Raw genomic sequence first — 54,835 nt, 5'->3', positions numbered from 1 at the left:
GGCTCGTCGGTCCAGGTGTTGCGCAAGGTCCCGGTCGGCGGGGCGCCCGCGTTGCCCCCGGGCCCGGCCGACGGGACCAACCCGCTGGATCTGGTGCGCGGGTTCGTCTACGCCTCGGGCAGCAGCACCGACCGGCACGGCGCGGCCCGCCGGTTTCTCGGCTCGGGCGCCGCGAGCTGGGACGACGGGGCTGCGCTGACGGTGCTCGACGAGCAGTTCGACACGGTCTACGCCCCACAGCTCGCCGATCACGATCGTGACACCACGGTCGTGCGGATCCGCGGCACCCAGGTCGGCACGCTCACCCCGAACGGGGCGTTCCAGCCCGACGAGTCCCCGGTCGAGGTCGACGTGACCGTGACGCGCCATGACGGGCAGTGGCGGATCAGCAGGCCGCCCGACGGTGTGCTCGTGCGGCTGTCGGACTTCCGCTCCAACTACCGCACGGTCAAGACCTACTTCATCGACCCGGCGCGCGGCCTCGCGGTCCCCGATGTGCGTTACCTGCCCGTCGTTCCCGCCAGGGCCCAGGCCTCCCGTGCCGTCGAGTTGCTGCTCAACGGGCCTTCCGCCGCGCTGACGGGGGCGGCGACGAGTGAGCTGCCACCGGGGGCGCGGCTTCGGTCCAACGTCGCAGAGACCCCCGACGGTGCGGTCCTGGTCGACCTGACCCAGGTCGGCACGCTCGACGGCGCCGCCCGCAGGCGGCTCGCCGCGCAGGTCGTGCTCACCCTGTCGGAGGTGAACGTCGGAAGGATCCGGCTGCTCGTCGACGGGGCCCCGCTGCTGCCCGGCGACATCGATCTCACCCGCGACGACGTGACTGCCCTCTCCGCCGGCGTCGACCCGAGGGCCGTTCCCCAGGGCCTGGTGGTCGCGGGCGGGCGGGTCCGGCAGCTGACCAGCGGCGAGCCGGGCAGCCCCATACCCGGCCAGGCCGGTAACGGCGACCTCGAGGTGCTGTCCGCCGCGACCACCGTCGACGGCAGGACGCTGGCCGTGGTGTCGCGAGAGTCGGGCCGCCCCCTGCTGCGCATCGGCTCGCCGGACGGGCCGCTGCAGGCGGTGGCGCTCGACGCGACGTCGATGACACGCCCGTCGTGCACGGCGACCGGCGAGGAGGTGTGGACCGTCCTCGACGGGACCACTGTCGCGCGGGTGCTCCTCGGACCCACGGGCGAACCCCGGATCGGGCGGGTCGACGGGGCCGAACTGGCCGACCTCGGGGTGATCCAGGATCTGCGACTGTCCCGGGACGGTATGCGCGTCGCGGCCGTGGTCGGCGGCAAGCTGGTCACCGCGGTGGTCGCCCGCCGCGACGGCGAGGCCGTGATTCGCAACGCCCGGGTGCTGCGTCCCGGCGAGCTCGGCGAGGTCGTGGCGGTCGATTGGCGGGCCCCTGAGTCGGTGCTGGTCGCGAACAACCGGGCCGACCGGCCGGTCATGATGGTGACCGTCGACGGGCTGGCCGTGCAGACCATCCCCAGCATCAACCTCACCCCGCCGCTGCGTGCGGTGACGGCGTTCCCGGGCCGGGCGCTGCTGGTCGCGGACCAGGGCGGGGTGTGGAGTTTCTCCAGCGGGGAGCTCGACACGTGGCGGCAGGTCCTGGGCGGCGTGCCGGAGGCGATTCCCTTCTATCCCGGCTGACGTCGGTCGCTCCAGCCACTTCCGACACTTCTGGCACTTCCGGCGCTTTTGGCGCAACTGCCACGCAGGCTGTGGACAACTCGGCCGCGGCCGCCCGTTCGTGTCGGCCGGACCCGCCATTCTCGGGGCATGGAACTCACCGAACTCGGTGCCGGACTCCTCGACCTGTTGCTGCCGGGCGGTTGCGGAGGTTGCGGCCGCGCCGGGCCTGGCTGGTGCGCGGGCTGCGACGCACAGCTCGAGGCGTCGTCTGCGCTCGAGCTGCCCGGCGGCCCGAACGTGCTCGCGGTGGGGCGCTACCGGGGCCCGCTGCGCACCGCCCTGCTGGCGTTCAAGGAACGCGGACGTCGCGATCTCGGCGTCCCGCTCGCGGGGCTGCTCGCCGCCGCGGTGCGGCCGGTCCTGCCCCGCGTGGCGCACCGATCGGCCGCGGCCGCCCGCGATGGCCCCGCGGCGGCACCGGTCACCTGGCTCGTGCCCGCACCATCGCGTCCCGCCGCGGCCAGGGCGCGGGGTGGGGACCATGTGCTGCGCTTGTGCCGGACGCTCGCGGGCCTGCTCGCCGGGGCCGGTCACGAGGTGGCGCTGGCCCCGGCGCTGCGGCTGGGCCGGCAGGCGCGCGACTCGGTGGGACTCGACGCCGGGGAGCGCGCGGCCAATCTGGCGGGGCGGCTGCGGATCCGGCCGTCCGGGCTGCCACCGCCGGGGGTCGCGGTGCTGCTGGTCGACGACGTCGTCACCACCGGCGCGACCCTGCGGGCCTGCCGCGACGTCCTGACCGGTGCCGGGGTGGCGGCCGGGTGGGCTCTCGTGCTGTGCGACGCCACGGGCTTCCCGCCCGCGGCCGGCCTCGGACGCGGGTCTCAGCCGGCTCGGCGGACCCCGGCCCGGCGCGCGGGCCGCTTGCGGCCCCGGGGCGGGGCGAGCTTTTCCGGCCGCGCCCCGCCCGGGAGGTAGTCCACCGCCCGGAGCCAGATCCCGTTTCGGGTCTGCACCAGGCCCAGCGTGGCCGGGTCGAGGCAGACGCCACCCTTGCGGTGGGCGTCCCACAGGGCGGCGTCGTCGAAGACCCGCCCACACCCACCGGTCCGCCGGCAGCAATGTGCCCGATCGACACCGACCCAGACCAGCCCGCAACACGACATCCGCACCAGCTGCACGCGCGCAGGCTACGTCCACGGTCTGACGGTGCGATCCCCGCGTCGATCACGGGGCCAGGACGCTCCGCGCGCGGCGCCCCGCCCCATGATCACGAGGGCAGCGGCGCGCGCAGCGACGAGCGGCCTACCTCCCACCGTCCCAGCAGCAGGCGGCCGAACCGGTCGGCGAGCAGGGTGGCGGCGCGGATGCCGAACACGATGTCGGCGGCCAACTCCGGCTCCGCGGCCAGCAGCGGCCCGATCACGCCGCGGCGCACGAGCTGCTCGTGGACGGCGTCGGCCTCGACGTGCTCGGCGTAGAACTCGACGGCGTCGCAACCGCACCCGAGTCTGCGCATCGCCCTGACCAGCCGGTCGGCGCCGGGGGAGGAGGTCAGCTCGACGGTGGCGAACTGCCCGACCAGCGTGCCCCGCAGGCACCGGTGCAGCCCGCACAGCGACATCAGGTTGATCTCGGCCAGGGTCTGGGCCGGGACGACATCGAGGTAGTGGCCGTAGTCCGGGGACAATCCCAGCGCGCGCATCGTCGTCGCGAACAGGTGGGCGTGCATCCGCTGCGGATCACCTGCGCCGTACTCGTCGTGCTCGACGGTCACCAACGCGGCCTTCGCCGGTCCGGACAGTCGGGGGATCACCCAGGCCTGCGGATCGGCCTCCTTGAGGTGGTAGAGGGACCGATGCGCGAGGTACTCCCGCAGCTGCCACCGCGCGCCGTCGCGGAGCAGATGGTGCGAGACCCCCCATCCGTCGGCGGGTTCGACGAGCAGGGCCCGCAGCTCGGTGTCCACGTCGTCGCCGGGCCGGACGTCGCGGCGCAGCGCGGCCAGGAATGCTTGCTCGAGGTCGCGGCGCAGCGCGAGCAGTGTGACGTCCCACTCCAGGTCGTCGGCGACGCCGGCGAAGCCGCGGTAGTGCAGCTCGTAGAGGCAGTAGAGGGCGAGCTGGAGGTCCTCGCCGTAGGGGGCGGCGTCCCGGGCGTCGATCGAGGGCGGCGGCGCGCCGCGCAGGGCGTCGAGGACGGTGGCCGAGATCGGGCCGCGCGGGCGCGGCAGCGGCGCACCGGCCTCAGCTGTCGACGGCGTCGTCGCGACGGGAAGTGTGCTCGGCGGGATCACCGGTCTCGGCATGGGTCTCCTCGGGACGGGTTCGGCGGGTCCGGCAGCGGTGGCTGGTGTCGCAGATCGGATAGCGGCGGCTGCGCCGGCAGGTGCACAGGGCGGTGACGGCGCGGTCGGAGTGGAGCAGTCGCCCGTCGGGGGTCACGATGGTCACGGGGCCGTGCACCAGCACCGGGCCCTCGCCGGTGATCTCGATGCGGGTGCGGGCGCGGTCAGGCACGATGGCGGGCCTCCACGACTACGATCTCCTCGTCGCGCTGGTCGGGCTGGACGAGGCCGCGGGCGGCGAGCAGGCCGGCGCGAGCCCGCATCACCGGTCCGAACGGGATCGTCGTCCGCGCCACGACCTGCGATTTCATCCCGGTCGCCTGCAGCGCCGCGACCGTGGTGTCCTCGTCGCACACCGTGGAGTGCACGATCAGTGCCACCCCGTCGTCGGTGAGCATGTCGGCCGCCCCGGCGCAGATCCGGTCGAGCAGCAGCCTGCCGTCGGGGCCCGCGTCCCAGCAGCGCGTGATCCGATGCCGGGGTGGTGCGACGGCCTCGGCCGGTACGTAGGGCGGGTTGGCGAGCAGCAGATCGAACCGCTCCCCCCGGACCGGCCCGAACAGGTCACCCCATCGAACCGTGACCGGGGTACGGGAGACCTGGGCGTTGAACCAGGCCGCGGCGACCGACCGCAACGAGAGGTCGACCGCGGTCACGGACGCCGCGCCTGCCCGGGCTGCCGCGAGGGCGAGCGCGCCGGTGCCGGTACCGAGGTCGAGCACCCGGCGGCCCGCCGCGTAGCCGCCCGCGCGCAGCACGTCGATCAGCAGCGTGGTGTCTCCATCGGCCCGGTATACGCCGGGCGGTCGCAGTAACACGGCGCTGTATGCCCCGGTCCGCCGGGACCGAACCGCGGGAACTCATGATCGGCCCGCCCGGGACCACAAACGGGTGCCGCTTGAGCGGCGCGAGCGTCACCCAGCGGTGCTTTATGCCGTTCGAGTGCCGCAGCTGCGGGGTGCAGCGCCCGAACGTACCCCGCGGGGGCGCCGGGAGGAATGTTGATCGGTGATACCACACGGCCGGGGATCGCTCTGCGCTACCCCCTGTTGTCGAATCGTGATCCCGACTACGGTGCATCCAACGTTGGCATCGCCCCGCGGGAGGAACGTCGATCGTGCATCCGGGGCGAGTACCCGGACGCGGCTTCGTTGCTCGCAGGCCCCGACGCTGAGAGCGAGGGAAGTCCGAGTGGAGATTGTTGTCACTGGCCGGAACGTCGAGGTCCCGGCCCATTTCAGGATCCACGTGACGGAGAAGGTCGGCCGCCTGGAGCGGTATGACCACAAGATCGCCGGACTGGAGGTTGAGCTCTTCCACGAACGCAACCGCCGTCAGCTGAAGAACTGCCAGCGGGTGGAGATCACCGGTCGTGGCCGCGGCACCTCAGTCGCCCGCGCCGAGGCGTGTGCCCAGGACTTCTACGCGGCGCTCGACGCCGCCGTCGGCAAGCTGGAGTCCAGGCTGCGCCGGTCGCACGACCGCCGCAAGGTCAGCGGCCGCCGGACCAGGATGGTCGTGACCGGGCGCGGTGGGCCCGGCGACGTCGCCGTCCTCGACGACCTTGCCGAACTCGACGCCGGTGCGATTCCCGCTCCCCGGACGCACGACGAGGCCATGGCCGACGGGTACCGCAGCGACGGCGCGGCCCTCGAGGGAGATGAGGGGGACACCGAGCGCGGGCCGGGCCGGATCGTCCGGCGCAAGGTACACAAGGCCGATCCGATGAGCGTGGACGACGCGCTGTCCCGGATGGAGCTTGTCGGGCACGACTTCTATCTGTTCACCGATGCGGAGACCGGCGCGCCGAGCGTGGTCTACCGGCGCAAGGGCTATGACTACGGGGTCATCCAGCTCAGTCGATAGCTCCGTCCGGCGGAGGGTTTCGGCGGGGCGGCCGAGGGGAACTACCCATGATCTCTCGGCCGCTCCCGCCGATGCCGGGGACCCCACGGCGCTGGTGCCTCTACCATGGGCCGGGTGGCACGGTAGCCCGTGCCCGGTAACCCGGTGCCCTGACGCGACCAGTGAATGAGGTCAACCAGTGTCGTTCTTGAACCGTCTGCTCCGCGCCGGTGAGACGAAGCTGGTGAAGCGGCTCGGCAGGGTCGCCGATCACATCGACCTGCTCGAGCCGGAGATGCAGATACTCTCCGATGGCGAGCTGCGGGCCAAGACGCAGGAGTTCCGCGAGCGCCACGCGGCGGGCGAGGACCTCGGCGAGCTGCTGCCCGAGGCGTTTGCCGTGGTGCGTGAGGCCGCGGTGCGCACGCTCGGCCAGCGGGCCTTCCCCGTCCAGCTCATGGGTGGCGCGGCGCTGCATCTGGGCAACGTCGCCGAGATGAAGACCGGTGAGGGCAAGACGCTCACGTCGGTGTTGCCGGCCTATCTCAACGCCATCTCGGGCAAGGGCGTGCACGTCGTCACCGTGAACGACTACCTGGCCCGGCGCGACGCGGAGAACATGGGGCGCATCCACCGCTTCCTCGGCCTTTCGGTCGGGGTGATCCTCTCGGAGATGTCGCCCGCGCAGCGCCGGGAGCAGTACGCCGCCGATGTCACCTACGGCACGAACAACGAGTTCGGCTTCGACTATCTGCGCGACAACATGGCGTGGAACGCCGCCGACCTGGTCCAGCGCGGGCACAACTTCGCGATCGTCGACGAGGCCGACTCGATCCTCATCGACGAGGCCCGCACGCCGTTGATCATCTCCGGTCCGGCCGAGCAGAGTGCCCGCTGGTACCAGGAGTTCGCCCGGATGGCCCCGATGCTCAAGCGGGACGTCCACTACGAGGTCGACGAGCGCAAGCGCACCATCGGCGTCACCGAGGAGGGCGTCACCCTGGTCGAGGACCAGCTGGGCATCGACAACCTCTACGAGGCCGCGAACACCCCGCTGGTCGGTTACCTGAACAACGCGATCAAGGCCAAGGAGCTGTTCAAGAAGGACAAGGACTACATCGTCCGCGACGGCCAGGTCTTCATCGTCGACGAGTTCACCGGTCGGGTGCTCGCCGGGCGCCGCTACAACGAAGGCATGCACCAGGCCATCGAGGCCAAGGAGGGGGTGGAGGTCCAGGCGGAGAACCAGACGCTGGCCACCATCACCCTGCAGAACTACTTCCGGCTCTACGACAAGCTCGCCGGGATGACCGGTACCGCCCAGACCGAGGCGGCCGAGCTGCACGAGATCTACAAGATGAGCGTGGTGCCGATCCCGACGAACAAGCCGATGGTCCGCGCCGACCAGGCCGATCTGATCTACAAGACCGAGCCGGCCAAGTTCGCCGCGGTCGCCGCCGATATCGCGGAGAAGCACCGCAAGGGCCAGCCGGTGCTGGTCGGCACGACGAGCGTGGAGAAGTCGGAGTACCTGTCGAAGCTGCTCGTGCAGCTCCAGGTGCCGCACGAGGTGCTCAACGCGAAGCACCACGAGCGCGAGGCGACGATCGTCGCGCAGGCCGGGCATGCCGGCGCGGTCACCGTGGCGACGAACATGGCCGGCCGCGGCACCGACATCATGCTGGGCGGCAACCCCGAGTTCCTCGCCGATATCGAGTTGCGCCGCCGCGGGCTGGACCCGGTGGAGACCCGCGAGGAGTACGAGGCCGCCTGGGACAGCGTGCTGGCGAAGATGAAGGAGCAGGTGGCGGCCGAGGCCGAGGAGGTCAGGACCGCGGGCGGGCTGTACGTCCTGGGTACCGAGCGGCACGAGTCGCGGCGCATCGACAACCAGCTGCGCGGCCGGTCGGGCCGTCAGGGCGATCCGGGAGAGTCCCGTTTCTACCTCTCGCTCGGTGACGACCTGATGCGCCGGTTCAACGGCGCCATGGTCGAGTCGATCATGAACCGGTTCAACCTGCCCGATGACGTGCCGATCGAAGCCGGCATGGTGACCAAGGCGATCCGCTCCGCGCAGACACAGGTCGAGCAGCAGAACTTCGAGATCCGCAAGAACGTCCTCAAGTACGACGAGGTGCTCAACAAGCAGCGCACCGTCATCTACGACGAGCGCCGCCGGGTGCTCGCCGGCGAGGACGTCGAACAGCAGATCCGGCACATGCTCGTCGACGTCGTCGAGGCCTACGTTCAGGGCGCGACGGCCGACGGCTACGCCGAGGACTGGGATCTCGACAAGCTGTGGACGGCGCTCGGCACCCTCTACCCGATCTCGATTCGCTGGCAGGACCTCGCCGAGGGCGACCTCGACGACGCGGACCACGTCGACCTCAGCAAGGAGGCCATCGTCGAGGCCGTGCTGGCCGACGCGGAGAAGGCCTACGCCGCGCGGGAGGTCGAGATCGACCAGATGATCGGCGCCCAGGGCGGCATGCGCGAACTCGAACGTCAGGTCCTGCTGCAGGTCATGGACCGCAAATGGCGCGAGCATCTCTACGAGATGGACTATCTCAAGGAGGGCATCGGGCTGCGGGCGATGGCGCAGCGTGACCCGCTGATCGAGTATCAGCGCGAGGGGTACGACATGTTCTCCGCGATGCTCGAGGGCATCAAGGAGGAGACCGTCGGCCACCTGTTCAACGTGCGGGTACAGGTCGCCGAGACGCAGGCACCGGTGACCGCCACGATCGACGACGGTAGAGCCCAGGCCGCCGCCGGAGCCGCGGCCGTGAACGGCGAAGCGCCGAGTCCCGGCGCGCCCGCCGGTGCCAGGGGCGGGCCGCAGGCGGCACCCGCCGGGCGGCAGGCGCCGGTGCCTGCCGCTGCCGGTGCGCAGCCGCAGCCGAACCGCAGGCGCAGCCGGCACGCGCTGCCCGACGAGGATCCGGCCGAGACCACCTCGGTGCTGCCCGCCGCGTTCCGGGCCCGCCCGCCGGAGAACCTGCGCTACAGCGGGCCGACCGCGGAGGGTGGCGAGATCACCAGCGGCGGCGACCGTGCGGCCGGTCAACGCCGGGCCGGGCAGGGTAACCGCAGCGAACGCCGCGCCCAGCAACGCCAGGCGCAGAAGGCCCGCCGTCGCGCCCCCTGACGGCGTCTCGTCGGCCGGCGTGCGCTGACGGTGTCTCGACGGGGCTTTCCTCGCCTCAGTCGTGGTCGGGTAGCCCGGAAAGGTGGTGGTCGGCCGCCTCGACCGCTTCGCCCAGCAGCCGTCGCACATGGCCGCCCCGGGCGCGGTAGCACACCCGACGCCCGTCCCGGCGGATGCCGACCAGCCCCGTCATCCGCAACTTGGCCAGGTGCTGGGAGACCGCGGGCCGCGCCGCGTCGACCCTCTCCGCGAGCGTGCCGACGTCGTGCTCGGCGCCGCAGAGGAGCCAGAGGATCCGCAGCCGGGTCGGGTCGGCGAGCATCCGGAACGCCTCGGCCGCCGCCTCGATGTGCCTGCGATCGGGCAGCCGTTGCCACGTCTCCGCACCTGCACTGTCGTCGCGTGCGTACATGAGCACGTATTATGCCCGCGGTGGACGGACACGGAGGCGTGATGGGCGACACGAAGCACGGGCACGGCCACGCGCATGGGCACCGGCCGGTCGGCGGGCCGTGGCGCGCGGTGCGCCACCTCGTCGTCCCGCACAGCCACGACGCGTCCGAACGCATCGACTCCGCGCTGGAGAGCTCGCGGGCCGGTATGCGCGCGCTGTGGATCTCGCTGGCCGTGCTCGGCGCCACCGCCGCGTTCCAGGCCGTCGTCGCGGTGACCTCGGGTTCGGTGGCGCTGCTGTCGGACACGCTGCACAACGTCGCCGACGCGCTGACCGCCGTCCCGGTCGGGGTTGCCTTCCTGCTCGGTCGCCGTCCCGCCACCCGCCGCTTCACCTACGGCTACGGCCGGGCCGAGGACGTCGCCGGGATCATCGTCGTGTTGGTGATCATCGCATCGGCCGTGCTGGCCGGCGTGGAATCGCTGCGCAGGCTGGCCGAGCCCACGGACATGCGCAACATCGGGGCCGTGGCCGTCGCGGGCGTCGTCGGCTTCCTGGGCAACGAGATCGCTGCCCAGGTGCGGATCCGGACGGGCAGGCGGATCGGATCGGCCGCACTTGTGGCCGACGGGCTGCACGCCCGCACCGACGCCCTGACCTCGCTGGCCGTGTTGTTGTCCGCGGGCGGTGCCGCGGTGGGCTGGCGCTGGGCCGACCCCGTCGTCGGGTTACTGATCACCCTCGCCATCGCCACGGTGACGATCGGTGCGGCCCGGCAGGTGCTCGCCCGGCTGATGGACGCCGTCGACCCGGCGCTGGTCGAGCGCGCCGCGGGCGTGCTCGGTGCTGTCGACGGCGTCGAGGGGGTGGAGCGAGTGCGGCTGCGCTGGATCGGCCACGCGCTGCACGCGGAGGTGACCCTGGGCGTCGCCTCCGACCTTTCGCTGGTGCAGGCCCATCGGGTCGCGCACGACGCCGAGGATGCGCTCATCCGCGGGGTGCCCCGGCTCGCGACCGCCACCGTCCACGCCCACCCCCGTGAGTGCGTAACAGTGTTCTAACACTGTTACGCACTCACGGGGGTACGCTGCCAGCGGTGATGGACGGGGCTGGGATCTGCCGGATTTTTCTGCTGCGCCACGGGGAGACCGAATGGTCGGCGACCGGCCGGCACACCGGGCGTACCGACGTCCCGCTCACCGACCACGGCCGCGCACTGGCCCGGGCCGCCGGCCCGGTGCTGCGCGCGCTGCGCGGGCCCGCGGCGCCACCGCCCGCGCTCGTGTTGACCAGCCCGCGCAGCCGCGCGACGACGACCGCCGAACTCGCCGGACTGCGCATCGACCGGGCCGACGACCGGCTCGCGGAGTGGGACTACGGCGACTACGAGGGCCGCACCACCCCGGAGATCCGCGAGACCGACCCAGGCTGGACGATCTGGTCCCATTCCACCCCGGGCGGCGAGACGGCCGAGCAGGTCGCGTCCCGCGCCGACGCCGTGCTGGCCGAGGTGCGGGAGGTGCTGCCGCGCGGGGACGTCGTCCTGGTCGGCCACGGGCATTTCAGCCGGGTGTTACTGGCCCGCTGGATCGGTCTGCCCGCGAGCGCGGGCGTGCACGTGGCGATGGACGCTGCGGCGTGGAGCGTGCTCGGCAACGAGCGCGGTACGCCGCGGCTGGACCACGCCAACATCGTTCCGGTCGTCCCCGGATAGCGCGGGCGGCCGTCGGTCGGTGTGCGGAGATACTCGCCCGGTGACGAATCGGGTGCGCGAGATGCGAGACGACGACGTCGAGCCGGTCGTCGGACTGGTGCATGAGCTGGCGGCCTACGAGCGCGAACCCGAGTCCTGCCGGCTCACGGCCGCGCAGTTGCGAGCGGCGCTGTTCGGGCCTTCGCCCGCGCTGTTCGGACACGTCGCCGAGATCGACGGGGCCGTCGTGGGGTGTGCGCTGTGGTTCCTCAACTTCTCGACGTGGGAGGGCGTGCACGGGGTCTGGCTGGAGGACCTCTACGTCACCCCGGCGCGGCGCGGGCACGGTCTTGGCCGGGCGTTGCTCGCCGAGTTGGCCGCGATCTGCGTCGAGCGCGGCTACGCTCGGCTGGAGTGGTCGGTGCTCGACTGGAATGCGCCCGCGATCGGGTTCTACCGCTCGCTCGGGGCGGTCGGCCGGGACGAGTGGACGACGTTCCGGCTCAGCGGTGACGCGCTGTGCGCGCTCAGCCGCCCGATGAGCCAGGCGGCCGGTGCCGATCGTGCATCATCACCGACCACGCCCGCGAGCGCTCGCTGATCAGCAGCAGGAACGTCGAGATCACGAGTGCCCCGGTGATGATTCCCCAGACGAGCTGTTTCGACGGTCCCAGGAGCGAGTAGACGACGGGCAGCAGCAGCAGCTGCGCGACGATCGCCGGGGTGCGGGCCCAGCGCTTTCCGGCGATGAGGCTCCCGCCCACGGCGGTGAGCGCCGCCCCGAGCAGCAGGAAGTATGCGGCTTCGCCGAGCACGCTGCCCAGCCCCATGCTCGCGCTCGACGCCCGGAGCGCGAGCATCACCGCGAACCCGATGCCCACCAGCCCCTGCGCACAGACGCTCAGCCCGGCCCATTTGATCTGGGGCGGCGGGACCGGCGCGGCCTGCGTGCCCTCGGAGGTATCCCCGGACGTCACGAGACCGAGGATAGGCGAGCTACCCTGCGAGATGTGCGTGCGCTGCTCGTGGTCAACCCGCAGGCTACCTCGACCACTCCGGCCGGACGTGACGTGCTGGCGCACGCGCTGGCCAGCGAGCTGAAGCTGGACGTGCTGCTGACCCGCTATCGCGGCCACGCGGCCGAGGCGACCGCCCAGGCGGTCGCGGACGGCGTGGAGCTCGTGGTGGCGCTCGGTGGCGACGGCACCGTCAACGAGGTCGTCAACGGGCTGCTGGTGGCGGGCGACGGTCGCGTGCCGGACGACCCGTGGGAGGCTCCCGCGCTGGCGGTGGTGCCCGGTGGCTCGGCCAACGTCTTCGCCAGGGCGTTGGGTATGCCGCGCGATCCGCTCGAGGCCACGGCCGCGGTCCTGGCCGCGCTGGAGGCCGGCCGCAGCCGGCTGGTGGGGCTCGGTCGGGCCGACGACCGGTGGTTCACGTTCAACGCGGGCCTCGGCTGGGACGCCGACGTCGTCGCCGCCGTCGAGCGGGCCCGCACGCACGGCCGCGAGGCGACACCGCTGCGCTACGCCGGGACGGCGGTCGGCCAGTACCTGCGTCAGCGCCGGAACCCCCCGGCGATGACTGTCATGATCCCGGACGCCGCGCCGATCACCGACGTGCGGCTGGCGTTGGTCAGCAACACCGACCCGTGGACCTATCTCAGTGGGCGTGCCGTCCGGACCAACCCCGGCGCCTCCTTCACCGCCGGGCTGGCACTCTTCGCACTGCGTGATCTCGGCCTGCCGACGATCGCGCCGGTGCTGCGGCAGCTCCTGCGCTCCGATGGCAACCCGCGTGGCCGCCACGTTGCCCGGCAGGACGCGGTGGCCTGGGTCCGAATTCATACGGACGAGCCGCGAGCCCTCCAGGTCGACGGGGACCACCTGGGCGAACGGAGCGAGGTCGAGTTCGTCGCGGTGCCGGAGGCGCTGCGCGTCGTCGTATGAGAGAGTCAGCTCGTCGCAGCGGTGCGCTGCCGCCCACCCGTTAGGGTGATGGTTGCGGGCCATTCACCGCTGCCTTCGGACCGTCGAGCCGAACGGGGCTCGCACCAGGTCAAACCGTCCTCCAAGGTAGATCCCGCGCACGTCGCAAACTGCGAGGAAGGTTCTCGCGTGGTTTGCCGTTGTTCGGGTATCCGGCAACGGCGGACGGGGTACGGGGCTGCTCGCTCTTCGTGACGGGGACGACTGATCGATAATCGATCGGGTTGTTTCCTGTTGTGGGGGGCAGGTGAGGATCATCACCAACGCGGACCTCGTCCCTTGAAGACATGACGCGCTCGTGAAAGCATTCACAAGCGCGGAAACACCGTGACCGACGATCGGCGCGACCCCGATCGCGCAATACAAGGAGCAGAGCAATCATGGATTGGCGCCACCGCGCTGTATGCCGCGACGAGGACCCGGAGCTGTTCTTCCCAGTGGGGACCAGCGGGCCCGCGCTGCTGCAGATCGCCGAGGCCAAGTCCGTCTGCCGACGCTGCCCCGTGGTCACCGAGTGCCTCACCTGGGCGCTCGAGAGCGGCCAGGATGCAGGCGTCTGGGGCGGAATGAGCGAGGACGAGCGCCGGGCGCTGAAGCGTCGCAGCGCACGCACTCGCGCTCGGACGGCTTGAGAGACAGGCTCCGCGACCGAAGCGAGCCCAGAACTCCCCTCACCGCGGGCCCGAACGCCGGACGCCACCGGCTTCGGGCCCGCGGTGCTGTCGCCGGGCGCTATCGGCAGATCCGGGGACGGATCCGGCGCGCTCCTGGCGGAGACCGTCGGCCATGCCACCGGCGCGACCACGGTGCCGAGGACGACGGTCACGGTCTTGAGGCTATCGCCCCACGATCGGGATGGAGATGACGGCCTCCGTACCGCCCCCGGCCTGCGGCCGCAGCTGTAGCACCGACTCCAGCTCGGAGTCGAGCAGCGTGCGGACGATCTGCAGGCCCAGCCCGTCGGCGGCATCGGGATCGAACGCCTCGGGCAGGCCACGGCCGTCATCGGCCACGGTCACATCGAGTCGCCCGGCCGAACGCCGTGCCGACACCACCACCTCACCGGTCTCTCCCGGCTCGTAGGCGTGAGCCAGCGCGTTGTGCACCAGCTCGGTGAGGACCAGGACCAGCGGTGTCGCGAGCCTGGCCGACAGCGTGCCGAAGCTGCCCTCGCGGCAGACCTTGGCGCGCACCTCGGCGGTCGCGCCGTCCCCGATCGCGGGCAGCACCGTGTCGACGAGGTCGTCGAGGTCGACCTGCTCGGCGACGGAGAACGCCAGCGCCTCGTGCACCAGTGCGATCGAGGTGACCCGGCGCACGCTCTCGATGAGCGCTCGCCGCGCCTCCGGGATCGCGGTGCGCCGGGCCTGCAGCCGCAGCAGCGCCGCCACCGTCTGCAGGTTGTTCTTGACCCTGTGGTGGATCTCCCGGATGGTCGCGTCCTTGCTGATCAGGGCAAGGTCACGGCGGCGCAGGTCGGTGACGTCACGGACGAGCACCAGCGCGCCGGCCGCGTCCCCGCGGGGACGTAGCGGCAACGCACGGACCAGCATGACAGCGCCCCGGGCCCGGATCTCCAGCCGCAGCGAAGGGCGGCCGTCGAGCGCGGCCTGAATCCGCGCGGCGACGTCGGCGGCGTCGAACGGGTCCCGGACGAGCTCGCGCGTCGCGTCGGCGAGCGACAGCCCGATCAGATCGCTGGCGTGCCCCATCCGGTGGTAGGCCGACAGCGCGTTGGGGCTGGCGTAGGCGACCAGGCCCCGCGAGTCGAGCCGGATCAACCCGTCGCCCGCCCGTGGGCTGGTATCGGCGCCGGTCACGGCCGGCTTCTGCGGGAAGGTCCCGTCGGCGACCATCTGGCACATGTCCGACGCGCTGCCCAGATAGGCGATCTCCAGCGGGCTGGGGACCCGGGGCATGGCCAGGTTGGTGTCGCGCGACAGCACCGCGATCACCTCGCCTGCGTGCCGGACCGGGATGGTCTCGCGGCGCACCGGCACGTCTAGATGCCACCGCGGGTCCTCCTCGCGGCAGATTCGGCCCTCCACGGCCGCGCGGCGAAGCTGCGGGTTCTCCGTCGCGGTCACCCGCTCGCCGACCACGTCCTCGGGGTAGGCGGTTGGGGCCGTGTCCGGCCGCGCCTGGGCGACGCAGAGGAACGCGGTCGGCATGGTCGTCTCGCCGCCGTCCGGACCCTCGGTACGCGCGTCGGGCGAAGCCTTCCAGGGCAGCGGGATCCACAGCAGGAAATCGGCGAAGGACATATCCGCCAAGAGCTGCCATTCGGCGACCACCCGCTGCAGGTGCTCGACGGCGTCACCGGAGAGCTGGGTGTGCTCGGCAAGCAGCTCGCTGAGGGTCGACACGCGTTTCCTTCTACCCTTCCCGATCGCTCCGTAGGCCTGGAAAGCCTCATCCAACCACGTGGAACACTGGCGGCGATCCAGTGAGATGAGCGCAATGAGGAGGCACGATGTCCCGCCGGGCTCGCAAGAAGCGCGACCGCAAGAAGAGCAGCGCCAACCACGGCAAGCGGCCGAACAGCTGACGTCGCGAAGGGCCGGTGCCGCGTGCACCGGCCCGTTCGGTCAGGCCTGGCGTTCCACCCGCATGGTGCGCACCTCGACGGTCGTCCCGGACGGACCGGACTCGACCGTCACCTCGGCCTGCTCGAGCACCGCGCGCCGGATCTGCTCGCGTAGCCGCTGTTTCAACCCGCTCGGCGCGTGCTCGCCGCCGCACTTGCGGGCCAGCAGTGCCTTGAGCTTCTCCTCGATGCCGTACTCGGCAAGGCACGGCCCGCATTCCTCGAGATGCCGCGCCAACAGGTCCCGCCGCGTCTGGTCACATTCGTGATCGAGAAAAAGCCACACCTCGGCGAGGACCTCCGCACAGTCGGGATCGTGGTGGCTGCCGCAGCTCACGCCGCCACCTCGCCTCGCACGGAGGGCCCGAACACGTACCTGCTCACCGGGCCACCTCCTGCTGCCGACCGTCGCGGATGAAGCCGCGGTCCCGCGCCGTCTCGGTGAGCATCTCACGCAACTGCCGCCGCCCACGGTGCAGCCGCGACATCACGGTCCCGATCGGAGTGCCCATGATCTCGGCGATCTCCTTGTACGCGAAGCCCTCCACGTCGGCCAGGTAGACGGCCATCCGGAAGTCCTCGGGAAGCTGCTGGAGGGCCTCCTTGATCGCCGTGTCCGGCAGGTTGTCCAGCGCCTCCATCTCGGCCGAGCGCAGACCGGTCGAGGTGTGCGCGCTGGCCTGGGCCAGCTGCCAGTCGGTGATCTCGTCGGTCGGCGACTGCTGCGGCTGGCGCTGCCGCTTGCGATAGCCGTTGATGTAGGTGTTGGTGAGGATCCGGTACAGCCATGCCTTGAGGTTGGTGCCCTCGCGGAACGTGTGGAAAGCCGAGTACGCCCGCAGGAAGGTCTCCTGGACCAGGTCCTCGGCGTCGGCCGGGTTCCGGGTCATCCGCAGCGCGGCGCCGTAGAGCTGGTCGAGCAGCGGCATGGCGTCGCGTTCGAAGCGGGCGGCGCGCTCAGCCGGTGTCTCGTCCGGGGCGCGATCCACCCGCTCGGTCGTTCCGTTCTCGACGCTCTTGCCGACCGGTTCGTGTTCGCGTTCGGTGGATACGGCCGGCCCTGGCGTCGCCGGAGTGGCGGGCACCGCGCTCCTCTCGCGCGAGGCGATCCTCGCGACCAGCTCGGGATTGGCCGCCGCCGTGGCGACCGGCTGCAACGCCGAGGGTACGCGCCCGCCGCGTCCCAGGCGCGCCAATGGGACCTCCATTACACCGTGGCTCACTGCTGCGTCAACGCCGCGCATCGGTGAGTCATTCCCGGCTCCGCCCGTCGCCTGTCTCACCCATGTCCGGGCGGCGCGGCGCCGGGGGTCCGGTGTGCGTTCTAGGCTCGCCGCCGTGGCGGGGAAGGGGACGCCGGCGACCGTGCTGCTGGCGAGACAGAAGATCGCGCACACCGTGCACACCTACGTCCACCAGGACGGCCAGGCGTACGGACCCGAGGCGGCCGAGGCGCTGGGCGTGGATCCGGGACGGGTGTTCAAGACCCTCGTCGCCGAGGTGGACGGGGCGGTGACGGTCGGGATCCTGCCGGTCACGGGCACGCTCGACCTCAAGGCGCTCGCCGCGGTCGTCGGCGGGAAGCGGGCCCGGATGGCCGAGATCGGCCTCGCCGAACGGGCCACCGGCTACGTGGCGGGCGGGATCTCCCCGCTCGGGCTGCGCAAACGGCTGCCGATGGTGCTCGACGCCTCGGCGCAGGATCTGCCCACCGTGTTCTGCAGCGGGGGCCGACGGGGCCTGGAGATCGAGCTCGCGCCCGCCGACCTGGTCCGTCTGACCGGCGCCCGAATCGCTCCCATTGGCTGCGCCTCGTGACCGGCGAACACCGTTTTAACGGTGTTCGCCGGTCACGAGGCGCAGCCACCCGCCGACGGCCCGCGCGACACCGGCGGGATCGGCCTTGAGGCTGTGGTCACCCGGCAGCAGCACCACCGAACGGCCCGCCGCGGACTCGGGGCGCCCGAACAGGTCGCGCTCGCCCTGCACGACGAGCACGGGCACGGTGACGCCGTCGAGCTCGGCGCGGCGGTGCTTGTCCGGCTTGCCCGGCGGCTGCACCGGGAAGGCGAGGCACAGCACCGCGACGGCGCCCGCCGCGGCCGCGGTCCGGCAGGCCACCCGCGCACCGGAGCTGCGGCCCCCGGTCACGAGCGGCAACCCGGCGAGCTGACCGGAGCGCACCGCGGTCACCACGGCCAGCCAGGACGCGTCCAGCTGCGCGGCCGGGGCCGGGGCGCGCCTGCCTGCCACCCGGTAGGGCTGCTCGACGAGCGCGACGTGCAGACCCGCCTGCCGCGCCGCGCCGGTCGCCGCGACCAGGTCGGGGGCGTCGACGCCGCCGCCCGCGCCGTGCCCGAGCAGCAGCCCGCCCGCGGTGCCGTCCGCGGAGTGCAGCTGCACCCGGGCCGGGCCGTGCGGGGTGGCGACCTCCTGCACGGACTCGGGACCGCCGCTCACTCGGGGCTCGAGCCCCCGGAGTTCAGCAGGTCGAGCTGCAACGGTTCGGCGACCTGCTCCGGCGGCAGCGCCTCGAGCAGCTCGGGATCGTTGTTGCGCACGCTGTTGACCCGGCTGGACACCGGCCGCAGCTCCATCCGCGCGATGAGCTCCGGCGCCGGGGGCGCGAGCAGCCGGGCCACCGACTCGGCGCTCACGTCGGCGTCGGGGTCGAGCCAGTCGGCCCAGGCATCCGGGGGCAACACCAGCGGCATCCGGTCGTGCACCTGGGCGAGCGGACCGACCGCCTCGGTGGTGAGCACTGCCGCGGTGACCAGGCCGTCGGGGTACTTGCCGTCCAGGTCGTGCTTGGGCCGCCAGAACTCCCACACCCCGGCCAGCGCGACCGAGCTGCCGTCGCGGTAGTGGGTGAAGTAGGGCTGCTTGGTCTTGCCGGCCCGGGTGTCGCGGCGCTGCCATTCGAACCAGCCGTCGGCGGGAAGCAGGCAGCGCCGGGCGGCGAGCGCCCGGCGGAAGGCGGGTTTCTGGGCCGCCGTCTCGGACCGCGCGTTGATCATGCGGGCGCCGCTCGAGGGGTCCTTCGCCCAGGACGGCACCAGTCCCCAGCGCATCCGCCGCAGCGTACGTTCGGTGGTGCTCGGGTCGGGGTTGCCATCGGCGTCGCGCGGATGCCGCTCGACGACCGTGTAGATCTGTTTGGTGGGCGCGACGTTGAAGTCGGGCCTGCCTTCGCCCTCGGTGGCATCGACGGCCCGAAACTCGTCGGCCAGATCGGCGGGGGCCTTGGTGGAGGCATAGCGGCCGCACATGCCCACCATGGTTCCACGGCGGCAGTGAAAAGATGGGGACGTGCACACTCCATGGCCCGCTCCGCATGTCACCGGCCCGGTGCGGGGCCGCGTCCTCGTGCCGGGCTCGAAGTCGGTGACCAACCGGGCGCTGCTGCTGGCCGCGCTGTCCCGTGGCCCGGCGTCGGTCGCCGGTGCCCCCGCCACCCGGGACACGGCGCTCATGGTCGACGCGCTGCGCGCGCTGGGCGTTCCGATGCGGGTCGACGGCGAGCACGTGACGATCGAGACGCACGACGGGCTGCGCGGCGGCGGCACCGTCGACTGCGGCCTGGCGGGCACCGTGATGCGGTTCGTCCCGCCCGCCGCCGCGCTCGCCGACGGTCCGGTCCGGTTCGACGGCGACCCGCGCGCCCGGGAGCGCCCGATGGACACCGTGCTCGACGCGCTGCGCCGCCTCGGCGCGGTGATCGAGGGGCCGGGCGGCGATCCGGCGGTGCGGTCGCTGCCGTTCGTCCTGCACGGCGCCGGCGGGCTGCCCGGCGGTGATGTGGTGATCGACGCCTCGTCGTCGTCGCAGTTCGTGTCGGGGCTGCTGCTGTCGGGCGCGCGCTACGACAAGGGTGTGACGGTGTTCCACGACGGGAAGCCGGTTCCCTCGCTGCCGCATATCGACATGACGGTGGCGATGCTGCGCGAGGCGGGCGTCGCGGTCGACGACGCCGAGCCCAACACCTGGCGGGTGTCCCCCGGGGACGTCGCGGCACGGGACTGGACGGTCGAGCCGGACCTGTCCAACGCCTCGGTGTTCCTGGCCGCCGCGGCCGTCACCGGCGGCCGGGTGACCGTCGCGGGCTGGCCGGAACACTCCACCCAGCCCGGGGCGGGGATCCTGCCGGTGCTCGCCGAGTTCGGCTGTTCGATCGAGCCGGGCCCGGACGGGATGAGCGTGACCGGCCCGGACGCGCTCGACGGCGTCGACGTCGACCTGCACGACGTCGGCGAGCTCGCGCCGACCGTGGCGGCGGTGGCCGCGCTCGCCCGCGCCCCGTCCCGGCTGCGCGGCATCGCGCATCTGCGCGGGCACGAGACCGACCGGATCGCCGCGCTGGCCACCGAGATCACCGCGCTGGGCGGTGACGTCAGCGAGACCCCGGACGGGCTGGAGATCCGGCCGCGCCCGCTGCGCGGGCGGGCCGACCGGCCGTGGCGCGCCTACGCCGACCATCGGATGGCGACCGCGGGCGCGCTGGTCGGGCTCGTGGCGGCGGGGGTGTTCGTCGACGACATCTCCTCGACGGCCAAGACCTTCCCGGACTTCCCGGGCAGCTGGGCGGCGCTGGTCTCGTGAACCCGCCCGCGATCGCATCCCCGGACCCGCCGGCCCCGGCCCGGCCCGGTCACGGCGAGGATCGCGGGTGAGGGCGCGCGCCCGGGACTACGACGAGTCCGACGTCCGGATCCGGCCGGGGCGTGGCTCGCGGCCACGCAGCAAGCGACGCCCCGATCACGCCGATGCCGCCGAGGCGATGGTCATCGCCGTTGATCGCGGACGCTGGACCTGCGCGCTCGGCGGAAAGGCGGATCTGCCGATGATCACCGCGATGCGTGCGAGGGAGCTGGGCCGCACGCCGATCGTCGTCGGGGATCGGGTGGGGCTGGTCGGAGACCTGTCCGGGGACGCGGACACGTTGGCCCGGATCGTGCGGGTGGAGGATCGGCGAACCGTGCTGCGCCGGACCGCCGACGACACGGACGCCTACGAGCGCGTCATCGTCGCGAACGCGGAGCAGCTCGTGATCGTCACCGCGCTGGCCGATCCGCCGCCGCGTTCCGGGTTCGTCGACCGCTGTCTGGTGGCAGCCTACGCCGGCGGGCTGGCTCCGGTGCTGTGCCTGACCAAATCCGACCTCGCCGAGCCCGAGCCGTTCGCGCAGCAGTACGCGGAGCTGGAGGTCCCGGTGGTCGTCACCCGCCGCGACCGGCCGCCGACCCAGCTCGCCGAGCTGCTCGCCGGCCGGGTCTCCGCGCTCGTCGGGCATTCGGGGGTGGGTAAGTCGACGCTGGTCAACGCGCTGGTGCCGGACGCCACACGGGCTGTGGGCGCGGTGTCGGCGGTCGGCCGCGGCCGGCATACGACCAGCGCGGCGATCGCGCTGCCGCTGCCCTGCGGGACCGGGTGGGTCGTCGACACCCCGGGCGTGCGGTCCTTCGGGCTCGCCCACGTCACCCCGGACGACGTCCCCGCCGCATTCGACGACCTCGCCGTGGCCATCGAGGACTGCCCGCGCGGCTGCGGGCACCTCGGCCCACCGGCAGACCCCGAATGCGCCCTCGACACGCTGGTGGAACGGGGCGCGCTGCGTCCCGGCAGGCTGGCCGCGCTGCGCAGAGTGCTGGTCGCACTGCGCTGAGTATCACCGGATAGCGTGTGCTGACTTCTGGTGACGGGAGGCGCGAGGCGATGCGCGGAGCGGGACGGCGGCCGGGGTGGTGGTCGGTGTTGCTGGTGCTGGGCATGCTGCTCACAGGCTGCGCCTCACGCGACGCCGGCACCGCCGCCGAGACCGGATCCGGCCTGCCCCGCTACTACGACATCAAGCAGCTCATCGCCGCGGTCACCGACCGGGTGCGCAGCGACCGGACCGCCGGGCTGAGTGTGCGCGGGGAGGTCGCCGGACAGTCCGCGGGAACCCAGATCAGCGGTGACGGGGTGATCCGGCTCGCCGAGGAGGGCGTGTCCGCGCAGTTCACCCAGTCCATGAGCCGGCCGGGCGCCGCGCCCGCGAAGACCGAGTTCCTGGTCGTGGCGGGGCAGGTCTACCTGCGTCACGCGGGATCCGACCCGCCGTGGGTCCGGGTCGACGCCCGTTCCGCCGATCCGGCCGACCGCGGGCGCGCGATCCTCGCCGACGCCATCGCCGACAACGGCGACCCGACCACCAACCTGGTCCGCTACGCGGACGCCACCCTCGTCGCCGACGCCGCCGACGATGTCGTCGACGGGGTCGCGACGGTCCGGTACGCGCTCGTCGTCGACCTGGCGCGGGCCGCCGTGCTGGAGCCCGATCCGGCGCTGCGGGCCCAGCTGGAGCAGCAGGTGCGCGGCGGATTCACCCGGATCACGTCCACGCTGTGGGTGGATGCGGCCAACCGCCCGGTGGGCGCCCACACCCGCCAGGAGCTGCCCGGAGTCGGCACGCTGACGTTGACCAGCGAGTACCGGGACTGGGGGCGCCCCGTCCAGATCGCGGCACCGCCGTCGGGCCAGATCCGGTGACCGGCTCCGGTCCCCGCACGGTCGGGCCGTTCACGATCCTGCGGATGCTCGGCGAGGGCGGTATGGGGCGGGTCTACCTCGGCCGTTCCCGCGACGGCGCGCTCGCCGCGGTCAAGGTCATCCGCGCCGACCTGGCCGGCGACGCGGAGTTCCGGGCCAGGTTCCGCCAGGAGGTGGCGGCGGCGTCGCGGGTGCGCAGCGCCCGTACGGCGGCCGTGCTCGGCGCCGACCCGGAGGCGGCGTCGCCGTGGCTGGCCACCGAGTACGTACCGGCACCGTCGCTGCGGGAGGCGGTCGCGGCGCAGGGCCCGATGGCGGCGGACGCGATCCGGCAGCTCGGGATCGGGCTGGCCGAGGCGCTGGTGGCGATCCACCGCGCCGGTGTCGTGCACCGCGATCTGAAGCCCGGGAACGTGTTGCTCGGCACCGACGGGCCCCGCGTGATCGACTTCGGGATCGCGCGGGCCGCCGACGCGACCGTGCTGACCCGCACCGGCGCGATCATCGGGAGTCCCGGCTACATCGCCCCCGAGCAGCTCGCGCACGGTCACTCGGGGCCGGCCTCGGATGTCTTCGCGCTCGGCGGCCTGCTGCTGCATGCGGCGACCGGACGGGGTCCCTTCGGGGAGGGCGACGCGGCCACACTGCTCTACCGGGCCCTCCACGTCGAACCCGATCTGAGCGGGGTGCCCGCCCCGCTCACCCCGATCATCGCCGCCTGCCTCGACCGCGACCCGAGCCGCCGGCCCTCGCCGGAGCAGCTGCGCGACGCGCTGGCCGGGAACGGGCTGCCGGACCGGCCGCCACCGACCCTCGCCGCCGCGCCGGAAGCGCCGGCGCGCGGGCCCGCGCCGCGGTGGCACCGGGCCGCGCTGGTGACCGGCGTGGTCGCCACGCTGGCGGTGCTGGTCGGGGTCGGCCTGTGGGCGTTGCGCGGTCCCGGCTCGTCGCCGGGACCGCAGCTGCCGACGTGGACCGAGCCGCCGTCGGCGGTCCCGACCTCGGCGGTGCCGGTGGCGACCCTGGTGCCGACCAGCGCCCCCGTCACGACCGCGCCCGCCGACGTCCAGGTGGCTTCCGCCGCAACCGGATTCAGCACGCCGAGCAACAACATCGCGTGCTACCTCAGTCCGAACTCGGCGCGTTGCGATATCGCCGAACACAGCTGGGATCCCGACCGGGTGCCCAACCGGCCCGATAACTGCCCCCTGGTCTGGGGCGACTCGCTGTCGGTCACCGGCAGCGACCGGGCGGAGTTCGTCTGCCACGGCGACACCGTGTTCGGCACCGGGCCGATCCTCGACTACGGCCGCTCGCTGCGGGTCGGCGACGTGACCTGCACGAGCCGCACCGCCGGCGTCGAATGTCGGGTCGGTGCCAGCGGGCACGGGTTCTCGATGTCCAAGAGCGGCTACCAGTTCTTCTGACCGCGGGCAGTGGGATCAGCCCATATGCGGGTAGGCGTGATCGGTCGGCGGCAGGAACGTCTCCTTGACCGAACGCGGGCTGCTCCAGCGCTGCAGGTTGTAGATGGAGCCCGCCTTGTCGTTGGTCCCCGACGCCCGCGCGCCGCCGAAGGGCTGCTGCCCGACAACGGCGCCGGTCGGCTTGTCGTTGACGTAGAAGTTGCCCGCGGCGAAGCGCAGCTCCCGGTGCGCGGTGTCGATCGCCGCCCGGTCGGTCGCGAAGACGGCGCCGGTCAGCGCGTACGGGGTCGCGGTGTCGACCAGCCGCAGCACCCGTTCGTACTCGCCGGGCACCGCGTCGTCCCAGACGTGCACGGCGAGCACCGGCCCGAACAGCTCGGTGGTGAACACCTCGTGCGTCGGGTCGTCGCCGACCAGCACGGTCGGCTCGACGAACCAGCCCTCGGCGTCGTCGCACCCGCCGCCGGTCAGGACGTCGAGCTCCCCGCGCGCCTTGTCCAGTGCCGTCGAGAGCCGGGTGTACGCGCGCCCGTCGATCACGGCGCCGCCGAAATGACGGAGGTCGGTGACGTCGCCGTAGGAGATCGAGCGGGTCCCGTCGGCGAGCGCCTCGCGCAGTCCACCGCGCCAGCGCGAGGCAGGCACGAACGCCCGCGACGCGGCCGAGCACTTCTGCCCCTGGTACTCGTAGGCCCCTCGGACCAGCGCGGTGACCAGCGCGGCGGGATCGGCGCTCGGATGCGCGACGACGAAGTCCTTGCCGCCGGTCTCGCCCACCAGCCGCGGGTAGCCGCGGTAGCGCTCCAGGTTCTCGCCCACGGTGCGCCACAGATGCCGGAACGTGCGGGTGGAACCGGTGAAATGCACCCCGGCCAGGTCCGGTGACCGCAGCGCCACCTCGGAGACGGCGTCGCCGTCGCCCGTCACCATGTTGATCACGCCTGTCGGGAGCCCGGCCGCCTCCAGCAGCCGCATCGTGTACCAGGCGGCCAGCGTCTGGGTGGGACTCGGCTTCCACACCACCGTGTTGCCCATCAACGCGGGCGCGGTGGGCAGGTTGCCGGCGATCGCGGTGAAGTTGAACGGGGTGATCGCGAGGACGAAGCCCTCCAGCGGGCGGTGGTCGAACCGGTTCCACACCCCGGGGCTGGACTGCGGCTGCTCGGCCAGCAACCGCCGCGCGTAGTGCACGTTCCACCGCCAGAAGTCGATCAGTTCGCAGGCCGCGTCGATCTCTGCCTGCTGCACGGACTTGGACTGGCCGAGGATGGTCGCGGCGTTGAGGGTGTCGCGCCACGGCCCGGCCAGCAGGTCGGCGGCGCGCAGGAACACCGCGGCGCGTTCGTCGAACGGCAGGTCACGCCAGCCTGGGGCGGCGGCGCGAGCCGCATCCACCGCGTCGGCGACGTCGATCGCAGTGGCCTGCGCGCTGACCCCGAGCCGGTCGTGCCTGCGGTGCGGCTGCACGATGTCGATCGGGTCGCCGCCGGCCATCCGTTGCTTCCCGCCGATGGTGCACGTCAGCTCGTGCGGTTCGACCGCGAGTTCGCCGATGCGGCGCTGCAGGGACGCGCGCTCGGGGCTTCCGGGAGCGTAGCCGCGGACGGGTTCGTTGCGCGGCGACGGAACATCGGTGACGGCGGTCATGTCGGCCATCTGGTCCTCCCACGGGTAGCGGGTCGTGCCACCAGAGTGGCCTCTATCCTGGTTCGATGCCATCTCGCTCGGGCCATCTCGCTCGGGCCATCTCGCTCGGGCACGGGTTGTCCCTGTGGGGGATCCCGGTGGCAAGCTCGTGACATGACCACGGGGGAGACGGCGGGCAGTGGCGCATCGGGCCCGCCGCTGCGCATCGGCAACGTCGAGCGGGAGTCGGCCAGTAAGGCGCTCGACGAGCATCTGACCGCGGGCAGACTCGGCGTCGAGGAATACGCCGACCGCTCGGCCATCGCCGCGAACGCGACGGTCGCGAGCGAGCTCTCGGCACTGTTCACCGACCTGCCCGAGCCGCATCCGATACTGCCGGGCACCGCGGTCGCACCGGCCGCCGCTGCGCCCGCACCGCGGCAGGCCGCACCGGAGCGGCGCGGGTTCCACGGCTGGGGGCCGCGGATAGTCGCGGTCACTCCGATCATCGCGCTCGTGCTGTTCCTCCTGCTCAACGGGGTGGTGCCGTATGCGTGGGTGGTCTTCCTGCTCATCCCGCTCGTGGGCGGGCTGGTCTACGGCAATGATCGGCACGATGGCCGGGATCGGGAGGAACGCCGAGTGCTTGGCGACGGGCACCATGGGCCGCACGGCCGCTGGCACGGTTCGGACGAGCGGTGAGCGCACGCGCGAGCGAGAGGAGTGCCCCGGTGGGGGAGAGACGGGTGACCGTGACGGTGACCGATGGCGTGGCCGATGTGCGGCTGAACCGGCCGGAGAAGCGCAACGCCCTGGACCCGGCGATGTTCGAGGCGCTGGTGACGACCGGGGAGGCGCTCGCATCCGATCCGTCGGTGCGCGCGGTCGTGCTCTCCGGGGAGGGCCCCGACTTCTGCGCCGGGCTCGACTTCACCGCGTTCCGGGCGATGGCGCAGGGGGAGCGACTGTCGTTGCAGGTCGACCTGCCCCCGACGACCGGCCCGGCCAGGGCGACCGGGCAGCGCGCCGCATATGTCTGGGCCGAGGTGCCGGTGCCGGTCATCGCTGCGGTGCACGGCCACGCGCTGGGCGGCGGCCTGCAGATCACACTGGGGGCGGATCTCCGCATCGTCGCGCCGGACGCCGCGCTGGGGGTGCTGGAGATCCACTGGGGCTTGATCCCGGACATGACCGGAACCCAGCTGCTGCCCGAGCTCGTGGGCCGGGACGTAGCCAAGGAGCTGACCCTCACCGGACGCCAGGTCAGCGGCACCGAGGCGGTCGCTCTCGGCCTCGCGACCCGCACCGACCCGGACCCGCGCGTCGCGGCGCTCGCACTGGCCGCGGACATCACCGAACGGAACCCCGACGCGGTGCGCTGGGCCAAACGCCTGCTGAACCAGGCAGGGCGGGTCGACCTCGCCACCGGGTTCGCCGCGGAGCAGCAGGCGATCGGCGAGCTGATCGGCAGCCCGAACCAGGTCGCCGCCGTCCACAAACGCCTGTGAGTGCGTAACAGTCTTAGAACACTGTTACGCACTCACAGAGGGCGTTAGCCCAGCTCGACCAGAAAGGCGATCTCCGACGGGCTGTACCAGGCCAGCTCGTGGTCCTCGGCCTCACCGATGAGGAACTCCGCGTCCATATCGCCGAGATCGGCGGCGTCGACGACTTCCGCGGCCTGGCGGACCGCGTGCTCGGCCTCCTCGATGTCGACGTGCACCGAGGCGATGGCGTCCATCGGGACGGAGCCGGAGATCCGTACGGCGCCGTCGTCGAGATCGGGCCGCAGCGTCACATCCTCGACGTCGGCGGCCACCACCACCCGCCGAGCCGGGATGCCGTCCTCGCCCAGTCCGAACTCGACACCGAGCAACCGCAGCGACGCCCGCGCCGCCTCGGACATCGCGGCATACTCGAGTTCCTCGTCGTCCCCGGAGGTGTAGGCCTCGCGCAGCCGCGGGGTCAGCGCGAAGGCGGTGCCGCCGATCGGGTCGAGGTGGCCGGTCTTGACCAGCCGCTGCAACATCGGCCAGGTGCCGGGCAGGTAGATGCGCATGGTTCAGCTCACCGCCACCAGCAGTTCGTCGAGCGACTCGTCGACCAACCCGGCGAGCACGTCCACATCGGCCATCGCGTCACGGTCACCGTTGAAGCCGTAGTACACACCCCCGTCGTAGCTGGTGAGGCCGATGGCGAGGGCCTGGCCCTTGGCCAGCGGCACAACGGGGAACATCTCGAGCAGACGGGCGCCCGCTGCGTAGAGCGGGAACTGCGGTCCCGGCACGTTCGTCACCACCAGGTTGAAGATCCGTTTGGATATCACGCTCGCCGCGCGAGCTCCCAGGGCATGCAGCGTAGGCGGGGCAAACCCCCCGATCCGGACCAGGGTGTCCGCGCCGACGGACTGGCCCGAGGCAGTGTGCTCGCGCATCGCGTGTGTGACATGGTGCAGCCGCACCACCGGGCTGGGCTCGCCCACCGGCAGATCGACGAGAAACGACGACACCCGGTTGCCCAGCGAGCCGGCGGTCGCCGAGCTCGGGACGTCGGCATCGCCGCGCACCGAGAGCGGCACCAGCGCCCGCACCGACGACGACGCCGTCACCGGTTCGCCGCGGGAGAGCAGCCAGTTGCGCAGTGCCCCGGAGATCACGCTGAGCACCACGTCGTTGACCGAGCAGCCGTGCGCGGCCCGGATCCGCCGGTAGGACTCCAGTTCCGTGCGCGCGACGGTGAACCGGCGCTGGGTGGAGATGTTGACGTTGAGCGGGGTGCCGGGGGCGCGCCGGCTTGCTGTGCGCGCCATGGTGAACAGCTTCCCGGCGACTCCGACGATCTTCCCCGCGGTGGCGATGGCGTCGCCCGCCGCGACCCGCACGTTGTCGACCAGTTCGCCGGGGCGCGCCACCATGTCCCCAACGGCGTCGATCACCAGCCTGCTTCCGCTCGGCTCGGGCTCGGGCATCCACAACTCTTCGGCGACGGCCTGCGGGTCGGGGGAGATGTCGAGGATCACCTGCCCGATGTCGATCGCGCTGATCCCGTCGACCAGCGCCTGGTGCGTCTTGGTGATCACCGCGGCGCGGCCTCCGGTGAGCCCTTCGACCAGGTACATCTCCCACAGCGGCCGGGCTCGGTCGAGCGGGCGCGACACCACCCTGGCCACCAGATCGTTCAGCGCGGAGTCGGAGCCCGGGCGCGGCAGAGCCGAGCGCCGCACGTGAAAGGTGATGTCGAAGTCGGCGTCGTCGACCCACACCGGGCGCGCCAGATTGCCCGGCACGTACCGGACCTTCTGCCGGAAGCGCGGCACCAGCGCGATGCGCTGTTCGATCAGCGTGACGAGCCGGTCGTAGTCCAGACCGGACTTCGGCCGTTGGAAGATCGCGACGCCGCCGACGTGCATCGGCGTCGTCGTCTCCTCCAGGTAGAGAAAGGACGCATCGAGCGCGGAGAGCCGGGCGGGCATGGGACTGATCCTACGAGCGCGTGAGACGCTGGCGCGGTGCCAGAGCCGCGATCTCCCAAGGACACCTTCATCACGGTGTACGGCCGAAAACCGGTGCTCGAGGCGCTCGGCGACGCCGCGCTGCAGGTCGACAAGGTGATCATCGCCGATACCGCACGGGGCGAACCGGTCCGGGCGATCACCGCGGCGGCCAGGGCCCGCGGGGTGCCGGTGACCAGGGCGAGCGCGCACCGGGTCAAGGTGCTCGCCGGTAACGGCAGGCACGACCAGGGCGTGCTCGCCGACGTCGTCGCGCCGCGGATGGCGCCGGTCGCGGATTTCCTCTCCGGGCTGGCCCCTGGCCGGCGCGCCGCCGTGCTGGTGCTCGACCGGGTCACCAACCCGGCCAACGTCGGCATGGTGCTGCGCAGCGCCACCGCCGCCGGGCTGGACGGCGTGCTGCTGCCGCGGCGCGGGGTCCCGGCGATCGACCCGCTGGTGGTCAAGGCGTCGGCCGGGATCGCGTTCGCCGCGCCGGTGCTGCGCGCGGCGACCGCCGAGGAGGGCTGCGCGGCGCTGCGTGCGGCCGGCTTCGGTGTCTTCGGGCTCGATGCCGACGGTGCCTCGCTGCTCGACGCCGAGCTGCCCGAGCGGGTCGCGCTGGTGCTCGGCAACGAGACCGACGGGCTGTCCGCGCCGGTGCGGGCCGGGCTCGACGGCACGCTGGCGATCCCGATGCACGGAGGCGTCGAGTCGCTCAACGTCGCCAGCGCGGCGGCCGTCGCCGCCTACGAGTTGCTGCGCCGTCGCTGCTGACGGGCCGAACCGGCGCGACGCTTCCGGACCGGTTGCGGGCTTCCTAGGCTGGGGCGATGGTGCAGCGCCGGATCCCCCGCCCCGCGGAGCTGCGGCCGCTGCTGCGGCCCGCCCCGATCATCTGGAACGGCACCGAGCGCAGGCTCACCCGCGCCGCGAGCATCGGCGACCTGCGGGCGATCGCCCGCCGCCGCACCCCGCGCGCCGTCTTCGACTACGCCGACGGGGCCGCGGATGGTGAGCTGAGCCTGGAACGGGCCCGCCGGGCGTTCGCCAGGGTCGAGTTCCAGCCGGCGGTCCTGCGCGATGTGGCCCTGGTCGACACCGGCCGCACCATTCTCGGGATGCGCGCCGCGCTGCCGTTCGTCTTCGCCCCGACGGGGTTCACGCGGATGATGCACCACGAGGGCGAGCGGGCGGTGGCCGCCGTCGCCGAGCAGGTCGGTATCCCCTTCACGCTGTCCACGATGGGCACGACGACGATCGAGGGGGTCGCCGCCGCCGCGCCCGGCGCCCGCAGGTGGTTCCAGCTCTATCTGTGGCGGGACCGGGCGGTCGCCAAGGACCTCGTGCAGCGCGCCGCCGACGCCGGATACGACACGCTGATGCTCACCGTCGACACCCCGGTCGGCGGGGCCCGGTTGCGCGACGTCCGCAACGGGTTGAGCGTTCCGCCCGCGCTGGGTCTCCGGACGTTCCTCGACGGCGCAACGCATCCGCGCTGGTGGTTCGACCTGCTCACCACCGAGCCCCTGACCTTCGCCAGCCTCACCTCCACCGAGGGCACCGTCGCCGATCTGGTCAACCGGGTCTTCGACCCCGCGCTGACGATCGACGACGTCGCGTGGCTGCGCGGGATCTGGCAGGGCAAGCTGGTGATCAAGGGCATTCAGAGCGTCGCGGACGCGCGCCGGGTGGTCGACGCGGGTGCCGACGGGGTGGTGGTGTCCAACCACGGCGGCCGCCAGCTCGACCGCGCGCCGGTGCCGATCGAGCTGGTCGGACCGGTGGTCGAGGAGGTCGGGGATCGGACCGAGGTGTTCGTGGACACCGGGATCATGCACGGCGGCGACATCGTGGCGGCCATCGCGCTCGGTGCCAGGGCCGCCCTGGTCGGCCGCGCCTACCTCTACGGGCTGATGGCGGGCGGACGGCGCGGCGTGGCGAAATCCGTCGAGATTCTGAGCGCTCAGATCGTGCGAACCCTGCAGCTCATCGGCGTCAACCGGATCGACGAGCTCCGGCCCGACCACGTGCGGATTCGGCCGAATGGATGAGCCTCGCGCTGCGGGCCCGGACGCGGTGCCTCATCGTGGATGGCATGGGTTTCCTGGACAAGGCAAAGCAACTGCTGGGACAGCACGACGACAAGGTCGACCAGGGCCTCGACAAGGCCGGTGAGGCCGCGAAGCGCCGGTACGCGGGCCACGACGAGCAGATCGACTCGATCGTCGAGAAGGCCAGAGGGGCCACCGGGCAGGGCGACACCACCGCGGCGCCCCCGCCCGCGGCGCCCCCGCCCGAGGCGGCCCCGGGCGAGGAGCCGCCCCCGGAGAACCGGCCACGCTGAGCGCCGCGCCTCTCCCCTCTCCGCCGCAGGACGGTGGCTTTACTCCGGTCGGACCGGAAAGCCACCGTCTTGCGAAGCACCGGCCGTCCGTCAGAGTCCGAGCAGGATCTCCAGCTCGGCGACGGTGACCTCCGGGTTCTCGTGGCGGACGATCACGGCGCCGGCGGCCCGCGCACCGGCGAGGTTGGCGGGCAGGTCGTCGACCACCACGCAGTCTCCCGCCGGAAGGTCGAGCAGGTCCGTGGTGGCCCGGAACGCCGCGGGGTCCGGCTTGCGGGCACCGGCTGTCGTCCCGAGAACCACAACGTCGAACAGCTCGGCGCAGTCCGCCGGCACCTGCTGGGCGTCGGAGAGCAGCGCGGTGCGCACCCCGGCGGCACGGGCCCGCCGGACGAGGGAGCGTATCGGCTCACCGTCGGTGAGCACCCCACCGTAGTCCATGATCAGTCCGCGGAGCATCAGTCGAGCGCCCGGCGCAGGAAACCGCGGATGCCCAGCAGCGCCAGCACGACGACCGCCGCCGCCGCCACGACGATGCACAGCCACAGCGGCAGGTGCGGCACCTGCGGCACCAGGGCCGCGCGCACCCCTTCGCTCACATACGTCAGTGGGTTGAGCGCCGAGATCACCTGGAACCAGCGCAGGTCGGTCAGCGAATGCCAGGGGTACTGCACGGACCCGGTGAACATCAGCGGCGTGAAGATCACCGCGAACAGGATGTTGATCCGCCGCGGCGGCACCGCGGTGCCGATGACCATGCCCATCGTGGCGCCCAGCAGCGCCCCCAGTACGACCATCAACAGCGCCGGGCCGAGCCCGGACGCCGGCCAGTGCGTGTCGATCATCAGCATCCCGATGGGAACCATGAGCACGCTGGCCACGAGTCCGCGTAGGGAGGCGTAGGCGATCTTCTCGACGGCCACGAGCGGGATCGGCATCGGGGCGAGCAGCCGGTCCTCGATCTCGCGTGACCAGGAGAACTCGAAGACCAGCGGGAACGCTACGGCCTGCAGCGCCGCGAACATCGCGTTCATGGCCAGCAGGCCGGGCAGCATGATCGAGCCGTAGTCGGGCGAGACGAACCCGCCGCGACCGAGTACCACGACGAAGACCAGCAGGAAGAAGAACGGCTGGACGAGCACCTGCGCGAGGAATGCGGGCAGCTCCTTGCCGGTGACGAAGATATCGCGGCCCAGCACCGCGAGGAACGCGCGCCATGGGCCGGCCGAAGTGGTGCGCTCGACCAGCTGCCCGTTGCCGGTAATGGTCATCGCAGATCTCTCCCGGTCAGCGAGATGAAGATGTCCTCGAGGCTCGGCTCGCCGAGCGAGAGGTCACTGACCTGGGCATCGTGCGAGCCCAGCAGTGCGACGACCGGGCCGACCAGCGCGGCGGGCTCGGTATCGACGTAGAGCCGCAGCCGGATGTCACGGTCGACGCCGGCCGGTGCGGGCGGGGCCGCGATCCGGCCGGGCCCGTTCGGGATCGGCGGCATGTCCGACGGCACCCCGGACGGCGGCGCCGCGGCGAGCTGCTCGACGCGTTCCACCCCGGGGAGCTCGATCAGCCTGGCGACGAGCTCGTCCGCGGATTCGGTCCCCGGCGCGACGGTGACCTCGACGGTGCCGCATCCGGGTAGCGAGCGGATCAGCCCGCCCGGGGTGTCGAGCGTGAGCAGCTTGCCGTGGTCGACGATGCCGACCCGGTCGGAAAGCTTCTGGGCCTCGTCCATGTCGTGCGTGGTGAGCACGATGGTGACGCCCTCGTCGCGCAGCTCGCGCACCTGGTCGTGCACGAACAGCCGCGCTTGCGGGTCGAGCCCGGTCGACGGCTCGTCGAGAAAGAGGACCTCGGGCCGGTGCATGAGCCCACGGGCGATCATCACCCGCTGGCTCTGTCCGCCGGACAGGTCGTCGACCACGGCCTTGGCCTTGTCCTGTAGTCCCATCCGGTCGAGCAGCGCGTCGGCCCGGCAGTTGCGCTCGGCCCGTCCGACTCCGTGGTAGGCGGCGTGGAAGATCAGGTTGTCGCGCACCGAGAGCGAGCGGTCGAGGTTCACCCGTTGCGGGACAACCGCGAGCCGCGAGCGCACGGCGACGGCGTCGGCGACCACGTCGAGACCCGTGACCCGCGCGCTCCCGCCGGTCGGCAGCACCCGGGTGGTGAGCACTCCGACGGTCGTGGTCTTCCCGGCGCCGTTCGGGCCGAGCAGCCCGAACACCTCACCGCGCTCGACGGTGAACGACAGGCCGTCCACCGCGTTCGTCGGGCTCTTCGGGTAGCGCTTGACCAGCTCGCGCACCTCGGCGGCCGGTTGGTTCGTCACGTCTCCCCCTCGTCCGTGGTCACAGCCAGCACGCCGAGCAGGTACTTCCGGATGATCTCCGCCTCGTCGGGCGGAGGATGCGGCATCCTCTCCCGGAAGGTGGCGACGACCTGGGTGAACGCGGTCATCATCCGGTCCCGGCCGGCGTCGGTGATCGACAGCCGGACGACCCGCCGGTCGTGGCGGTCGCGATCGCGGCGCAGCTCCCCGGCCTGCTCCAGCGCGTCGATCACCGGGGTCAGCGTGGCCGGGGTGACCCCGAGACGGCCGGCGAGTTCCCGGTGCGAGAGGCCCCCGGAATGGCCCAGCACGCCGAGCACTCCGATCGAGGTCGAGGTGAGCCCGTGGGCGGCGACGATGCGCTGGTAGTAACAACCGACCGCCCGCCCGGTCCACACCAGCAGCTTGCCCAGCGGCATGTGCTCCGGTCGGGTCTCGAAGAACGTCTGAGGAGCGGTCACGACCGAGACCGTACATGGACTAATCGTATGTCGACAAATGATATAGGGCGGTACCTCCTGGATCCGCCACGACGTTCCATTCGTCCGCCGCAGGCTCGTCCCCGTGACGACCGCCGCTGTTGCCGTCCCGCGTCCCCGAAGCCCCCAGCAGCCCCGTCCCCGGCTGCGCCGCCTGCGGCACGAGCCGGACCCCGATTCGGGCGGCGTGCAGCTCGCGCTGGCGACGGCGAGCCCGGCGTCACCGCCGGTCCCGCCACCACCGCAACGCACCCTGGAGGACGGCACCGCCCGGGGCCGGGCGGCACAGGTCCTGCAGTTCGTTCTCGAGACCCTCGACGGGCGCCGTCCCGCGCGGCATCTCGCGCGCCATGTCGCGCCGCGGGTGCTGCGCTACGTCACAGCCGCCGCTGCCCGGCCCGATCTGCGCCGCGACCGAGCCGGGCAGCTGCGCTCGCTTCGGCTCGACCAGCCCCGGCCGGGAGCCGTCGAGGTCGCGGCGGTGTGCCGGCTCGGCGGCCGGGTCCGCGCCATGGCCGCCCGCTTCGAACTCGGCGACGGCGGATGGCGCTGCACCGCGCTGCGGCTCGGCTGATCACTCGCTCCGCGAGCTCTCCTCGGCGAGCGACTCCGCGACCCGCTCCAGATGGTCGAGCGCCTCTTGCAGTCCGTCCTCCATGCCGGAGCCGATGTGCGCGTCACGGTGCTCCTGGCAGGAGTGCTGCACGAGGATCGCGAGGGTGGTGCAGCCGTCCCGTTCGGTGAGCGTGAGCGTGTCCACCGCCTTCCCGTCCGGCATGCCCTCGAACACCTCGGTCGAGACGATGCGCTCGTTGGGCACGATCTCCCGGTACTCGCCGTGGAACGCGACCTCGAAGCCGCCGTTGGCCACCATCACATAGCGCCACCGGCCGCCGACCCGAAGATCGACCTCGACGCTGGTGACCTCACCCCGGTCGCCTGCCCACCAGCGCTTGATGAGCTCCGGCGTCGTGTACGCCTTGTAGACCAGGTGCCTGGGCGCGTCGAACTCCCGCTCGATCAGGATCTGCGTGTCCGTCGGGAGGGTCACGACCGCGGTACCGCTAGTCGTCATCGCCATCATCTCCGTTCTCGATCTCCTTGAGCTCCTCCAGCACGGCATCCAGCCGCTCGAAGCGCTGCGCCCACGACTGCTCGTAGCTCTTGACCCAGTCGTAGATGGGTTTGAGCGGGCGCCCGTTGAGCCGGTACATCCGCCGCCGGCCCTCATCGCGCACCTCCACCAGCCCCACCTCCCGCAGCACCCGGAGGTGTTTGGACACCAGCGGCTGCGCGACGCCCAGCGCCGCGACGAGGTCATTCACCGAGCGTTCCCCGCCGGCGAGCAGATCGAGGATCCGCCGCCGCCGCGGTTCGGCCACCGCGTTGAACGCGTCCGTCGTTGTCGCCGCCCGGGCCATGGAAAAATCATATATCTATATGGGAATGTGTCAAGCGTTCGCCGAGACGAGAAACGGGCCGGCGCGAGCGCGCCGACCCCGTCCGAATGCTGGATGCCGAGCTGTCGACGATCACCCAGACTGAGCTCTCGCGGTCGCGACCCAACGACTTTGTTGCGAAAGCTTTGCAGTAGTTGAGGTTGAGGCCGGTCCGGTCCACCTCGATCCGCGGAACATCTCGGCGGCGCGATCAGGAGAGGGCATGGCCCAGCTCCCCGACCCTGCCGGCCAGCTCCGCCGCATCCCGCGCAACGACGACGTGAGCGCGTCCGTGACGTCCCACAAGATCGTCGACGTAAGCCAGAACCCGGCAGCGGAAGGCCATGGCGTGCAAGGTCTGGGCGAGGCGTAGCGCGAAGCCGGTGATCGAGCGGACCGACAGCGAGACGTCGGCGACGACGAGCAGCCGGATCCGGTCGGACACCGATCGGCGAACCACCAGATGGAACGGGACGCCGTCGTCCGTTCGGCGAGCGCGGCGACGAGTCCGCGATCGGCTCGACGAGGCGGTTGAGCCGCGCCGAGCTCAGTGGTCGAGGTCGGCGAAGCGGCCGAGCGGGTCGTCCCCTTCGGCCAGGATGGCAACAGCTATGAATGGGCAGTCCGAGACCCCTCTGCTCGGGGAGGAGCGGCACTCGACCATCGGGCCCGTGCCCGTCACCGAACTCGTCAGAGTCTCCGGCCGAATCCGACGTGGGCGAGTCCCCGAGGTCGGTCGGCCGCGTCGACGTCGTGGTGGACGGTCAGGGCATGCCGGCTGTCACGGTGGTTCCCATCGATGGTCACGCCTGCCACGCACTCGAAACGAGCCCACGTATCTGCCCGGCGAGGGCACGGCCCGCGCTGTCGGAACGATGACCGAGGCCACCGACGGCCGACGGCGCGCAGCGCCCCGGTGACCTCATAGGGCCGGCCGAGCAGCCGGGTGGCCACCTCCACCGTCCCCACCTCCACGCCGCCCAAGTGCGCCGTCGACGAGAGTTCGCGCAGCGTCACGACCCTGCCGGCCCCGCGACGGCCGAACCGGAAGTTGCCGACGACGACGAGTCGGACGGCCATCGGCGGCTCGAGCGACAGGGACGAAACCGTGCTGGCGGTCGCACCGAAGTCTTCGTCATCGCTGTGCGTAGTGAGAACCGTGACTCCACTCGCAAAATGGCCGATGACGTGTCGGAATGTCTCCTTGTCGACCACGTGGACCCCTTCCCATCGGTATCACTCCACTCACCGGAGTTGCTGGACCAGCTTTGTGGTAAACGCCATTCACACCTCTTACCTGTTTGGTCGACAGATCGTCCAGAAGCACGTCGTCCATTCGTCGTTGGCGGCAGCTCTGGCTCAAGCCAGAGCGTCACGTTGTGGGGCGCCCGACCAATGGGGAATCATGCGTAGACGGCGAGCACGAGATTGCGCCGGCCCAGGAGGTCGCCGACTGTGCCCGCGAGCAGCGCGCCGATCAGCAGACCGATCAGCGCGTAGCCGCCGAGTGCGCCGTCCACCGCGGAGTCACCCGGCCGATCCGAGAAGGATCATGCAGAAAGATCGGGAGCACCGTCCCGACGACCAGGTCGTCACCGCCGAACATCGGACCGGCGGTGGCAGGCGATACAACCCATACGAACGTGCGGCGCCGCAGGCGGGTGCGTTGATCCTCATGGAGACCCGTGTCAAGCGTCATTTCGTCTCCTTCGACGAACGCCGACTCGTGGCTGTCCATCTCAGGCGAACGCGGGGCCAGGCAAGCCGCGCTGTGGTGGCGATTCCCAGGTCGTGACCCAAGGGTGGCGATTCCTCGATGTCAAGCGCGGGCTCCTTCATTTCGGCCCAGTTGGCCGGGACATCGCATCGGTCACCGTCCGCGGCGCGGTTCGCCCGCATCCTCACTGTCAGTGCACAGCGCGCCCACCGGCGCGTCTCACATCTGATCGCGGGTGTCTCTGGCCGTCCACGGGCCGTCGAACAACGCCCGACAGCAAAAACGGCGCCGGCCGACGAGACGTGGTTCCGCCGGCCGGCGCCGTTCTCGACGCCTGGGGTCAGGCCGCCTGCTTGGTCTCCCAGAAGATCTTGTCGATCTGGGCGATGTAGTCCAGCAGTTCCTGGCCGGTCTTCGGGTCGTTCGACGCCTTGGTGCCGGTCGCGCCCGCGGCCTTGGTGGCCTTGTTGAACAGCTCGTGCAGCTCGGGGTGCTTCTCGAAGTGCGGGGGCTTGAAGTAGTCGGTCCAGAGCACCCACAGGTGGTGCTTGACCAGCTCAGAGCGCTGTTCCTTGATCTCGATCGCCCGCGCCCGGAAGGTGGGGTCGTCGTTGGCCTGGTACTTCTCCTGGATGGCCTTCACCGACTCGGCCTCGATCCGGGCCTGCGCCGGGTCGTACACGCCGCAGGGGAGGTCGCAGTGTGCGGTGGCCTCCAGCCGCGGGCGGAGAATGCGGGACAGGGTCCGCATGGGTCCTCCCTGGATGGTGATCGTTCTGGCCGGGCCAACACTACCCTCGGGCCTGGCAGGGAGCATGGCGGAGACACCTCGGAGGTCGCCCCGGATGGCTCGATGGCGTCGGGTCGGGGTGCGCGGCCCGTCGATGGCCCCCACGCTGAGCGACGGCGATGTCGTGCTCGTCCGCTTCGGACCTCCCGTCGCCCCGGGTGACGTGGTTCTTGTCCGCTGGACGGCGCGGCCGGACCAGCTGTCGGTGAAGCGCGCCGAGCGTCGCGAGGGGAACGGGTGGTGGGTGCTCGGCGACAACCCCGACGGTTCCACCGACTCCCGCCAGCTCGGCGCCGCCGAGGTGCTCGCCGTGGTGTGGCGACGGCTGTGGCCACGGCCGGGGCGGCTGCGTGCCCGGCCCACCCCGCTGTGATCGCCGTTCGGGAGCGGATGGCCGTGGAGATCGCGGTTCCCACCATCGAAACGTTGATTATGTGCGGGCCGGCGTGATCAGGTGCGGTCGGCGCGCTCGGGTGTCGGCCGGCGCGATCGGGTGTCGGCCGCGTGATCACGTACCGAGGCGGCGATCACGTGACGAAGCCTACGGACGCGAACGGCAAACCGCGACTATGCTCTGCTGTTATCCGACCGCCGAACTCCGGCACGCGCCGCGCCATCCCGCGGTGGGCTGTGGGGGCGTCCGGCACCGCGAAAGGGCCGATACCCGCGACCTCCGGTGCACGGCGAGTGGGCGCAAATGGCGCCACAGACGTATCGCACCGAGGGAAGAGGGCCTTCCATGACGACCGCTCCCGAGCGGCTGCGCGCTACCGATGCCCCGGCGCGTCGCGCCGATACGCACTTCGCTGACCCGACGCGTGCGGAGATCTTCGAGGCTCATCGCGGCGGCAAGCTCGCCACCGGCCTCACCGTACCGCTGCGCGACCCCCGCGACCTCGCGATCGCCTACACCCCCGGGGTCGCCGAGATCAGCCGGGAGATTGCCGCCGATCCCGCCAAGGCCGCTCGCTACACCTGGGCGAACCGGCTCGTCGCGGTGGTCAGCGACGGGACCGCGGTACTCGGCCTCGGCAACATCGGCCCGCGGGCCGCGCTGCCCGTGATGGAGGGCAAGTCGGCCCTGTTCAAGACGTTCGCCGAGCTCGACTCGATCCCGCTCGTGCTGGACACGACCGACGTCGACGAGATCGTCGAGACACTGGTGCGGCTGCGCCCGAGCTTCGGCGCGGTCAATCTGGAGGACGTCGCGGCGCCCCGCTGTTTCGAGTTGGAGGCCAAGCTGATCGAGGCGCTCGACTGCCCGGTCATGCATGACGACCAGCACGGAACCGCGATCGTGCTGCTCGCGGCCCTGCGCGGGGCCTGCGCCGTCGACGATCGCGACCTGACCCAGCTCAAGGTCGTCATCTCCGGGGCGGGGGCGGCCGGGGTGGCGTGCGCCAAGATCCTGCTTGCCGCGGGGGTGGCAGACGTGATCGTGCTCGACTCCCGCGGGGTGCTCACCGCGGATCGGGGCGGGGTCAAGGCGGATCTGGCCGCGGTGACCAATCCGCGCGGGGTCACCGGCGGCATCGCCGAGGCGCTGACCGGGGCGGACGTGTTCGTCGGCCTTTCCAGCGCCCGGGTGCCCGAGGAGTTGGTGGCCGCGATGGCTCCGGAAGGGATGGTGTTCGCGCTGTCCAACCCGGACCCGGAGGTGCGTCCGGAGGTCGCGGCGCGGTATGCGGCCATCGTCGCGACCGGGCGCAGCGACTACCCGAACCAGATCAACAACGTGCTCGCGTTCCCGGGGATCTTCCGCGGCGCGCTGGACGCCGGCGCGCGCCGGATCACCGAGCGGATGAAGCTGGCCGCGGCCGAGGCGATCTTCTCGGTGGCCAGCGACGATCTGGCCGCCGACCGGATCGTCCCGAGCCCGTGCGACCCCAGGGTGGCGCCCGCGGTCGCCGCCGCCGTATCGGCGGCTGCCACCCACTCCGAGTAACGGTCTTCACGCTGCGTATAGGCCGGACCGCCTGCTGATAGCCCGACCAGGCGGATGGATCGGATCGAGTGAGCAAGTCCGTCGTTGTGCTGGATGGAACATCAGGACAGCGGTGGGGGATCCCATGGGCGAGCGCAGCGACCGAACGATTCGGCACGGCGAGTTCGAGCCTTCCCCCGGGGAGCTCGCGAGCAGCCTTCCCGTGGCGGCGGCCGAGCCCGCGACGCATGCCGACCTGCGGCAGGCCGTCAGCGGGGGGACGCGCCCCGAAGCGGTCCGGTTCGCGGGACAGCTCGCCAAGGCGATCTCCCGGCGGTCCCGGGCCGCCGACCCGCCTGTCGCCACCGCGGCGGAGACCGCCGAGCCGGCGGAGCCGGGCGGAGCCGCGACCCAGCCGCGTCCGTTGCGGCTGGTCGCCCCGCCCGCGGTCGGCAGCGGCGAGGTCGTTCCGCTCCCGGCGGCCCCCGCGCTGGTGTGCGACCACTCCGGGCGGGTGCTGCAGGCCAACCCCGCGTTCTGGCGGCTCGCGGGCCGGCGCACCGACGAGCCCGGGGACAGCCCGCTGGGTCTGCGCCTGCCCCAGCTCCTCGTCGGTCCGGACACCGACGCCCGACTGGTGCGGGCCGACGGCGCGCTGGTGCGCGTCCGGGTGATCCGCTGGGACCTGCCCGGTGAGCGCCAGGCGGTGCTGCCGGTCGAGCTGGACGAGCAGACCTCCCGCCGCTGGACGACCGAACTGGAACGGATGGCCAGGGCCGGCACCTGGAGCTACGACCTCGGTACCGCGACGCTCACCCGCAGCGAGACCCTGCAGGAGCTCTACCGCTCGGTGGGCATCGACCCCGACACCGGGTCGGGCGCGATCGAGGGCGAGCAGGTGGCACTGCTGTGCCAGGCGCTGCGGGCCGGCACCCGGGCGCCCGACCACCACGTCGAGCTGCCGTTGCCCGGCGAGCGGATGCTGAGCTGCCGCGCGCATATCGAACGGGCGCAGGACGGCAGCCCGGTCCGGTTGATCGGGACGGTCCGTGACCTGAGCGTCCAGCGGCTCGCCGAGGCCCGGGTCCGCACCTCCGGCCGGCGCTTCGCCGACCTGATGGGACTCGTCCCCGACGGGATCGGCCTCATCGACCCGTCCGGCCGGATCGTCGAGGCCAACGCCGCGCTGTGCGCGCTGCTCGACGTGCCGCTGGAGCGGCTGCGCGGCACCCTGGCCGGTGCGCTCGCGGCGGAGCCCGAACAGCTCGGCCCCGACGGCCTGCCGAACTGGCTGCGCCGGGTACCCCCGGGCGCCGAGCACGGCTACCGGATCCCGGCGGTGCCGCTGCTGCGCGGTGACGGCACCCGGGTGTGGTGTGCGGTCGGGGTGTCGATGACCTGGTTCGACGACGGCGGAACGCTCTGGCTGGTGGTCTGCACCGATATCGAGGAGCGCAGGCGCGCGGCCGAGCTGCTGCGCACCGCCGGGACCGTCGACGAGCTGACCCGGTTGCCGAACCGCGCGGCGGCGCTGGAGCTGGTCGACGGGCTGCTGGCCGGCCCGGCGCGCGACCAGGTGGCGCTCGTCTGCGGTGACCTCGACGACTTCGCGCGCGTCAACTCCTCGCTGGGGCACGAGGCGGGCGACGACCTGCTCGTGACGCTGGCCGGACGGCTGCAGCGGGAGCTGCCGTTCGGCTGCACCGCCGCACGCCTGTCCGGCGACGAGTTCGTCGTCATCTGCACCGACCACCGGGAGGTCGGCGGGCCCGACGCACTGGCCCGCACGGTGGCCGAGCTGTTGGGCACCACAGTGGCCGTGCGCGGCAGGCCGGTGCACCTCACCGCGTCGGTCGGGCTCGCGACGCCCCCTCCCGAGGGCGACGGGACTCCGGTCAGGGCCGCCGATCTGCTGCGCTTCGCCGAGGTCGCCATGCACGAGGCGAAGCGGCGTTCCCGCGGCGGCATCGGGATGGCCACCGACGGGGCCGTCCGCTCGGCGACCGGACAGCTGGAGCTGGAGGCGGAGCTGCGCGCGGCGATCGCGGACGACCGGCTGGTGCTGGAGTACCAGCCGGTCGTCGCCCCGGACGGGACCGTGCTGAGCGCGGAGGCGCTGGTGCGATGGCCGCATCCGGAGCGTGGCCTGATCTCCCCCGCCGACTTCCTGCCGGTCGCGCAGCGCGGCGGGCTGCTGCGCGAGCTCGACCTGTGGGTTCTGGGTACCGCGGCGCGGGCGGCCGCGAGCTGGCCGGTGCACCTGGGCCGTCCGATCGCGGTGGCCGTGAACCTGGCCGGTCTGCTGCCGGCCGACCAGGGCTTTCTCGAGCTCGTGACGGCGGCCGTCGAACAGGCCGGGCTCGCGTGGGACCGGCTGGTGTGCGAGCTGGTGGAGACGAGCCTGGTCGCGCTGCCGCCGCATGCGCTGGCCGCGATGGCCGCGCTGACCGAGCGGGGTGTGCGGTTCGCCGTCGACGACTTCGGCACCGGCTACTCCTCGCTGGCCCGGCTCAAGAAGCTGCCCGCGCAGACGGTGAAGGTGGACCGGGCGTTCGTCGCGGGCGTCGACAGCGACCCGGCCGACTTCGCCGTCGCCCGCGCGGTCGTCGACATGGCGCGGTCGATGGGGCGCTCCACGGTGGCCGAGGGCGTCGAGACGGCCGAGCAGTTCCACGTCCTGCGCGGAATCGGGGTGGACGCCTACCAGGGGTGGTTGTTCTCCCGGCCGCTGCGTGCCGAGGCGATACGTGCGCTGTTGACCGGCGACCGCCTCCCGACCCCCGCGGTGGCGATCAACGGATAGTGCTCATGGTCGCGGTCCGGTCACAGCGCTCGCAGGCGTCGCACGATCGGGCTAGCCTCGGGCGAACGGGACGGTCGGCAAGCGATCGTCCGCGATCACGGAGGTCACCCGGATGATTGAGTTCCGGGCGGTGACCAAGCGGTTTCCCGACGGTACGACAGCGGTGGACCGGCTGGATCTCGTGGCCGGCGCGGGCCGGATCACGGTGTTCGTCGGCCCGTCGGGCTGCGGCAAGACGACGTCGCTGCGGATGGTCAACCGGATGATCGAACCGACGTCGGGGTCGATCCTGGTCGACGGCACGGACATCGCCTCGCGCGATCCGGCGCAGCTGCGCCGCGGAATCGGCTACGTGATCCAGCAGTCGGGGCTGTTTCCGCACCGCACGATCGTGGACAACGTGGCGACGGTGCCGATGCTGCTCGGCTGGAACAAGCGGCGGGCCCGCGCGCGGGCCGTCGAGCTGATGGAGCTGGTGGGGCTGACCCCGGAGCTGGCCAAGCGCTATCCGGCTCAGCTGTCCGGGGGCCAGCAGCAGCGCGTCGGGGTGGCCAGGGCGCTTGCCGCCGACCCGCCCGTGCTGCTCATGGACGAACCGTTCAGCGCGGTCGACCCCGTGGTGCGGACGAGCCTGCAGGACGAGCTGCTGCGGCTGCAGTCGGAGCTGGGCAAGACGGTCGTGTTCGTCACCCACGACATCGACGAGGCCGTCAAGCTCGGGGACAAGGTCGCGGTGTTCCGCACCGGCGGGGTGCTCGCCCAGTACGACGAGCCGGGGGTGCTGCTCTCCCGGCCCGCCGACGGCTTCGTCGACTCCTTCGTCGGCCGCGACCGCGGCTACCGCGGGCTGAGCTTCGTCTCCTCCGACGGGCTGCCCATCGGTGAGGTGGTCACGGTCAGGGTCGGGCAGCCGGGGCCCGCGGAGGTGTGGACGCTGGTCGTGGACGAGGAGCGTCGTCCGCTCGGTTGGTTCGACGGCCGCTCCGCGGGCGGCGGCCCGGTGGACGCGGACGATCTGGTGCCCGGTGGCTCGCTGTACGACACCGGTTCCGGGTCGCTGCGCGCCGCGCTCGACGCCGCGCTCTCGTCGCCGTCGGGCCGGGGCGTCGCCGTCGACGACGAGGGCCGGGTGCTCGGCTCCATCGGCGCCGACGACGTGCTGCGGGCACTCGCCGACGCGCGCCGGGCCGGGGCGGCGGTGTGAACCGGGCGTCGACGTGAACTGGGTGTTGGCCAACCTGGAGTTGATCCGGGAGCTGACCGTTCAGCATCTCGGCTTCTCGCTGCCCCCGCTGCTGATCGGACTGCTCATCGCGCTCCCGCTCGGCTGGCTGGCCAACCGGACCCGCACCGGCCGGACAGTGCTGATCAACCTTGCCGGGCTGCTGTTCACGATCCCGTCGCTGGCGTTGTTCGTGCTGCTGCCGATCGTGCTCGGCACCCAGATCCTCAACCCGGTCAACGTGATCGTCGCGCTGACCATCTATACGGTGGCGCTGCTCGTGCGCACCGTCGCCGACGCGCTCGCCGCCGTCCCGCAGGTGGTGGTGAACGCGGCCACGGCGATGGGTTTCTCGCCGCTGCGCCGGTTCCTCGCCGTCGAGCTGCCGATGGCGGTGCCGGTCATCGTGGCCGGGCTGCGGGTCGCCGCCGTGTCGGCGATCAGCCTGGTGACCGTCGGGTCCGTGATCGGGTTCGGCGGGCTGGGCCGCATGTTCACCGACGGCTTCCAGCGCGACATCCCCCAGGAGATCACCGTGGGCATCGTGCTGGTGCTCGCGCTGGCCCTCGCCGTCGACGGGCTGCTGCTGGTGTTCGGCCGGGTGCTGACCCCGTGGGCCCGCCTGCGGGAGACCGCGGGGAGCACGGCATGAACTACTTCGGCTGGTTGTTCGATCCCGCGCACTGGTCGGGTCCGCAGGGCATCGCGGCGCGACTGGTCGAGCACCTCGGCTACACGGCGCTGACGCTGCTCATCGCGATCGCCGTTGCCATCCCGCTTGGCGCCTGGATCGGGCACAGCGGCAGGGGCGGCTTCCTCGTGGTGGGCTCGGCCAACGGGCTGCGCGCGCTGCCGACGCTCGGGTTGCTCGTGCTGCTGGCCGGGTTCATCGGGATCGGCCTGCTCGGGCCGCTGGTCGCGTTGGTCATCCTGGCGATCCCGCCGGTACTGGCCGGCACCTATGCCGGGGTGCGCAATGTCGACCCCGCCGTCGTCGACGCTGCGGTGGGGATGGGGATGCGCGGCCGGGCGGTGCTGCTGCGCGTCGAGCTGCCCAACGCGCTGCCGTTGATCATCGGTGGGATCCGCAGCGCGGTCCTGCAGGTGATCTCGACCGCGACGATCGCCGCGTACGTCGCCCTCGGCGGCCTCGGCCGGTTCATCATCGACGGGCTGGCCGTCCGGGACTACCCGCAGATGATCGCCGGCTCGATCCTCGTCGCGCTGCTGGCGATCGTCGCCGACCTGGTGCTGGCCGGGCTGCAGAAGCTGCTCGTCTCCCCGGGGCTGCGCGCGGTGCCCGGGCGCCGCGGGCCGCGCGCCGTCCCCGCCCCGAAGACCGCCGACCCCGCTGCGCGGGCGGCCTGATCCCGACACGGAGGAGACCCGATGAGACGCTCCATGATCTTCCGCGGCCTGGCGCTGCTGGCCGCGGGCGCGCTGGCGCTCACTGCGTGCGGAGGCGGCGGTAACCCCCTCGAGGGCGGCGCGGGCACGACGCCGTCCGCCGAGAAGATCATTGTCGGCTCGGCGAACTTCACCGAGAGCCAGATCCTCGCCGAGATCTACGCCCAGGCGTTGCAGGCCAAGGGCGTACAGGTCGAGATGAGGCCGAGCATCGGCAGCCGGGAGACCTACTTCCCCGGGCTGCAGGACGGGTCGATCGACCTGATCCCCGAGTACACCGGGGTGCTGCTGCAGTACCTGCACAAGGAGGCGTCCGAGACCCAGCCGGACGAGGTGTACACGGCGCTGCAGGCCGCGCTGCCGCAGAACCTCATCGTGCTGGACAAGTCGAGCGCCGAGGACAAGGACGCCGTCGTCGTCACCCGCGACACCGCGACCCGGCTGAACGCGACCTCGATCGCCGACCTCGCGCCGCACTGCGGCGAGCTGGTCTTCGGTGGCCCGCCGGAGTTCCAGAACCGGCCCGACGGCATCCCGGGTCTCGTCAAGACCTACGACTGCACCTTCAAGGAGTACCGCTCGCTCGACGCCGGTGGCCCGCTGACCGTCGCCGCGCTGCGCAATGGTGACGTGCAGGCCGCGGACCTCTTCACCACCGATGCGTCGATCCCGGCCAACGACTTCGTGGTGCTCGACGATCCGAAGAACAACTTCGCCGCGCAGAATGTCGTCCCGCTGATCAACAAGGCCAAGGCGAGCGACACCGTCAAGCAGGTGCTCAACGCCATCTCGGCCAAGCTCACCACCGAGGAACTGAGCAAGCTCAACGCCGAGGCGGCCTCGGACGCCAAGCCGAGCCCCGCGACCGTCGCGAAGAACTGGCTCACCGCCAACGGGCTGGCATAGCTTCTGCCCGGACGCTCCGTCGGATTCGAACGCCGAGAGCCGGACTTCACCGTTTCGGGTAGGTGCTGCGATCTTGCCCAATGATGATCTTGGCGATACGTTCCCGGCTCGGGTGTCGGATCGGCTCGACGGGGCACGGAACAAATTTGATCAAGGTTCGTGGGTACACCCTGCTCCTGGCCTGTGTCGTAGCGGTCCTCCTACCGCAGGTCGCCACCGGCGCCCAGGCCTCGACTCCATGGGGTGCATGCGGGAACAGCACCCCGGAGTCGAAGGAGGTCACGCGCTACTATGCGTCGCCGCGAATCAGCTACTACCTCCGCTGCGAAATGCCAAATACGGGTATCGACATATCGTCGCGAACCATCGAGCTGATTTCGAGAACATGGCGGCGGGAACATATCAGAACTGGCGCGATGTCGCGGACCTGGCCATGGATGCCATCTCGCGTGACCCGGACAAGGAGGTTCCGGCTGGTGGAGGCAAGGCCTGCCTTTCTCGTGTCATCTTCCTACGCAACTTGCGGACCAATCAGGTCGTCCGGCAGCGGATTGTCAGGATGATCGGGGCAGTCGATCAAAACAACATCATCACTGCATTTCCCACGATCGGCAGTGTCAGTAGGCGGGTATGAGCGAGGTTCAAATGATCGACGTCGACATGTCCGATCCTCAGTTCCTTAGGTCGGAGCTGCTGCGATTCCTGGAAAGGGACGGGTTCACCTTCACCCCCATCGGATCGACCGAGAGCCTGGAGGTCGGCTCGGACATCGAGGGTCACTTCAGAGATACACCCGTGTTCGGCCTTCCCGCGGATCTGCTGCGCGAGTATCTGGAATCACAGGGCCGCCGGTACTATGCGCACTATCCAAATCCAGTGGCGGAAGCCCTCTCGATGACGCAGATCCACGCGATGGGGGCGTTGGGCAGCATTTCCGGGGACTGCGGAAATCTGGTGCATCGGCTGGGTTTTCGGCGGACCGATGACGGGGACGTCGAGTTCTTCGTGGAGAAGGGCCCCGAGCCACCGCCCCCGGACTACGGGGAGGGCGAGTTCGGATGGTTCGCCGATCCGCCCACCGGCTGATTCACCGCCTGCGGCACGGTCATCGCACCGGCCACCACACGGATCGGTCCGGCCGCTGGTCTCGCGCCACCGGCGTCACGGTCGGTAGGTTCCGCGGGGGTCTGTTCGTTCGGGTGAACCCGGTCGGCGGTGTCCGGCCGCCGGCCCGCGATGGTGCGTGAGGAGTACGGATGAAGGTCACAGCGCTGCGCCGCTATCCGGTCAAGTCGATGCTCGGCGAGGACGTCTCGTCGCTCACGGTCGACGAGCGCGGGGCCGAGGGCGACCGCAGGCTCGCCCTGCTCGACATCGAGACGGGGCGGGTCGCCACCGCCAAGCACCCACGGCGGTGGCGGGGGCTGCTGTCGTACTCGGCGCGTCGCGGGCCCGACGGGGTCACCATCACGCTGCCCGACGGGCGTCAGGTGACCGCCGACGACCCCGGTATCGACGAGTTGCTCTCCGACCTGCTCGGCCGCAAGGTGCACCTGGCCGGGGAGCGGCCGGCCGGGGCGGAGGTCGAGCGGCCCGCGCCGGAGGACGTGCTGGAGCACGGCGTCGACGCCGAGGTCGACTACCAACTCCTGGAGATCTCGCAGGGCGCCCCGGGCGCCACCTTCGTCGACTACGCACCGCTGCATCTGGTCACCACGGGCACCGTGGACGCCATCGGCGTCGAGACCCTGCGGTACCGGCCCAATCTGGTGGTCAGCACGCCGCCGGACTTCGCCGCCTACGCCGAGACCGACTGGGTAGGGCGGGAGATCCGGATCGGCGAGGTTCGGGCCCGGGGCATCCTGCCGACCCCGCGGTGCTCGGTGCCCACGCTCGAACACGGCGAGCTGGGACGCGCCCCGCAGGCGCTTCGGGCGCCCATCGCGCAGAACAAGGTGGACGTGCCCGGATTCGGAATGCTGCCCTGCGTCGGGGCGTATCTCGAGGTCCTGGAGCCCGGGACGATCCGGACCGGGGACCCGGTCCGGATCGGTTGACCGATGGCCTGACGGCAAGCGCCAGCTACCTTGTGATTCCCGTCACCTGGTGGAAGCATCGGGTGGGCGAGACGTCCACCAGCGCTGACCCCGGGGGCTCTCGATGGCCGAACTCGAGCCGAGGAACTTCCTCCAGCCGTGTCTGCTGCTGCTCTTGCGGGAACGTCCCGACCACGGCTACGAGCTGGCGGCGCGGTTGCGGCCGATGCACGACGGTGACGGCGATGCGGGCGGCGTCTATCGGGCGCTGCGCGGCCTCGAGCGGCAGGGGTTGGTCCGCTCGGAGTGGCAGACGTCCGAGGTCGGACCGGCCCGGCGGACCTACCATCTGACCGCCGACGGCGTGGCGTGTCTCGACGCGCAGGCGCAGGGACTCGAGCGCATCCACCAGGTCCTGCACGTCTTCCTGGACCGGTACGCCCGGGTGGTGGCCGCCGACCGGCGGTTCGGACTCGAGGGGGTGGGCGATGAGCCCTGCCACGACCGCGGTGACGGCCGAGACCGTGACGGCGGCGTTCGCCCGGCGTACCGCGCCGGTCGCCGCGCTGGGCGCTGACGCCGACGCACTGGCCGCCGCCTGCCACGCGATGGCGCGGCGGTTCCACCGCGGCGGGCGGCTGCTCGCGATGGGGACCGGCGCCGCGGCGGCCGACGCTGCGCACGTCGTCGTCGAGTTCGTGCACCCGGTGATCATGGGCAAGCGGGCGCTGTCGGCGTTCGGGCTGCCCGACGGCGGGTCCGCGGCCACCGTGGCGCTGTTCGGTGGAGCGGAGGACATCGCGCTCGCCTTCTCCCCGGACGGGGCCTCGCCGCGGCTGGCCGACGCCCTCGCCGAGGCGGCGCGCCGGGGGATGTTGACCGTCGCGCTGCTCGGTGGCGGTGCCGACGGGAGCGGCGGGACGATGGCCAGGGCGCCGGGGCTCGACCACGCGATCGTCGTGCCCTCGACCGACACCCGCGTGGTGCGCGAGGCCCACGTGACCGCCTACCACGTGCTGTGGGAGCTCGTGCACGTCTTCCTCGACGCCCCGGAGGTGCTGACATGATCCCCTCCCGCGAGCCCTGCGCGGGGCCGACCTGCCTCACCTGCTCGGACGCCGCCGTCGAGGTGACGGTGACCCGGCTGCTCGAGGCCGGCATGGCGCTGGTCGACACGGGTGCCGGGCCTGCGGAGGAGGTCAGCGTCGCGCTGGTGGACGCGCGCGTCGGCGATGTCGTGCTCGTGCACGCCGGGGAGGCGATCGCGGTGTCGCGGCGAGGTGCGGACCGATGACCACCGAATCGCTGTATCCCTTCCTGCACGCCGGATCCGCCGACCGCGCCGAACTGCTCGCCGACGTGGCGCGGTCGACCCGGGAGAAGGTCGCGGAGATCGAGCGGCTGCGCGCCGAGGTGCTCGCGGCCGAGGCCGAGGCGCTCGCCGGGTGCGCGACCGCGATGGCCGAGCGGTTCGCCCGCGGCGGCAGGCTGTACGCCTTCGGCAACGGCGGCTCGAGCACGGACGCACTGGCCGTCGCGTCGCTGTGCCTCGATCCGGGCTCCGGTCGGCGGCCTCTTCCGGCGGTGGCCCTGCCTGGTGACGTCGCGACCCTCACCGCGCTGGCCAACGACGTCGGGTTCGACGTCGTGTTCGCCCGCCCACTGGCCGCCGCGGGGCGGCCGGAGGACATCGCGTTCGGGTTGTCGACCAGCGGAGGGTCGGCGAACGTGCTGCGGGGTCTGGCGGCGGCGCACGAGCGCGGGATGCTGACCGTCGGGCTGGCCGGTTACTCCGGCGGGGAGATGGCCGAGGCCGCTGAGCGGGGCGAGCTGGACCACCTGTTCGTCATGCCCTCGGCGTCGGTGCACCGCATCCAGGAGGCGCAGACGACCGTCTACCAGGTGCTCTGGGAACTCGTCCAGTCTCGCCTGTGAGTGCGTAACAGTGTTCTAACGCTGTTACGCACTCACAGGGCCTCGTGATCAGCGATAACCCGCCGCGTCGGCGGGCCTACCGGGGTCCTGCACCTCGACGAGGTAGCGCCACGCGTCGGGGGCGGAGCCGTCGAGATCGGTGAAGCCGTAGATCTGCGCGAGCGCTCCGCTTGAGGTCGACTCTCCGTTCCATCGAGCCCGCTCGGGGTCGGCCGCGAGCGCCACCACCGCGCGACCGACGAAATGCGGGGTCTCGGAGATGACGAAATGCGGCTGCGCCGCGCACGCGTCCCGCCAGGTTTCCTCGGTGACGCCGAACTGATCGAGCATGAGCTCCGAGCGCAGCCAGCCGGGGGTCAGCGCCACCGCGGTCGCGCCGTGGTCGGCCAGCTCGTGGGCCCAGCTGCGGGCCAACCGGATCGGCGCGATCTTGGCGAGGTCGTAGTAGACGTTGAGCCGGTAGTTCTCGGCGTTGTAGGCGGCGGTGCCGTCGGTGATCTCGACGACGAGCCCGCCGGGACGACGGATGAGCAGCGGGAACGCGAACCGGCTCGTGATCAGATGGGTGTCGATCGCCAGCCGCAGCAGATGCAGCCCGTCGTCGAGCGAGTGTTCCCAGACGGGCTTGTTCCAGTCCGCTAGGAAGTCGCCCCCGAAGATGTCGTTGACCACGATATCGAGCCGGCCCTGCTCCGCGTCGATCTGCGCGACGAGCGCCTCGACCTGCTCGGGCACGAGGTGATCGACCGGGACCGCGATGCCGGTGCCGCCGGCCGAGGTGACCAGCTCGGCGGTCTCCTCGATGGTCTCGGGCCGGTTGTACTCGGAGCGCCGTTCCCGGGTGGATCGTCCGGTGGCATACACGGTCGCGCCCGCCGCGCCGAGCTGCGCCGCGATGCCTCGCCCTGCCCCGCGGGTCGCGCCCGCGACCAGGGCGACCTTTCCGGCAAGCGGCTGCTCCTGTGTACTCATGACCGCGATCGTGCCCAAGTCGTCCGGTGAGTGCATAACAGCGATCAGATGGTTCGGATCGTCGCCATCATCGCCATGTCCTCATGCTCGAGGTTGTGGCAGTGCATGACGAACTTGCCCTGGTAGTCGGTGAACCGCACGGCGACGTCGACGATCTCTCCTGGACGGATGTCGACGGTGTCCTTCCAGCCGGCGTCGAACCGGCCCGGCCCGCGCCCGTTGCGGAGCAGCACCTGGAACTGATCGAGGTGCACGTGCACCGGATGGTGGACGTCGGTGCGAAACCGCCACACCTCGGTCTGCCCGAGCGGGACGTCGGCGAGCGAGTCATTCGGATCGAAGCTGCGGCCGTTGATCGTCCAGCCGCGGTGGTCGCCCACCGCTCCGCGGGTGAACACGAACTCGCGGCGCACCGGCCCGGGCCCGAGCGGTTCGACGTCGGCGAGCCGCTCGGGCACCCGGCTGTCGTCCGCGGCGGCGCGGACGACACGGAACCGCAGCACGTCGCGGGTCGATCCCGTACCGAGTTTGTTGATCATGGTGACCTCGGTGCCCACCGGCACCGCGTCGAAGTCGACCACGACGTCGAAGCGCTCGGCCGGGGCGACGTCGATCTGCTGGTGCACCACCGGCGCCGCAAGCAGCCCGCCGTCAGACCCGATCTGGGTCATCGGCAGGTTCGGCCCACCCGGCACCTGCAGCACCAGGGAGAAGCGGCGGGCGTTGGCGCCGTTGAGGATGCGCAGCCGGTAGCGTGCCGCGTCGACCTCGTGCACCGGCCACGGCGCGCCGTTCACCAGCACGACGTCCCCGAGGACGCCCTCCATCCAGTCGTCTTCGACGCCCGGCAGCGTGCGCAGCGAGCGATCCAGCGCGGGGTAGCGGAACGAGCCGTCGGCGTTGAACGTGCGATCGCAGATCAGCAGCGGCAGCTCGCGGTCGCCGCGGGGCAGCGGCAGCCCGTCCTCGACGTCGTCCCGGACAAGGTGCATCCCGGCCAGTCCGCGGTAGACGGCGGGACCGGTGAAGTCCATCCGGTGGTCGTGGTACCAGAGCGTCGCGGCGCGTTGGGTCATCGGGTAGCGGTACTCGCGCGTTCCGGCGGCCATGTCCCCGACCATCCCGTTGTGGGCGTGGGCCCACTTCGACGTGTCCCCGACCGGCAGCACCAGGTCGAGCGGCCAGCCGTCGGACTCGGCGGGGGTGTGCCCGCCGTGCAGGTGCACGACCGTCGGGACCGGCAGCTCGTTACGATGCCGGACGACGACGGGCCGTCCCCTACGGGTCTCCAGGGTCGGGCCGGGGAAGATCCCGTCGTAGCCCCAGACCGTCGTGCGCAGCCCGGGCAGGATCTCGACCGCGGCGCTGCGCTGGGTGATCTCGTAGAGATCGGCGCCACCGGTGGTCCCGGCCGGCCGGGCGACGGGTGGCGCCGGCAGCGGCACCCGGTATGGCTCGGGCAGCGGAACGGCGCTGGTCAGCGGGTCGCCGGTCTGCCCGGCGGGAGTGTCAAGGCCGAGCGCGCCGCATCCGGACAGCCCCGCGACCGCGGCCGCGCCGCCCAGCAGGCCGAGGAAGCGCCGTCGTGAGAGGGTCATCGCGGCCTCCGGGCCGACGGCGACCACACCCAGATCGCCAGCAGCACCACCGTCGTCACGACCGCCGCTCCGAGCGGAATGTGCACCTGCAACGTCCGCGCGTAGCCCATCCCCACCTGGAGCCCCTCGGCCAGGAACAGCACCACCGCCGCCGGCAGCACCCACAGCCGCCCCCGCCCGCCGAGCACGTAGGCCAGCGCCCCGCCGATGACGAGCAAGCCCAGCAGGGGAAGGAGGCCGCCGATCAGCCCGTGACCGGTGATCGCGTCGACGTCGCCGGTCAGGAACAGCCCGGCCAGGACCGGCAGGGCGAGCACGGCGAACAGTTGCACGGTCAGCAGGGCCCGTAAGGCCCAGAGGCTGGCGCGCAGCCGTCGGGCGGGCACCGCCGGAGCGGGCGGCGCTGGGGCAACGGTGTCCACGTCCGTGGACGCTATGAGCCGTGACCGGCAGATATATCAGGGATGACCCTGGCCGGACCCTGTGAGTCGGCTGAGCGCACCCTTGTGAGGGCAGCGTCGTGGTCGTAGATCCACGCCACCGCCTGGAAGGCGAAGTCGGTCGAGTTGGTGACCCTCTGCCGATGCGGCGGTCTGGCTGACCACCGGCCCGGTGACCGGGTTGCCCACGATGCCCTCCCGGGTCGAGGACATCGCGTTCAGCGATCCGGGCCTGTGCGCGGACCACTGGCGCCACGAGTTCCTCGTCGAGGACGTCGACCTGTTCCGCGACCTCACCCGCGCGCCGACCTGCGGGCGACACTCGGCGATCCACGACGCAGTCCCCGGTATCGTGCCATCCTGCGACCGCACGGGTTCGCCGATGAGTTGCGGACGGTGTTGCGCGTCAATCGGGCCCCGGGGGGTGCGGTCACCCTGCTCCGGTGCGACGGGGGGACGCCCTTCACCCGGCGCGAGATCGACCTGATGGCCGGCCTGTCGGCGCCGCTCGGGGAGGTCCTGCGGCATCGAGCCCGACCGACGGCCGGGACCGGGCCGAGCGGTCCCCCGCCGTACCCGGAGTGCTGTTGTTCACCGGATCACGGGAGCTGGTGGCGATCGACGAGCAGGCCAGGAGCTGGCTGGACGAGCTTCCGGCCGGCGACAGGGTTCCCACCGGGCTCGGTGTCGAGCTGCCGACGTGGATGGCCGTGGTCGCCGCCCGAGCCGGGGCGGACCGCGCGGCCGATGGCTGGTGTGCCACGCCTCGCGGCTGCACCCCGGTGAGGGCGCGTCCGGTCACATCGTGCTGGTCGTCGAGGCCGCCACCCCCGCGGACATCGCGCCGATCCTCCCCGCGGCCTGGGACCTGACCGAGCGCGAACAGCAGATCACCTACTTGATCGCGCGCGGCGCCGGCACGAACGAGATCGCCGGGAAGCTCTTCCTCCCCCCGTTCACCGTGCGCGATCACATCAAGACGATCTTCGGGAAGGTCGGCGTCGCTAGCCGCGGCCAGCTCGTCGCCAGGCTGTACACCGAGTTCTACGAACCGCTCCATCTGCTGAGCAATGGGGTTGCGCGCTCCCCCACCTGATCGAGCCTGCGTGCGCCTGGGCGGCCGGGCAGGGTGGGAGCACCGACGTCGCGGGATCAAAGCGGCGGGCCGACGAACTCGGCGCCATACTTGCGGGCGATGGCTTGCGCCTGGTCGCTGCTGAAGTCCGGGACACCGACTGCGCCGCGGCCAGCGCGACGAACTCGTCGAACGCTCGCTTCTCGCCGCCGGGCACGAACACGACGATCGCTTTTCCCGCCCCGGGACCCGCGATCTTGGTGGCGTGGATGGTCCGACGGGGGACGAAGACGAACGATCCCGCGGTGGCCCGGGTCAACTGCTCACCGACGAGGAACTGGAACTCGCCGTCGAGCACGTAGAACAGCTCGTCGCTGCGGTGGTGGATGTGTCGAGGCGGGCCGAAGTCCGCCGGGTGGTTCCTTCCAGGACACCGATGGCGCCGCCGGTGTCCTCGCCGCTCGCCTTGACCGTCAGACCCTCCGGGCCTGGAATCACCCGGCCCTCGCCGGGCCCGATTGTTGGGGTACGCGGACAGCAACACGGCCGTGCCTGCCAACCCCAGCGCGCCCGTCAATCCCAGAAAGCGCCGTCGAGATGCGGGGCCGCCACCGCGGCCAATCCCTCATGTAAGGGACCTTCGGTGTTGATCGCGCCGGTGGTCTCGGGTGGCATGAGCGGCCCGGCTGGTCCGGTGGGTGGCGTCGAGCTCGCCCT

General features: G+C 71.9%; 63 protein-coding genes (1 of these 63 cut by a window edge). 36 read left to right on the top strand and 27 right to left on the bottom strand.

Annotated features, from left to right (window positions below; all coding sequences use genetic code 11):
- Together G567_RS0107660 and G567_RS27390 are read left to right on the top strand one after the other, a co-directional pair.
- Positions 1-1,650, top strand: partial view of an LpqB family beta-propeller domain-containing protein gene (locus G567_RS0107660; RefSeq protein ID WP_051232529.1) — the 3' portion only. The gene continues 90 nt to the left of window position 1, outside the view; 1,650 of the gene's 1,740 nt are visible here — the last part of the coding sequence; the start codon falls outside the window, past its left edge; its stop codon occupies positions 1,648-1,650.
- Positions 1,651-1,779: 129 nt separating this feature from the next.
- Positions 1,780-2,607 (top strand): ComF family protein, encoded by an 828-nt coding sequence (locus tag G567_RS27390; protein WP_051232527.1) that lies wholly within the window; start codon positions 1,780-1,782, stop codon positions 2,605-2,607.
- On the opposite strand, the gene G567_RS37095 is transcribed toward G567_RS27390, so the two are convergent.
- The 4 genes from G567_RS37095 to G567_RS0107635 form a co-directional block, all read right to left on the bottom strand.
- Positions 2,514-2,795 carry an FDXHR family putative zinc-binding protein gene (locus G567_RS37095; RefSeq protein WP_425414240.1) on the bottom strand — a complete coding sequence of 94 codons (282 nt, stop codon included), beginning with the start codon at positions 2,793-2,795 and terminating at the stop codon, positions 2,514-2,516. The genes G567_RS27390 and G567_RS37095 overlap by 94 nt on opposite strands.
- A gap of 104 nt (positions 2,796-2,899) precedes the next feature.
- Positions 2,900-3,937 (bottom strand): iron-containing redox enzyme family protein, encoded by a 1,038-nt coding sequence (locus tag G567_RS0107645; protein ID WP_051232525.1) that lies wholly within the window; start codon positions 3,935-3,937, stop codon positions 2,900-2,902.
- Complete coding sequence (locus tag G567_RS27385; RefSeq protein WP_211223866.1) at positions 3,876-4,148, bottom strand: CDGSH iron-sulfur domain-containing protein; 273 nt, start codon at positions 4,146-4,148, stop codon at positions 3,876-3,878. The genes G567_RS0107645 and G567_RS27385 overlap by 62 nt, the downstream gene beginning before the upstream one ends.
- Positions 4,141-4,794, bottom strand: coding sequence for a HemK2/MTQ2 family protein methyltransferase (locus G567_RS0107635; protein ID WP_211223865.1), 654 nt, complete (start codon positions 4,792-4,794; stop codon positions 4,141-4,143). The genes G567_RS27385 and G567_RS0107635 overlap by 8 nt, the downstream gene beginning before the upstream one ends.
- Positions 4,795-5,167: 373 nt before the next feature.
- Here G567_RS0107635 and hpf point away from each other — a divergent pair, with 373 nt between their 5' ends.
- On the top strand, positions 5,168-5,842 hold the full coding sequence (hpf, locus tag G567_RS0107630; RefSeq protein ID WP_028929521.1) for a ribosome hibernation-promoting factor, HPF/YfiA family: 675 nt from the start codon (positions 5,168-5,170) through the stop codon (positions 5,840-5,842).
- Between the two features lie 178 nt (positions 5,843-6,020).
- Positions 6,021-8,969 carry a preprotein translocase subunit SecA gene (gene secA / locus G567_RS0107625; protein ID WP_028929520.1) on the top strand — a complete coding sequence of 983 codons (2,949 nt, stop codon included), beginning with the start codon at positions 6,021-6,023 and terminating at the stop codon, positions 8,967-8,969.
- Between the two features lie 55 nt (positions 8,970-9,024).
- Here the strand turns inward: secA and G567_RS0107620 are convergent, their stop codons facing one another.
- Positions 9,025-9,381, bottom strand: coding sequence for an ArsR/SmtB family transcription factor (locus G567_RS0107620; RefSeq protein ID WP_028929519.1), 357 nt, complete (start codon positions 9,379-9,381; stop codon positions 9,025-9,027).
- A gap of 11 nt (positions 9,382-9,392) precedes the next feature.
- Here G567_RS0107620 and G567_RS0107615 point away from each other — a divergent pair, with 11 nt between their 5' ends.
- Genes G567_RS0107615 through G567_RS0107605 form a run of 3 tightly spaced genes read left to right on the top strand, consistent with a single transcriptional unit; the run spans position 9,393 to position 11,657 of the window.
- A complete protein-coding gene (locus G567_RS0107615) occupies positions 9,393-10,424 on the top strand; it encodes a cation diffusion facilitator family transporter (RefSeq protein WP_425414236.1) in 1,032 nt (343 codons plus the stop codon).
- A gap of 38 nt (positions 10,425-10,462) precedes the next feature.
- A complete protein-coding gene (locus tag G567_RS0107610; protein WP_028929517.1) occupies positions 10,463-11,077 on the top strand; it encodes an acid phosphatase in 615 nt (204 codons plus the stop codon).
- Between the two features lie 40 nt (positions 11,078-11,117).
- On the top strand, positions 11,118-11,657 hold the full coding sequence (locus tag G567_RS0107605; protein ID WP_028929516.1) for a GNAT family N-acetyltransferase: 540 nt from the start codon (positions 11,118-11,120) through the stop codon (positions 11,655-11,657).
- Here G567_RS0107605 and G567_RS0107600 read toward each other — a convergent pair.
- Positions 11,584-12,033 carry a hypothetical protein gene (locus G567_RS0107600; RefSeq protein ID WP_028929515.1) on the bottom strand — a complete coding sequence of 150 codons (450 nt, stop codon included), beginning with the start codon at positions 12,031-12,033 and terminating at the stop codon, positions 11,584-11,586. The two genes, G567_RS0107605 and G567_RS0107600, sit on opposite strands and share 74 nt — an antisense overlap.
- A gap of 33 nt (positions 12,034-12,066) precedes the next feature.
- Between G567_RS0107600 and G567_RS0107595 the strand changes: the two genes are divergently transcribed.
- Together G567_RS0107595 and G567_RS0107590 are read left to right on the top strand one after the other, a co-directional pair.
- A complete protein-coding gene (locus G567_RS0107595; RefSeq protein ID WP_028929514.1) occupies positions 12,067-13,005 on the top strand; it encodes a diacylglycerol/lipid kinase family protein in 939 nt (312 codons plus the stop codon).
- Between the two features lie 419 nt (positions 13,006-13,424).
- Positions 13,425-13,676: a WhiB family transcriptional regulator gene (locus G567_RS0107590; RefSeq protein ID WP_028929513.1), complete on the top strand. Its 252-nt coding sequence runs from the start codon at positions 13,425-13,427 to the stop codon at positions 13,674-13,676.
- A 204-nt stretch (positions 13,677-13,880) separates the two neighbouring features.
- Here G567_RS0107590 and G567_RS0107585 read toward each other — a convergent pair whose 3' ends face one another.
- Entirely contained in the window at positions 13,881-15,410 is a 1,530-nt protein-coding gene (locus G567_RS0107585; RefSeq protein WP_028929512.1) for a sensor histidine kinase, read from the bottom strand.
- Positions 15,411-15,517: 107 nt separating this feature from the next.
- On the opposite strand from G567_RS0107585, the gene G567_RS37090 reads away from it, so the two are divergent.
- On the top strand, positions 15,518-15,592 hold the full coding sequence (locus G567_RS37090) for a 50S ribosomal protein bL37 (RefSeq protein WP_147201326.1): 75 nt from the start codon (positions 15,518-15,520) through the stop codon (positions 15,590-15,592).
- A gap of 40 nt (positions 15,593-15,632) precedes the next feature.
- Here the strand turns inward: G567_RS37090 and rsrA are convergent, their stop codons facing one another.
- Positions 15,633-15,968, bottom strand: a complete 336-nt coding sequence (gene rsrA, locus G567_RS0107580) for a mycothiol system anti-sigma-R factor (protein ID WP_028929511.1) — start codon at positions 15,966-15,968, stop codon at positions 15,633-15,635.
- Positions 15,969-16,011: 43 nt separating this feature from the next.
- The gene (locus tag G567_RS27380) at positions 16,012-16,620 is read right to left on the bottom strand and encodes a sigma-70 family RNA polymerase sigma factor (protein WP_037056368.1); all 609 of its coding nucleotides are present in this window, start codon (positions 16,618-16,620) and stop codon (positions 16,012-16,014) included.
- A gap of 349 nt (positions 16,621-16,969) precedes the next feature.
- On the opposite strand from G567_RS27380, the gene ybaK reads away from it, so the two are divergent.
- Complete coding sequence (ybaK, locus tag G567_RS0107570) at positions 16,970-17,449, top strand: Cys-tRNA(Pro) deacylase (RefSeq protein ID WP_028929510.1); 480 nt, start codon at positions 16,970-16,972, stop codon at positions 17,447-17,449.
- A 15-nt stretch (positions 17,450-17,464) separates the two neighbouring features.
- On the opposite strand, the gene G567_RS0107565 is transcribed toward ybaK, so the two are convergent.
- Both G567_RS0107565 and G567_RS0107560 read right to left on the bottom strand, forming a co-directional pair.
- Complete coding sequence (locus tag G567_RS0107565) at positions 17,465-18,091, bottom strand: alpha/beta hydrolase family protein (RefSeq protein WP_028929509.1); 627 nt, start codon at positions 18,089-18,091, stop codon at positions 17,465-17,467.
- Positions 18,088-18,900 carry an SOS response-associated peptidase gene (locus tag G567_RS0107560; protein ID WP_028929508.1) on the bottom strand — a complete coding sequence of 271 codons (813 nt, stop codon included), beginning with the start codon at positions 18,898-18,900 and terminating at the stop codon, positions 18,088-18,090. The genes G567_RS0107565 and G567_RS0107560 overlap by 4 nt, the downstream gene beginning before the upstream one ends.
- 40 nt (positions 18,901-18,940) lie before the next feature.
- Between G567_RS0107560 and aroA the strand changes: the two genes are divergently transcribed.
- The 4 genes from aroA (at position 18,941) to G567_RS31890 (ending at position 23,586) form a co-directional block, all read left to right on the top strand.
- Positions 18,941-20,230: a 3-phosphoshikimate 1-carboxyvinyltransferase gene (gene aroA / locus G567_RS0107555; protein WP_028929507.1), complete on the top strand. Its 1,290-nt coding sequence runs from the start codon at positions 18,941-18,943 to the stop codon at positions 20,228-20,230.
- Between the two features lie 67 nt (positions 20,231-20,297).
- Entirely contained in the window at positions 20,298-21,293 is a 996-nt protein-coding gene (gene rsgA / locus G567_RS0107550) for a ribosome small subunit-dependent GTPase A (protein ID WP_028929506.1), read from the top strand.
- A gap of 50 nt (positions 21,294-21,343) precedes the next feature.
- Positions 21,344-22,159, top strand: a complete 816-nt coding sequence (locus tag G567_RS0107545) for an SCO4651 family lipoprotein (protein WP_154667128.1) — start codon at positions 21,344-21,346, stop codon at positions 22,157-22,159.
- Complete coding sequence (locus tag G567_RS31890; RefSeq protein WP_051232523.1) at positions 22,156-23,586, top strand: serine/threonine-protein kinase; 1,431 nt, start codon at positions 22,156-22,158, stop codon at positions 23,584-23,586. Before G567_RS0107545 ends, G567_RS31890 begins: the two co-directional genes overlap by 4 nt.
- 15 nt (positions 23,587-23,601) lie before the next feature.
- Here G567_RS31890 and pruA read toward each other — a convergent pair whose 3' ends face one another.
- The gene (gene pruA / locus G567_RS0107535) at positions 23,602-25,233 is read right to left on the bottom strand and encodes an L-glutamate gamma-semialdehyde dehydrogenase (protein WP_028929504.1); all 1,632 of its coding nucleotides are present in this window, start codon (positions 25,231-25,233) and stop codon (positions 23,602-23,604) included.
- Between the two features lie 153 nt (positions 25,234-25,386).
- Here pruA and G567_RS27370 point away from each other — a divergent pair, with 153 nt between their 5' ends.
- Together G567_RS27370 and G567_RS0107525 are read left to right on the top strand one after the other, a co-directional pair.
- Complete coding sequence (locus tag G567_RS27370; protein ID WP_051232520.1) at positions 25,387-25,914, top strand: DUF1707 SHOCT-like domain-containing protein; 528 nt, start codon at positions 25,387-25,389, stop codon at positions 25,912-25,914.
- A 44-nt stretch (positions 25,915-25,958) separates the two neighbouring features.
- Complete coding sequence (locus tag G567_RS0107525) at positions 25,959-26,720, top strand: crotonase/enoyl-CoA hydratase family protein (protein ID WP_028929503.1); 762 nt, start codon at positions 25,959-25,961, stop codon at positions 26,718-26,720.
- Positions 26,721-26,764: 44 nt separating this feature from the next.
- Here G567_RS0107525 and G567_RS0107520 read toward each other — a convergent pair whose 3' ends face one another.
- Positions 26,765-27,271 carry a DUF6912 family protein gene (locus tag G567_RS0107520; protein WP_028929502.1) on the bottom strand — a complete coding sequence of 169 codons (507 nt, stop codon included), beginning with the start codon at positions 27,269-27,271 and terminating at the stop codon, positions 26,765-26,767.
- A 3-nt stretch (positions 27,272-27,274) separates the two neighbouring features.
- A complete protein-coding gene (locus G567_RS0107515; RefSeq protein WP_028929501.1) occupies positions 27,275-28,684 on the bottom strand; it encodes a WS/DGAT/MGAT family O-acyltransferase in 1,410 nt (469 codons plus the stop codon).
- 36 nt (positions 28,685-28,720) lie between these two features.
- Between G567_RS0107515 and G567_RS0107510 the strand changes: the two genes are divergently transcribed.
- Genes G567_RS0107510 through G567_RS0107500 form a run of 3 tightly spaced genes read left to right on the top strand, consistent with a single transcriptional unit; the run spans position 28,721 to position 31,049 of the window.
- Complete coding sequence (locus tag G567_RS0107510; RefSeq protein WP_028929500.1) at positions 28,721-29,479, top strand: TrmH family RNA methyltransferase; 759 nt, start codon at positions 28,721-28,723, stop codon at positions 29,477-29,479.
- A gap of 56 nt (positions 29,480-29,535) precedes the next feature.
- Positions 29,536-30,756: an alpha-hydroxy acid oxidase gene (locus G567_RS0107505; protein WP_028929499.1), complete on the top strand. Its 1,221-nt coding sequence runs from the start codon at positions 29,536-29,538 to the stop codon at positions 30,754-30,756.
- Positions 30,753-31,049, top strand: coding sequence for an antitoxin (locus G567_RS0107500; RefSeq protein WP_245585576.1), 297 nt, complete (start codon positions 30,753-30,755; stop codon positions 31,047-31,049). The genes G567_RS0107505 and G567_RS0107500 overlap by 4 nt, the downstream gene beginning before the upstream one ends.
- Positions 31,050-31,139: 90 nt before the next feature.
- Here the strand turns inward: G567_RS0107500 and G567_RS0107495 are convergent, their stop codons facing one another.
- The 4 genes from G567_RS0107495 to G567_RS0107480 are packed head-to-tail and all read right to left on the bottom strand — an operon-like array spanning position 31,140 to position 33,836.
- On the bottom strand, positions 31,140-31,508 hold the full coding sequence (locus tag G567_RS0107495) for an HAD-IA family hydrolase (RefSeq protein ID WP_028929497.1): 369 nt from the start codon (positions 31,506-31,508) through the stop codon (positions 31,140-31,142).
- Positions 31,508-32,320, bottom strand: a complete 813-nt coding sequence (locus G567_RS0107490) for an ABC transporter permease (RefSeq protein WP_051232519.1) — start codon at positions 32,318-32,320, stop codon at positions 31,508-31,510. The genes G567_RS0107495 and G567_RS0107490 overlap by 1 nt, the downstream gene beginning before the upstream one ends.
- The gene (locus G567_RS0107485; RefSeq protein ID WP_037056271.1) at positions 32,317-33,375 is read right to left on the bottom strand and encodes an ABC transporter ATP-binding protein; all 1,059 of its coding nucleotides are present in this window, start codon (positions 33,373-33,375) and stop codon (positions 32,317-32,319) included. Before G567_RS0107485 ends, G567_RS0107490 begins: the two co-directional genes overlap by 4 nt.
- Positions 33,372-33,836: a MarR family winged helix-turn-helix transcriptional regulator gene (locus G567_RS0107480; RefSeq protein ID WP_051232517.1), complete on the bottom strand. Its 465-nt coding sequence runs from the start codon at positions 33,834-33,836 to the stop codon at positions 33,372-33,374. The genes G567_RS0107485 and G567_RS0107480 overlap by 4 nt, the downstream gene beginning before the upstream one ends.
- Before the next feature lie 103 nt (positions 33,837-33,939).
- On the opposite strand from G567_RS0107480, the gene G567_RS27365 reads away from it, so the two are divergent.
- Complete coding sequence (locus G567_RS27365; RefSeq protein WP_147201212.1) at positions 33,940-34,428, top strand: Rv3235 family protein; 489 nt, start codon at positions 33,940-33,942, stop codon at positions 34,426-34,428.
- Here the strand turns inward: G567_RS27365 and G567_RS0107470 are convergent, their stop codons facing one another.
- The 5 genes from G567_RS0107470 to sodN all read right to left on the bottom strand — a co-directional run bounded on the left by G567_RS0107470 (position 34,429) and on the right by sodN (position 37,761).
- Positions 34,429-34,929 carry an SRPBCC family protein gene (locus G567_RS0107470; RefSeq protein ID WP_307724158.1) on the bottom strand — a complete coding sequence of 167 codons (501 nt, stop codon included), beginning with the start codon at positions 34,927-34,929 and terminating at the stop codon, positions 34,429-34,431.
- The gene (locus G567_RS0107465; protein ID WP_028929492.1) at positions 34,919-35,275 is read right to left on the bottom strand and encodes an ArsR/SmtB family transcription factor; all 357 of its coding nucleotides are present in this window, start codon (positions 35,273-35,275) and stop codon (positions 34,919-34,921) included. The genes G567_RS0107470 and G567_RS0107465 overlap by 11 nt, the downstream gene beginning before the upstream one ends.
- Before the next feature lie 229 nt (positions 35,276-35,504).
- Entirely contained in the window at positions 35,505-35,738 is a 234-nt protein-coding gene (locus G567_RS35105) for a hypothetical protein (RefSeq protein ID WP_028929491.1), read from the bottom strand.
- A gap of 245 nt (positions 35,739-35,983) precedes the next feature.
- A complete protein-coding gene (locus tag G567_RS0107450) occupies positions 35,984-36,508 on the bottom strand; it encodes a flavin reductase (RefSeq protein ID WP_028929490.1) in 525 nt (174 codons plus the stop codon).
- Between the two features lie 842 nt (positions 36,509-37,350).
- On the bottom strand, positions 37,351-37,761 hold the full coding sequence (sodN, locus tag G567_RS0107440) for a superoxide dismutase, Ni (protein WP_028929489.1): 411 nt from the start codon (positions 37,759-37,761) through the stop codon (positions 37,351-37,353).
- Between the two features lie 94 nt (positions 37,762-37,855).
- Here sodN and G567_RS0107435 point away from each other — a divergent pair, with 94 nt between their 5' ends.
- The 14 genes from G567_RS0107435 to G567_RS0107375 all read left to right on the top strand — a co-directional run bounded on the left by G567_RS0107435 (position 37,856) and on the right by G567_RS0107375 (position 50,033).
- Positions 37,856-38,173, top strand: a complete 318-nt coding sequence (locus G567_RS0107435) for a S24/S26 family peptidase (RefSeq protein WP_028929488.1) — start codon at positions 37,856-37,858, stop codon at positions 38,171-38,173.
- Positions 38,174-38,539: 366 nt separating this feature from the next.
- Positions 38,540-39,745, top strand: a complete 1,206-nt coding sequence (locus G567_RS27360; protein WP_037056267.1) for an NAD(P)-dependent malic enzyme — start codon at positions 38,540-38,542, stop codon at positions 39,743-39,745.
- A 124-nt stretch (positions 39,746-39,869) separates the two neighbouring features.
- Positions 39,870-42,527: a putative bifunctional diguanylate cyclase/phosphodiesterase gene (locus G567_RS27350; protein WP_051232514.1), complete on the top strand. Its 2,658-nt coding sequence runs from the start codon at positions 39,870-39,872 to the stop codon at positions 42,525-42,527.
- Positions 42,528-42,639: 112 nt separating this feature from the next.
- Entirely contained in the window at positions 42,640-43,731 is a 1,092-nt protein-coding gene (locus tag G567_RS0107420) for an ABC transporter ATP-binding protein (protein WP_028929487.1), read from the top strand.
- A 13-nt stretch (positions 43,732-43,744) separates the two neighbouring features.
- Complete coding sequence (locus tag G567_RS0107415; protein WP_028929486.1) at positions 43,745-44,401, top strand: ABC transporter permease; 657 nt, start codon at positions 43,745-43,747, stop codon at positions 44,399-44,401.
- Complete coding sequence (locus G567_RS0107410) at positions 44,398-45,117, top strand: ABC transporter permease (RefSeq protein WP_028929485.1); 720 nt, start codon at positions 44,398-44,400, stop codon at positions 45,115-45,117. The genes G567_RS0107415 and G567_RS0107410 overlap by 4 nt, the downstream gene beginning before the upstream one ends.
- A gap of 21 nt (positions 45,118-45,138) precedes the next feature.
- Entirely contained in the window at positions 45,139-46,062 is a 924-nt protein-coding gene (locus tag G567_RS0107405) for an ABC transporter substrate-binding protein (protein ID WP_028929484.1), read from the top strand.
- 247 nt (positions 46,063-46,309) lie between these two features.
- Positions 46,310-46,696 carry a hypothetical protein gene (locus G567_RS34005; protein WP_147201210.1) on the top strand — a complete coding sequence of 129 codons (387 nt, stop codon included), beginning with the start codon at positions 46,310-46,312 and terminating at the stop codon, positions 46,694-46,696.
- On the top strand, positions 46,693-47,148 hold the full coding sequence (locus G567_RS0107400) for a hypothetical protein (protein ID WP_028929483.1): 456 nt from the start codon (positions 46,693-46,695) through the stop codon (positions 47,146-47,148). The genes G567_RS34005 and G567_RS0107400 overlap by 4 nt, the downstream gene beginning before the upstream one ends.
- Before the next feature lie 170 nt (positions 47,149-47,318).
- Positions 47,319-48,119, top strand: coding sequence for an MOSC domain-containing protein (locus G567_RS0107395; RefSeq protein ID WP_028929482.1), 801 nt, complete (start codon positions 47,319-47,321; stop codon positions 48,117-48,119).
- Positions 48,120-48,222: 103 nt separating this feature from the next.
- Positions 48,223-48,675: a helix-turn-helix transcriptional regulator gene (locus G567_RS27345; RefSeq protein ID WP_084795956.1), complete on the top strand. Its 453-nt coding sequence runs from the start codon at positions 48,223-48,225 to the stop codon at positions 48,673-48,675.
- Positions 48,587-49,165: a phosphoheptose isomerase family protein gene (locus G567_RS0107385; protein ID WP_037056262.1), complete on the top strand. Its 579-nt coding sequence runs from the start codon at positions 48,587-48,589 to the stop codon at positions 49,163-49,165. Before G567_RS27345 ends, G567_RS0107385 begins: the two co-directional genes overlap by 89 nt.
- The gene (locus tag G567_RS0107380; protein WP_037056261.1) at positions 49,162-49,392 is read left to right on the top strand and encodes a HypC/HybG/HupF family hydrogenase formation chaperone; all 231 of its coding nucleotides are present in this window, start codon (positions 49,162-49,164) and stop codon (positions 49,390-49,392) included. The genes G567_RS0107385 and G567_RS0107380 overlap by 4 nt, the downstream gene beginning before the upstream one ends.
- Positions 49,389-50,033 carry a D-sedoheptulose-7-phosphate isomerase gene (locus G567_RS0107375; protein WP_028929479.1) on the top strand — a complete coding sequence of 215 codons (645 nt, stop codon included), beginning with the start codon at positions 49,389-49,391 and terminating at the stop codon, positions 50,031-50,033. The genes G567_RS0107380 and G567_RS0107375 overlap by 4 nt, the downstream gene beginning before the upstream one ends.
- Positions 50,034-50,081: 48 nt before the next feature.
- Here the strand turns inward: G567_RS0107375 and G567_RS0107370 are convergent, their stop codons facing one another.
- Genes G567_RS0107370 through G567_RS0107360 form a run of 3 tightly spaced genes read right to left on the bottom strand, consistent with a single transcriptional unit; the run spans position 50,082 to position 53,025 of the window.
- Positions 50,082-51,005, bottom strand: a complete 924-nt coding sequence (locus G567_RS0107370) for an SDR family oxidoreductase (protein ID WP_028929478.1) — start codon at positions 51,003-51,005, stop codon at positions 50,082-50,084.
- Between the two features lie 44 nt (positions 51,006-51,049).
- Complete coding sequence (locus G567_RS0107365; RefSeq protein WP_028929477.1) at positions 51,050-52,603, bottom strand: multicopper oxidase domain-containing protein; 1,554 nt, start codon at positions 52,601-52,603, stop codon at positions 51,050-51,052.
- The gene (locus tag G567_RS0107360) at positions 52,600-53,025 is read right to left on the bottom strand and encodes a hypothetical protein (RefSeq protein WP_147201209.1); all 426 of its coding nucleotides are present in this window, start codon (positions 53,023-53,025) and stop codon (positions 52,600-52,602) included. The genes G567_RS0107365 and G567_RS0107360 overlap by 4 nt, the downstream gene beginning before the upstream one ends.
- Positions 53,026-53,797: 772 nt before the next feature.
- Here G567_RS0107360 and G567_RS32915 point away from each other — a divergent pair.
- Positions 53,798-54,139 carry a response regulator transcription factor gene (locus tag G567_RS32915; RefSeq protein WP_028929475.1) on the top strand — a complete coding sequence of 114 codons (342 nt, stop codon included), beginning with the start codon at positions 53,798-53,800 and terminating at the stop codon, positions 54,137-54,139.
- Here G567_RS32915 and G567_RS37085 read toward each other — a convergent pair.
- Complete coding sequence (locus tag G567_RS37085; protein ID WP_161631677.1) at positions 54,048-54,662, bottom strand: cupin domain-containing protein; 615 nt, start codon at positions 54,660-54,662, stop codon at positions 54,048-54,050. The genes G567_RS32915 and G567_RS37085 overlap by 92 nt on opposite strands.
- Positions 54,663-54,835: the final 173 nt, after the last annotated feature.

It is taken from the genome of Pseudonocardia asaccharolytica DSM 44247 = NBRC 16224, assembly GCF_000423625.1.
In the GTDB taxonomy this organism is placed as follows: Bacteria; Actinomycetota; Actinomycetes; order Mycobacteriales; family Pseudonocardiaceae; genus Pseudonocardia; species Pseudonocardia asaccharolytica.
The sequence above is the reverse complement of the archived record's forward strand: the minus strand, read 5'-3'. Positions and strand labels throughout refer to the sequence as shown.

Coding starts and splice junctions, on each gene's coding strand:
- G567_RS27390 (WP_051232527.1), top strand. CDS start 1,780: ATGGAACTCACCGAACTCGGTGCCGGACTCCTCGACCTGTTGCTGCCG.
- G567_RS37095 (WP_425414240.1), bottom strand. CDS start 2,795: ATGTCGTGTTGCGGGCTGGTCTGGGTCGGTGTCGATCGGGCACATTGC.
- G567_RS0107645 (WP_051232525.1), bottom strand. CDS start 3,937: ATGCCGAGACCGGTGATCCCGCCGAGCACACTTCCCGTCGCGACGACG.
- G567_RS0107620 (WP_028929519.1), bottom strand. CDS start 9,381: ATGTACGCACGCGACGACAGTGCAGGTGCGGAGACGTGGCAACGGCTG.
- G567_RS0107615 (WP_425414236.1), top strand. CDS start 9,393: ATGCCCGCGGTGGACGGACACGGAGGCGTGATGGGCGACACGAAGCAC.
- G567_RS0107610 (WP_028929517.1), top strand. CDS start 10,463: ATGGACGGGGCTGGGATCTGCCGGATTTTTCTGCTGCGCCACGGGGAG.
- G567_RS0107590 (WP_028929513.1), top strand. CDS start 13,425: ATGGATTGGCGCCACCGCGCTGTATGCCGCGACGAGGACCCGGAGCTG.
- G567_RS0107560 (WP_028929508.1), bottom strand. CDS start 18,900: ATGTGCGGCCGCTATGCCTCCACCAAGGCCCCCGCCGATCTGGCCGAC.
- G567_RS0107545 (WP_154667128.1), top strand. CDS start 21,344: ATGCGCGGAGCGGGACGGCGGCCGGGGTGGTGGTCGGTGTTGCTGGTG.
- pruA (WP_028929504.1), bottom strand. CDS start 25,233: ATGACCGCCGTCACCGATGTTCCGTCGCCGCGCAACGAACCCGTCCGC.
- G567_RS27370 (WP_051232520.1), top strand. CDS start 25,387: ATGACCACGGGGGAGACGGCGGGCAGTGGCGCATCGGGCCCGCCGCTG.
- G567_RS0107520 (WP_028929502.1), bottom strand. CDS start 27,271: ATGCGCATCTACCTGCCCGGCACCTGGCCGATGTTGCAGCGGCTGGTC.
- G567_RS0107515 (WP_028929501.1), bottom strand. CDS start 28,684: ATGCCCGCCCGGCTCTCCGCGCTCGATGCGTCCTTTCTCTACCTGGAG.
- G567_RS0107505 (WP_028929499.1), top strand. CDS start 29,536: ATGGTGCAGCGCCGGATCCCCCGCCCCGCGGAGCTGCGGCCGCTGCTG.
- G567_RS0107500 (WP_245585576.1), top strand. CDS start 30,753: ATGAGCCTCGCGCTGCGGGCCCGGACGCGGTGCCTCATCGTGGATGGC.
- G567_RS0107495 (WP_028929497.1), bottom strand. CDS start 31,508: ATGCTCCGCGGACTGATCATGGACTACGGTGGGGTGCTCACCGACGGT.
- G567_RS0107490 (WP_051232519.1), bottom strand. CDS start 32,320: ATGACCATTACCGGCAACGGGCAGCTGGTCGAGCGCACCACTTCGGCC.
- G567_RS0107470 (WP_307724158.1), bottom strand. CDS start 34,929: ATGACGACTAGCGGTACCGCGGTCGTGACCCTCCCGACGGACACGCAG.
- G567_RS0107465 (WP_028929492.1), bottom strand. CDS start 35,275: ATGGCCCGGGCGGCGACAACGACGGACGCGTTCAACGCGGTGGCCGAA.
- sodN (WP_028929489.1), bottom strand. CDS start 37,761: ATGCGGACCCTGTCCCGCATTCTCCGCCCGCGGCTGGAGGCCACCGCA.
- G567_RS0107435 (WP_028929488.1), top strand. CDS start 37,856: ATGGCTCGATGGCGTCGGGTCGGGGTGCGCGGCCCGTCGATGGCCCCC.
- G567_RS27360 (WP_037056267.1), top strand. CDS start 38,540: ATGACGACCGCTCCCGAGCGGCTGCGCGCTACCGATGCCCCGGCGCGT.
- G567_RS27350 (WP_051232514.1), top strand. CDS start 39,870: ATGGGCGAGCGCAGCGACCGAACGATTCGGCACGGCGAGTTCGAGCCT.
- G567_RS0107420 (WP_028929487.1), top strand. CDS start 42,640: ATGATTGAGTTCCGGGCGGTGACCAAGCGGTTTCCCGACGGTACGACA.
- G567_RS0107410 (WP_028929485.1), top strand. CDS start 44,398: ATGAACTACTTCGGCTGGTTGTTCGATCCCGCGCACTGGTCGGGTCCG.
- G567_RS0107405 (WP_028929484.1), top strand. CDS start 45,139: ATGAGACGCTCCATGATCTTCCGCGGCCTGGCGCTGCTGGCCGCGGGC.
- G567_RS34005 (WP_147201210.1), top strand. CDS start 46,310: ATGCGGGAACAGCACCCCGGAGTCGAAGGAGGTCACGCGCTACTATGC.
- G567_RS0107400 (WP_028929483.1), top strand. CDS start 46,693: ATGAGCGAGGTTCAAATGATCGACGTCGACATGTCCGATCCTCAGTTC.
- G567_RS0107395 (WP_028929482.1), top strand. CDS start 47,319: ATGAAGGTCACAGCGCTGCGCCGCTATCCGGTCAAGTCGATGCTCGGC.
- G567_RS27345 (WP_084795956.1), top strand. CDS start 48,223: ATGGCCGAACTCGAGCCGAGGAACTTCCTCCAGCCGTGTCTGCTGCTG.
- G567_RS0107385 (WP_037056262.1), top strand. CDS start 48,587: ATGAGCCCTGCCACGACCGCGGTGACGGCCGAGACCGTGACGGCGGCG.
- G567_RS0107380 (WP_037056261.1), top strand. CDS start 49,162: ATGATCCCCTCCCGCGAGCCCTGCGCGGGGCCGACCTGCCTCACCTGC.
- G567_RS0107375 (WP_028929479.1), top strand. CDS start 49,389: ATGACCACCGAATCGCTGTATCCCTTCCTGCACGCCGGATCCGCCGAC.
- G567_RS0107370 (WP_028929478.1), bottom strand. CDS start 51,005: ATGAGTACACAGGAGCAGCCGCTTGCCGGAAAGGTCGCCCTGGTCGCG.
- G567_RS0107365 (WP_028929477.1), bottom strand. CDS start 52,603: ATGACCCTCTCACGACGGCGCTTCCTCGGCCTGCTGGGCGGCGCGGCC.